At 68.7% G+C, this 57,671-nt stretch carries 43 protein-coding genes and 1 riboswitch (2 of these 44 only partly in view); of the genes, 12 read left to right on the top strand and 31 right to left on the bottom strand.

What is annotated here, in order from left to right:
• From xoxF5 to EV655_RS09105, 3 genes are all read right to left on the bottom strand, one after another.
• Window positions 1–1,086: the 5' portion of a lanthanide-dependent methanol dehydrogenase XoxF5 gene (gene xoxF5, locus EV655_RS09115; protein WP_132544018.1), read on the bottom strand. 717 nt of this gene lie to the left of the window's left edge; the window shows 1,086 of its 1,803 coding nt (coding positions 1–1,086); the start codon lies at window positions 1,084–1,086; the stop codon falls past the left edge of the window.
• A 263-nt stretch (window positions 1,087–1,349) separates the two neighbouring features.
• A complete protein-coding gene (fghA, locus tag EV655_RS09110; RefSeq protein ID WP_132544016.1) occupies window positions 1,350–2,186 on the bottom strand; it encodes an S-formylglutathione hydrolase in 837 nt (278 codons plus the stop codon).
• Window positions 2,187–2,196: 10 nt separating this feature from the next.
• Window positions 2,197–3,309, bottom strand: a complete 1,113-nt coding sequence (locus EV655_RS09105; RefSeq protein ID WP_132544014.1) for an S-(hydroxymethyl)glutathione dehydrogenase/class III alcohol dehydrogenase — start codon at window positions 3,307–3,309, stop codon at window positions 2,197–2,199.
• 159 nt (window positions 3,310–3,468) lie between these two features.
• Here EV655_RS09105 and EV655_RS09100 point away from each other — a divergent pair, with 159 nt between their 5' ends.
• The gene (locus tag EV655_RS09100) at window positions 3,469–4,080 is read left to right on the top strand and encodes a hypothetical protein (protein WP_132544012.1); all 612 of its coding nucleotides are present in this window, start codon (window positions 3,469–3,471) and stop codon (window positions 4,078–4,080) included.
• A gap of 3 nt (window positions 4,081–4,083) precedes the next feature.
• Here the strand turns inward: EV655_RS09100 and EV655_RS09095 are convergent, their stop codons facing one another.
• Window positions 4,084–5,199: a quinoprotein relay system zinc metallohydrolase 2 gene (locus tag EV655_RS09095; protein ID WP_341540299.1), complete on the bottom strand. Its 1,116-nt coding sequence runs from the start codon at window positions 5,197–5,199 to the stop codon at window positions 4,084–4,086.
• Window positions 5,200–5,272: 73 nt separating this feature from the next.
• Between EV655_RS09095 and EV655_RS09090 the strand changes: the two genes are divergently transcribed.
• On the top strand, window positions 5,273–6,079 hold the full coding sequence (locus EV655_RS09090; RefSeq protein ID WP_132544010.1) for a quinoprotein dehydrogenase-associated SoxYZ-like carrier: 807 nt from the start codon (window positions 5,273–5,275) through the stop codon (window positions 6,077–6,079).
• Between the two features lie 139 nt (window positions 6,080–6,218).
• On the opposite strand, the gene EV655_RS09085 is transcribed toward EV655_RS09090, so the two are convergent.
• The 14 genes from EV655_RS09085 to EV655_RS09020 form a co-directional block, all read right to left on the bottom strand.
• On the bottom strand, window positions 6,219–6,575 hold the full coding sequence (locus EV655_RS09085; RefSeq protein ID WP_132544008.1) for a hypothetical protein: 357 nt from the start codon (window positions 6,573–6,575) through the stop codon (window positions 6,219–6,221).
• Entirely contained in the window at window positions 6,572–7,234 is a 663-nt protein-coding gene (locus tag EV655_RS09080; protein ID WP_132544006.1) for a hypothetical protein, read from the bottom strand. Before EV655_RS09080 ends, EV655_RS09085 begins: the two co-directional genes overlap by 4 nt.
• A 45-nt stretch (window positions 7,235–7,279) precedes the next feature.
• A complete protein-coding gene (locus tag EV655_RS09075) occupies window positions 7,280–9,514 on the bottom strand; it encodes a PAS-domain containing protein (protein ID WP_132544004.1) in 2,235 nt (744 codons plus the stop codon).
• The gene (locus EV655_RS09070; protein ID WP_243645039.1) at window positions 9,511–10,659 is read right to left on the bottom strand and encodes an FIST N-terminal domain-containing protein; all 1,149 of its coding nucleotides are present in this window, start codon (window positions 10,657–10,659) and stop codon (window positions 9,511–9,513) included. The genes EV655_RS09075 and EV655_RS09070 overlap by 4 nt, the downstream gene beginning before the upstream one ends.
• A gap of 19 nt (window positions 10,660–10,678) precedes the next feature.
• Complete coding sequence (locus tag EV655_RS09065; protein WP_132544000.1) at window positions 10,679–11,413, bottom strand: response regulator; 735 nt, start codon at window positions 11,411–11,413, stop codon at window positions 10,679–10,681.
• A gap of 111 nt (window positions 11,414–11,524) precedes the next feature.
• The gene (locus tag EV655_RS09060) at window positions 11,525–11,965 is read right to left on the bottom strand and encodes a DUF934 domain-containing protein (protein ID WP_132543998.1); all 441 of its coding nucleotides are present in this window, start codon (window positions 11,963–11,965) and stop codon (window positions 11,525–11,527) included.
• Entirely contained in the window at window positions 11,962–12,711 is a 750-nt protein-coding gene (locus EV655_RS09055; protein ID WP_132543996.1) for a phosphoadenylyl-sulfate reductase, read from the bottom strand. Before EV655_RS09055 ends, EV655_RS09060 begins: the two co-directional genes overlap by 4 nt.
• A complete protein-coding gene (locus EV655_RS09050; protein ID WP_132543994.1) occupies window positions 12,701–14,356 on the bottom strand; it encodes a nitrite/sulfite reductase in 1,656 nt (551 codons plus the stop codon). Before EV655_RS09050 ends, EV655_RS09055 begins: the two co-directional genes overlap by 11 nt.
• Window positions 14,357–14,374: 18 nt before the next feature.
• Window positions 14,375–14,674 carry a DUF2849 domain-containing protein gene (locus tag EV655_RS09045; protein WP_132543992.1) on the bottom strand — a complete coding sequence of 100 codons (300 nt, stop codon included), beginning with the start codon at window positions 14,672–14,674 and terminating at the stop codon, window positions 14,375–14,377.
• Window positions 14,671–16,044 (bottom strand): siroheme synthase CysG, encoded by a 1,374-nt coding sequence (cysG, locus tag EV655_RS09040; RefSeq protein WP_132543990.1) that lies wholly within the window; start codon window positions 16,042–16,044, stop codon window positions 14,671–14,673. Before cysG ends, EV655_RS09045 begins: the two co-directional genes overlap by 4 nt.
• Before the next feature lie 192 nt (window positions 16,045–16,236).
• Window positions 16,237–17,034 carry a bifunctional hydroxymethylpyrimidine kinase/phosphomethylpyrimidine kinase gene (gene thiD, locus EV655_RS09035; protein ID WP_132543988.1) on the bottom strand — a complete coding sequence of 266 codons (798 nt, stop codon included), beginning with the start codon at window positions 17,032–17,034 and terminating at the stop codon, window positions 16,237–16,239.
• Window positions 17,031–17,636 (bottom strand): thiamine phosphate synthase, encoded by a 606-nt coding sequence (gene thiE, locus EV655_RS09030; protein WP_132543986.1) that lies wholly within the window; start codon window positions 17,634–17,636, stop codon window positions 17,031–17,033. Before thiE ends, thiD begins: the two co-directional genes overlap by 4 nt.
• Window positions 17,633–18,424 carry a hydroxyethylthiazole kinase gene (gene thiM / locus EV655_RS09025; protein WP_132543984.1) on the bottom strand — a complete coding sequence of 264 codons (792 nt, stop codon included), beginning with the start codon at window positions 18,422–18,424 and terminating at the stop codon, window positions 17,633–17,635. The genes thiE and thiM overlap by 4 nt, the downstream gene beginning before the upstream one ends.
• A gap of 52 nt (window positions 18,425–18,476) precedes the next feature.
• A riboswitch (TPP riboswitch) is annotated at window positions 18,477–18,572 on the bottom strand.
• A 90-nt stretch (window positions 18,573–18,662) separates the two neighbouring features.
• Window positions 18,663–19,613, bottom strand: coding sequence for an autotransporter outer membrane beta-barrel domain-containing protein (locus EV655_RS09020; protein ID WP_132543982.1), 951 nt, complete (start codon window positions 19,611–19,613; stop codon window positions 18,663–18,665).
• A gap of 245 nt (window positions 19,614–19,858) precedes the next feature.
• Between EV655_RS09020 and EV655_RS09015 the strand changes: the two genes are divergently transcribed.
• The 3 genes from EV655_RS09015 to EV655_RS09005 all read left to right on the top strand — a co-directional run bounded on the left by EV655_RS09015 (window position 19,859) and on the right by EV655_RS09005 (window position 32,159).
• Entirely contained in the window at window positions 19,859–23,308 is a 3,450-nt protein-coding gene (locus EV655_RS09015) for a hypothetical protein (RefSeq protein WP_132543980.1), read from the top strand.
• Window positions 23,305–31,299 carry a hypothetical protein gene (locus EV655_RS09010; protein WP_132543978.1) on the top strand — a complete coding sequence of 2,665 codons (7,995 nt, stop codon included), beginning with the start codon at window positions 23,305–23,307 and terminating at the stop codon, window positions 31,297–31,299. The genes EV655_RS09015 and EV655_RS09010 overlap by 4 nt, the downstream gene beginning before the upstream one ends.
• 131 nt (window positions 31,300–31,430) lie before the next feature.
• The gene (locus EV655_RS09005) at window positions 31,431–32,159 is read left to right on the top strand and encodes an NnrU family protein (RefSeq protein WP_243645038.1); all 729 of its coding nucleotides are present in this window, start codon (window positions 31,431–31,433) and stop codon (window positions 32,157–32,159) included.
• 51 nt (window positions 32,160–32,210) lie between these two features.
• Here EV655_RS09005 and EV655_RS09000 read toward each other — a convergent pair whose 3' ends face one another.
• The 9 genes from EV655_RS09000 to EV655_RS08960 all read right to left on the bottom strand — a co-directional run bounded on the left by EV655_RS09000 (window position 32,211) and on the right by EV655_RS08960 (window position 43,711).
• The gene (locus EV655_RS09000) at window positions 32,211–33,104 is read right to left on the bottom strand and encodes a transglutaminase family protein (protein ID WP_132543976.1); all 894 of its coding nucleotides are present in this window, start codon (window positions 33,102–33,104) and stop codon (window positions 32,211–32,213) included.
• A 4-nt stretch (window positions 33,105–33,108) separates the two neighbouring features.
• The gene (locus EV655_RS08995; RefSeq protein ID WP_132543974.1) at window positions 33,109–35,511 is read right to left on the bottom strand and encodes a circularly permuted type 2 ATP-grasp protein; all 2,403 of its coding nucleotides are present in this window, start codon (window positions 35,509–35,511) and stop codon (window positions 33,109–33,111) included.
• Between the two features lies 1 nt (window position 35,512).
• The gene (locus EV655_RS08990) at window positions 35,513–38,860 is read right to left on the bottom strand and encodes a transglutaminase family protein (RefSeq protein WP_165905313.1); all 3,348 of its coding nucleotides are present in this window, start codon (window positions 38,858–38,860) and stop codon (window positions 35,513–35,515) included.
• 180 nt (window positions 38,861–39,040) lie between these two features.
• Entirely contained in the window at window positions 39,041–39,346 is a 306-nt protein-coding gene (locus EV655_RS08985; protein ID WP_132543970.1) for a hypothetical protein, read from the bottom strand.
• Window positions 39,347–39,469: 123 nt separating this feature from the next.
• Complete coding sequence (locus EV655_RS08980; protein ID WP_132543968.1) at window positions 39,470–39,712, bottom strand: hypothetical protein; 243 nt, start codon at window positions 39,710–39,712, stop codon at window positions 39,470–39,472.
• Window positions 39,709–42,192, bottom strand: coding sequence for a ferrous iron transport protein B (feoB, locus tag EV655_RS08975; RefSeq protein ID WP_132543966.1), 2,484 nt, complete (start codon window positions 42,190–42,192; stop codon window positions 39,709–39,711). The genes EV655_RS08980 and feoB overlap by 4 nt, the downstream gene beginning before the upstream one ends.
• A complete protein-coding gene (locus EV655_RS19010) occupies window positions 42,185–42,547 on the bottom strand; it encodes a FeoA family protein (RefSeq protein WP_207901944.1) in 363 nt (120 codons plus the stop codon). The genes feoB and EV655_RS19010 overlap by 8 nt, the downstream gene beginning before the upstream one ends.
• 82 nt (window positions 42,548–42,629) lie before the next feature.
• Complete coding sequence (locus tag EV655_RS08965; RefSeq protein ID WP_132543962.1) at window positions 42,630–43,415, bottom strand: DUF4198 domain-containing protein; 786 nt, start codon at window positions 43,413–43,415, stop codon at window positions 42,630–42,632.
• Window positions 43,416–43,426: 11 nt separating this feature from the next.
• Window positions 43,427–43,711, bottom strand: coding sequence for a hypothetical protein (locus EV655_RS08960; protein ID WP_243645037.1), 285 nt, complete (start codon window positions 43,709–43,711; stop codon window positions 43,427–43,429).
• A 442-nt stretch (window positions 43,712–44,153) separates the two neighbouring features.
• On the opposite strand from EV655_RS08960, the gene EV655_RS08955 reads away from it, so the two are divergent.
• The gene (locus EV655_RS08955; protein ID WP_132543960.1) at window positions 44,154–44,720 is read left to right on the top strand and encodes a hypothetical protein; all 567 of its coding nucleotides are present in this window, start codon (window positions 44,154–44,156) and stop codon (window positions 44,718–44,720) included.
• A gap of 113 nt (window positions 44,721–44,833) precedes the next feature.
• Here the strand turns inward: EV655_RS08955 and katG are convergent, their stop codons facing one another.
• The gene (gene katG / locus EV655_RS08950; protein WP_132543958.1) at window positions 44,834–47,005 is read right to left on the bottom strand and encodes a catalase/peroxidase HPI; all 2,172 of its coding nucleotides are present in this window, start codon (window positions 47,003–47,005) and stop codon (window positions 44,834–44,836) included.
• Window positions 47,006–47,174: 169 nt separating this feature from the next.
• Between katG and EV655_RS08945 the strand changes: the two genes are divergently transcribed.
• Window positions 47,175–48,086: a hydrogen peroxide-inducible genes activator gene (locus EV655_RS08945; RefSeq protein ID WP_132543956.1), complete on the top strand. Its 912-nt coding sequence runs from the start codon at window positions 47,175–47,177 to the stop codon at window positions 48,084–48,086.
• 21 nt (window positions 48,087–48,107) lie between these two features.
• Here EV655_RS08945 and EV655_RS08940 read toward each other — a convergent pair whose 3' ends face one another.
• Window positions 48,108–49,250 (bottom strand): hypothetical protein, encoded by a 1,143-nt coding sequence (locus EV655_RS08940; RefSeq protein ID WP_132543954.1) that lies wholly within the window; start codon window positions 49,248–49,250, stop codon window positions 48,108–48,110.
• Between the two features lie 327 nt (window positions 49,251–49,577).
• On the opposite strand from EV655_RS08940, the gene EV655_RS08935 reads away from it, so the two are divergent.
• The gene (locus EV655_RS08935; protein ID WP_132543952.1) at window positions 49,578–50,333 is read left to right on the top strand and encodes a M48 family metallopeptidase; all 756 of its coding nucleotides are present in this window, start codon (window positions 49,578–49,580) and stop codon (window positions 50,331–50,333) included.
• Between the two features lie 10 nt (window positions 50,334–50,343).
• Here the strand turns inward: EV655_RS08935 and EV655_RS08930 are convergent, their stop codons facing one another.
• Window positions 50,344–51,777, bottom strand: a complete 1,434-nt coding sequence (locus tag EV655_RS08930; protein ID WP_165905312.1) for a tetratricopeptide repeat protein — start codon at window positions 51,775–51,777, stop codon at window positions 50,344–50,346.
• Window positions 51,778–52,036: 259 nt separating this feature from the next.
• On the opposite strand from EV655_RS08930, the gene pseG reads away from it, so the two are divergent.
• Window positions 52,037–53,551 carry a UDP-2,4-diacetamido-2,4,6-trideoxy-beta-L-altropyranose hydrolase gene (pseG, locus tag EV655_RS08925; protein WP_165905311.1) on the top strand — a complete coding sequence of 505 codons (1,515 nt, stop codon included), beginning with the start codon at window positions 52,037–52,039 and terminating at the stop codon, window positions 53,549–53,551.
• 2 nt (window positions 53,552–53,553) lie between these two features.
• Window positions 53,554–54,603 (top strand): pseudaminic acid synthase, encoded by a 1,050-nt coding sequence (gene pseI, locus EV655_RS08920; RefSeq protein ID WP_132543946.1) that lies wholly within the window; start codon window positions 53,554–53,556, stop codon window positions 54,601–54,603.
• Between the two features lie 50 nt (window positions 54,604–54,653).
• Here pseI and EV655_RS08915 read toward each other — a convergent pair whose 3' ends face one another.
• Window positions 54,654–55,589 (bottom strand): lysophospholipid acyltransferase family protein, encoded by a 936-nt coding sequence (locus EV655_RS08915; protein WP_132543944.1) that lies wholly within the window; start codon window positions 55,587–55,589, stop codon window positions 54,654–54,656.
• 237 nt (window positions 55,590–55,826) lie between these two features.
• Between EV655_RS08915 and pseB the strand changes: the two genes are divergently transcribed.
• Entirely contained in the window at window positions 55,827–56,825 is a 999-nt protein-coding gene (gene pseB, locus EV655_RS08910) for a UDP-N-acetylglucosamine 4,6-dehydratase (inverting) (protein WP_132543942.1), read from the top strand.
• A protein-coding gene (gene pseC / locus EV655_RS08905) for a UDP-4-amino-4,6-dideoxy-N-acetyl-beta-L-altrosamine transaminase (protein ID WP_132543940.1) crosses the window boundary here: on the top strand, window positions 56,825–57,671 show its 5' portion. It continues 290 nt past the right edge of the window; only the first 847 of its 1,137 coding nucleotides appear in the window; its start codon is at window positions 56,825–56,827; its stop codon lies beyond the right edge, outside the window. Before pseB ends, pseC begins: the two co-directional genes overlap by 1 nt.

Below are 57,671 nucleotides of genomic sequence, written 5' to 3'. Positions count from 1 at the left end.
GGCCACCAGCAGCTCGCCGGTCTCGCGGTCGAGCGTGTAGCCCAGGCCGTTGCGGTCGAAATGGGTCAGAAGCTTGCGCATCTGGCCATCGACTTCCTGCTCGGTCAGCACCATCTCGTTGACGCCGTCGAAGTCCCACTCGTCGTGGGGCGTCATCTGGTACAGCCACTTGGCCATACCGGTATCGGCGTCGCGGGCGAAGATGGTCATCGACCAGCGGTTGTCACCCGGACGCTGGCTGGGGTTCCAGGTCGAGGGGTTGCCCGAGCCGTAATAGACCAGGTTCAGTTCAGGATCGTAGGAATACCAGCCCCAGGTGGTGCCGCCGCCGATCTTCCACTGGTCGCCTTCCCAGGTGTTGGTGCCCGAGTCGGGCCCCACCGGCTTGCCCAGATGCGTGGTGTTCTCGGGGTCGATCAGCGTGTCGCTGTCCGGGCCCATCGAGTAGCCGCGCCAGACGCGCTCGCCGGTCTCCATGTTGTAGGCCGTGACGTGGCCGCGCACGCCGAACTCGCCGCCCGAGATGCCGACGATCACCTTGTCGCCCACGGGCAGGACGGTCGCGGTGTTGGTCTCGCCGATCGACGGGTCGCCGTTCACGGCGGTCCACTTGACCTCGCCCGTCTCGGCGTTCAACGCCACGACGGTGGTGTCGGCCTGGTGCAGGAAGATCGTGTTGTTGGCATAGGCCACACCGCGGTTGACGGTGTCACAGCACATCACCGGAATGACGCTGGCGTCCTGCTTGGGCTCGTATTTCCACTTGATCCGGCCGTCATTGTTCAGATCGAGCGCGTAGACGATGTTCGGGAAGGGCGTATGCACGTACATCGTGTCGCCGATCACCAGCGGGCTGCCCTCGTGGCCGCGCAGGACCCCGGTCGAGAAGGTCCAGGCCACCTGCAGATCGCCCACGTTCTCGCGGTTGATCTTGTCGAGACCCGAATAGCGGTGGTTGGCGTAGTTCCCGGTCTGGATGACCCACTGGGTGGGGTCGTTCATCAGCCCGATCAGTTCGTCATTGGCAAGCGCCGCCGTGCCCGCGCACAGCGCTACCGTCGAAGTGAAAGCGAACAGCTTTTTCATGGTCTTCTCCCTTTAGTTCTGTTTTTGTTCGGCCCCGAATCCAAGGACGATTTCGGCTCGCCCCATACGGCTCAGGATCCCTCACGGCACCGGCTTGGTCTGGTCCTCCCTCCGGCGCGACGTATCGCAAAGGTTGCTTCAGCCCTCCCTTTCTCCCGTGGTTCCCACGAACCCCATGACGATGGCGGCCGGGCATGCGAACCCGCGGGTTGCCGCGTTGGTTCCGATCGCTGCTCCGGCCATGCGCACCCCCTGGATCCGTCTCAGTTACGCGGCCTGTGCAGGCGTTCGGCATGCCAGTCGACATGCTCGCCCGCAAAGCTCGCCACGAAAAAATAGCTGTGGTCGTATCCCGGCTGCATCCGGACAATTCCGGCCTGCCGCCGCCGCGCAAGCGCAGTGGCCAGCGCTTCGGGGCGCAGCAGGTCAAGGAACTGGTCGCCGGCACCCTGGTCGATCAGAATCGCGTCCTTCCAGCCGTGCTCTTCCAGCAACAAGGTTGCATCGTAGCATGACCAGGCCGATTCGTCGTCGCCGAGATAGGCGCTCAACTGCTTCCGCCCCCAGTCGGATTGCGTCGGATTGGTGATCGGTGCAAAGGCCGACAGCGAGTCGAACTTGTCGGGATTTCTCAGCGCAAGCGTCAGCGCCCCGTGCCCGCCCATCGAGTGCCCGGTGATGCCGTGCACGTCCGCAAGCGGCAGCTTGTCCAGCACCAGTTCGCGCAGCTCGCTAAGGACATAGTCGTACATCCGGAAATGCGCGGCCCAGGGCGCGCGGGTGGCATTCACGTAGAACCCCGCCCCCTGGCCCAGATCGTAGGCCCCGTCATCGGCCACGCCTTCGCCGCGCGGCGAGGTGTCGGGGAACACGATCGCAAGCCCGTTCGCCGCGGCATGTTCCTGGAACCCAGCCTTGACCATCGCGTTCTCGTGGGTGCAGGTCAGCCCCGACAGGTACCACAGCACCGGCACCGGGCCGTCCTCGGCCTGGGGCGGCAGGTAGACGCCAAAGGTCATGTCCACCCCGCAGGCCGTCGACGGGTGGGTGCAGACCATCTGCACCCCGCCGAAACACCGGTTCTGGGAAACGACCTCCATCAGGCGGGCCTCAATACACCACGACGCTTCTGATCGACTTGCCCTCGTGCATGAGGTCGAAGCCGTGGTTGATCTCGTCCAGCGTCAGGGTGTGGGTGATCATCGGGTCGATCTCGATCTTGCCGTTCATGTACCAGTCGACGATCTTCGGCACGTCGGTCCGGCCGCGCGCGCCGCCGAACGCCGTGCCGCGCCAGACCCGGCCCGTGACCAGTTGGAACGGCCGGGTGGAAATCTCGGCCCCGGACGGCGCCACGCCGATGATGATCGACTCGCCCCAGCCCTTGTGGCAGCACTCCAGCGCGGTCCGCATCACGTTGACATTGCCGGTGCAGTCGAAGGTGTAATCCGCGCCACCCTTCGTCAGGTTCACCAGGTAGGGCACCAGGTCACCCTCGACCTCGGCGGGGTTCACGAAATCCGTCATGCCGAAGCGCTCGGCCATCTCGCGCTTGGCCGGGTTCAGGTCCACGCCCACGATCTGGTCGGCCCCGATCAGCCGCAGCCCCTGCAGAACGTTCAGGCCGATGCCGCCCAGCCCGAACACGACTGCCCGGCAGCCCGGCTCCGCCTTGGCGGTGTTGATCACCGCACCGATCCCCGTCGTCACCCCGCAGCCGATGTAGCAGACCTTGTCGAACGGCGCGTCGGGGCGGATCTTCGCCACCGCGATCTCGGGGAGCACGGTGTAGTTCGAGAAGGTCGAGCATCCCATGTAATGCAGGATCGGGTCGCCATCGAGCGTCTTGAACCGCGAGGTGCCGTCCGGCATCAGCCCTTGGCCCTGCGTCGACCGGATCGCCTGGCAGAGGTTGGTCTTGGGGTTCAGGCAGTATTCACATTCCCGACATTCGGGCGTGTAGAGCGGGATGACGTGGTCGCCCGGCTTCACGCTCTTGACGCCTTCGCCCACCTCGACCACGACGCCCGCGCCCTCATGGCCCAGGATCGCAGGAAACAACCCCTCGGGGTCGGCGCCCGAGCGGGTGAACTCGTCGGTATGGCACAGCCCGGTCGCCTTGATCTCGACCAGAACCTCGCCCGCCTTCGGGCCGGCAAGCTCGACCTCCGTCACTTCAAGTGGCTTGCCCGCCTCAAACGCAACCGCCGCACGCGTCCGCATGTTCGATATCTCCTCCCGCTTTCAGGGTCTCTTATTTTTCTTAATCGCCAGAAGTATGCGAGGGTACACCCCAGACCGGCAATTGCGACCTTGGTGGGTATTCGGCGGCGTGGACTTCGGCCCGATCCTCGGTAGACTTGGCCGTCGGGAGGAGAATCCATGTCATCACGCGCGATCACCGGGGCCGTGCTGGTCACCTTGTCCCTCGCGGCGTCCGCACCCGCCGCCGATTTCTCGGATCCGACCTGGCCCTGCATCCAGCGCAAGGTCGAGGGGCTGTCGCCGGGCATCATGTGGCCCCACCCAATCGAGGAAAGAACCTTCGCACCCGAGACCGAGGCCGCGGCCAGGGATCTGGCGGGCCGGATGGCCTTGCGCCGGATCGCGGTCGAGGATCTGCCGCCCATGGTGGCCGAGTTCACAGAGGCGCATGGCCGCGACCCTGCCCTTCTGGGCCATGTCTTCATGCTTGCCTTCGACAGGATGTCCAGCCAGCGCCGGGCGATCATGCAGGGGATCGAGGACTATTCCCTCAAGCAGATCGCACTGTCCCAGCGGATTGACGCCACCCGCGTCGAGATGGACCGGCTGATGGTGGCCGAACAACCCGATTACGACCGCGTGGACGAGCTTGAGGAACAGCTCGCCTGGGACGAACGCATCTTTACCGACCGGACGCAATCGCTGACCTATGTCTGCGAGACCCCGGTGATCCTGGAAAAGCGGCTTTATTCCATCGCGCAGATGCTGGCGGCCGCGACCGGCGGCTGAGGCTCACTCCCATTCCAGTTCGGTGAAGGCGACCGTGGCATTGCGTGCGTTGTGCTGGTCGAAAAGCTGCCAGCGGTCCCGTTCCGCAGCCGCTATCGCGGGGACCGCATCGCTCAGCCGGTCGCCGCGGTCGATCGCGGCACGGGTGTCCGCCGCCAGCACACCCAGATAGCGGCGGGTGTCCGCCCCACCGGCCGGCCAGGGCAGGACGGGACCGCCATGCCCCGGCACCACCCGCCCCTCGCCACCTTCGACCATTTCCTCCAGCGCCGCCTGCCAGCCGCGAAGCGATCCGTCCAGCGCCGGGGCATGCCCGTCGAACACCAGATCGCCCGCGAACAGGATGCCGCTGTCCCGGTCGCGCACGGTCAGGTCGGTCCCGGTATGGGCGGGCGGCCAGGCGCGCAAATCCAGCACCCGCCCGCCAAGGTCGATCGCGGCACGGTCGGCCACCACGACATCCACCGGCGCCACCGCCGTGCCGATCAACGCCCCCCGGCCGATCAATCCGGCAAGGCTTTCCAGGTAGTTTTCCTGACGGTCCGCCAACGCCCGGGCCAGCGCGGCGTGCCCCACGACCCTGGCCCCCGCCTCGGCCAGCACCGTGGCGCCGAACACGTGGTCGGGATGCATGTGGGTCAGGATCACGTGGCTGACCGGCAGGTCGGTTCGCGCCCTGACCGCGCGCCAGATCGCCTCGCCCATCCAGCGCGCGCTGCCCGTGTCGATCACCGCGACCGACCGCGTGCCGATCACCAGCCCCAGATTGGCAATGTCGCCGAGATTTTCGCGGTCGGCCTCGGCAATCCGGCCCAGATGCACCAGCACGCCCGGCGCGACCTCTTCGAACGCAAGCGCCGCCTCGGCGGGCCGGCACTCGGGCGCACCTGCCGCCACAAGGCCCGCCAGCGACTCGGCTGGCACGGGCGGGTCCGCCGCAAGCGCGGCGCGACAGCCCGCTTCGTCCAGCGCCTCGTATCCGGGCAGCAGGACAGGGCGGCACTCCTGGCCCGCCAGGGCTAGGCAAAGGGTAAGGACGGCCTCGAACATGGGCAGCGCCTTTCCGGCAAAGCTGCCACCAGACTGCACGGGCACGCAGGCGTGATCCATACCGACCATTGGCCGATGTCCTTCGGCCCGATCTTGTGGCACACTTGTCCATCTGGACCGCGTATCAGGGAGGACGCGCCCCATGAGACCCGTGATCGCCGCCGTCATCGCCGCGCTCGCCTGCGGCCCGGCCGCAGCCGACGAGCCCGCAGCCAATGCGCTGACCGACAGCTATATCTGGACCGAGCTTCGCACCGAGCTGGTGGGCGATGTCGAGATCGCGGACGGATCGGCCGTTTTCTCGGTCGAGGCGCCCTACCGCGCGAATGACGCGGCCACCGTGCCTGTCTCGATCCGCCAGACGGACCCTTCGGCAACGATCCGGGGGGCCAGGGTGGTGATCGACGAGAACCCCGCGCCGCTGGCCGCCGCGTTCACCTTCGGGCCCGGCATGGCGCCCCTGGACATGGAACTCCGCGTCCGGGTGAACCAGTATTCCAACCTGCGCGTCATCGCTGACACTGACCGCGGCCACCTGATGGCCGGCCGCTTCGTCAAGGCCTCGGGCGGCTGCTCGGCGCCTGCCACCCGCGACCCCGAACAAGCGCTCGCGGCAATGGGCCAGATGCGGCTCAAGCATTTCGGCGAAGCGCCCGCAATGTCCACCCCACGGCGCGAGGCGCAGATCATGATCCGCCACCCGAACTACTCGGGCCTCCAGCGCGACCAGGTCAGCCAGCTTTTCATCCTCGCCCATTTCATCGACCGGCTCGAGGTCTGGCAGGGCGACGAGATGCTCTTCACCATGGAGGGCGGTATCTCGATCAGCGAGAACCCGGTGTTCCGCTTCTCCTACACCGACAACGGCGCCCCGACCCTGCGGGTGCTGGCCCGCGATACCGAGGGCAACGTCTTCGAGCAGACCCTGCCGAAGGCCGGCCAGAGCTGAGCCCGCGCCGGGGCTTCTTCTTGGCCCAAATACTCCCGCCGGAGGCACGCGCGGCCGCAGGCCGCGCGCCACGCCCAACCCCGGACAAGCGGGGCTGTGCCCCGCGCGGGCCGGGGGCGGGAGCACCCCGGAACCGGTCTCAGAAACAGACAATCTCCGCCTCGGCCTGTGCGCGGCGCAGCTCCGCGACCAGTGCGGTCGCCATGGCCGACGCGCGGAAGACCGACGCCCTCTCGCCGGGGATCTGCCGCAGCGACAGCACGGTCTCGGCCTCGACATATTGGTCATAAGGGATGATCGAGGCGATCACGTCGATCGAGCAGGCGCATTTTTCCAGCACGTCGCGGCCCTGACCGTTCGTCGCCATGCAGGCAAAGACATAATCCGCGCGCGCCGCGGTGGGATAGTCGTTCAGCCGCGCCGCCACGTCATCGGCCATTGCCGCCCCGCCGGACACCGCAATCACCGCCGCGATCACGCAAACCCGTGCCCTCATTGCTCTGCCTCCAGCCGCAGGGTCGACACATAAAGCGGCGCGCCACCAGCCGGGTCGGGCACCTCGGCGCTCAGCGTGTGATACCAGCCCGGCACCTCGTCCGACATGGTCACCGTCACGGTCAGTTCGGCAAATCCCATCATCCGCGCGCGGTTCGGATTCTCCGCAAAGGGATGCAGCGTCAGCGCCTGCGCCTGCACCTCGCCCGCGCCAAAGGCCGCTTCGACCGCCTCGACCTCGGCCGGGCGGATCAGCGAGTCCTTCAGCCGGTTGCGGATGTAGAACGGGCTGCCGCCCGCTGTCCCGGCCATGTCGCGCACAACCGTCTCCATGAAATACATCACGACCGGGTTACCCACCTCGGCCGGAAACGCCCCGATCGCGCTGATCCTGTCGCCTTGGACAAAACGCAGCACCGCCCGGCGCGGATCCTCGTCGGTGAAGGTAAGCTCCACCACGCCTGTCGCAGCCTCTGCCGCCTGCGGATTGGCGCGGTTCGTCACCTCGCGGGCATAGACCAGCATCTCCGATCCCGGCACCTCGTCCAGCGTGCCGCTGCGGAACAGCATCTCATAGGTCCCGGCGCCCTCGGTATCGGCCAGCGCCGCGCCGCCCAGCATCAGCACGGCCGCCAGAACGCCCGTCAGTCTCTTGCGCATCCGGTATCCTCCCTGCGTGCCAGCCTAGCTGGCCAGCCGGTCCTGTCACGCGATACTTTCGTCGGCCATCGGCGCGGGCGCCCGGGTTTTCCAGTCGATCAGGGGCCTCAGCCGCGACAGTTGCACGGGCTTGCGCAGCACCGCGAAATCGCCTTCGAGTCCGGCCCGAACCACGTCTTCGCCCTGATCGGCGGTGATCATGATCGCAGGGATATGGATGCCGGTGGCCGCCCTCAGCGCCGCGATGGCCGCAATGCCGTTGTCCTCGCCGTCAAGCTGGTAGTCGGCCAGGATCACATCCGGCGCCATGCCGATCTCGCCCACAAGCCGCACCGCCTCGGCGGTCGACTCCGCGGCCAGCACGCTCGCCCCCCAGCTTTCCAGCTTCTGCGTGGTGGCAAACAGCACCGCGGGATCGTTCTCGACGATCAGGACGATCAGGTTCAGATCGCTCTCGTCGGCCGAAGGGTCCGGCCCCGTGACTCCGGGGCAGTCGTCCCGGGCCGGGGCCGTCGCGATCTCGATCGCGAAGACCGAGCCAAGGCCGGGTTCCGACCGGACCGACAGCCGGTGGCCAAGATGGCGGCAGGTGCGCTCGACGATCGAAAGCCCCAGCCCCATGCCCGAGCCCGGCGGCACGTTGTCGGCGCGGGTGAACTCGTCGAAGATGCGCGCCTGGTCCTTGGGCGAGATGCCGATCCCGGTGTCCCAGACCTGCAGCACCACGTGGTCGCCGCGCCGCCGGCAACCCACCAGCACGCGGCCGTGTTCGGTATACTGGATCGCGTTCACCACCAGGTTCTGAAGCGAGCGCGTCAGGTACTGCCGGTCGCTGCGCACCCAGGCCGAACACGGCACCACGTCGAGCCGCAGGCCCTTCTTCGCAGCGACCAGCGCCTGGTCCTCGACCACGGTGCGCATCACGGTTCCGAGGCAGAACTCGGTCGGCGTCAGCGCCGAGCCAGTGCTTTCCAGCCGCGACAGGTCCAGCAGCGCATGCAAGAGCGACTCCATCGAGCCGAACGACCCCGCCAGCCGATCGATCAGCACCGCCAGATCCGTGCCCGCGGCCATTTCGGACAGCGTCGAGATCAACAGTTTCGCCGCATTTATGGGCTGCAGAAGGTCATGGCTTGCCGCCGCCAGGAACCGGGTCTTGGACGACATCGCCGCCTCGACCTCTTCCTTGGCCAGCCGCAACTCCTCCTCGACGCGCACCTGTTCCTCGTGCTGCTCGCGCAGCCGCCGGTTCGCCTCGGTCAGCTCGTGGGTGCGCTCGCGCACCCGCTTTTCCAGTAGTTCGGTCGCCCGCGATTCCAGCGTCACGTCGGCGATGTCGGCCAGAAACCCGCGGTCTGGCAACAGGTGCACATGCAGGTCCAGCACCCGGCCGCTGGCATGGTGCAGCCGCTTGCGCAGCCGCCCCTCGCGGCGCAGGTCCACCGGCCAGTGGTCGCTGTCGGCCATGTCGGCCTCGGCCACCAGCCGGTTGTCGCGCACGTGGCGCAGGATCGTGGTGAACTCGGTGCCGTCCTGCACCAGGGTATAGGGCAAGCCCAGCAACTCGCGGAACCGGCCGTTGCGGATCGTCACCTCGCCCGCGCGGGAAAAGGTGCAGATGCCCAATGACATGTGATCGAAGGCCGCCTGCAGGTAATGGGCCTGCATGTCGATCAGCAGGTCCTTTTCCATCCTGTTCTTGCGGACGATGTCGGTGATCTCGGTCTGGAGAAGGATGATGTTGCCCGAGCGCGTGCGCTGCTGGCTGATCTGGAACCAGCGGTCGTGGTCCAGTTCCAGCACAAAGGCCATGCTGGCCCCGCCTGCGGGCCCCCGGATCGCATCCGCCAGGTCGCGGCAGGCCTTTTCGGGGTCGGCCAGGTGGCGGCTGGTTTGCAATGCACGGAAATAGTCCTCGACGGTCAGGCCGGGCAGGATGCGGGCCGAGATGTCGGGCAGAATCGACTGGAACAGGTCGTTGCAGACCTGCAGCCGCCCCTCGTTGAACAGCGCGAACCCGCCCTCCATCGCGTCCAGCGCCTCGGTCAGGCGGCGCTGGGTCTGCTCGCGGTCGAAGCGGGCGATTTCCAGTTCGGTCGAGGTGCGTTCCAGGTCGCGGGTCTTGGCCCAGACCTGGCCCTGCAATGCCACCGCCGACTGGAACAGCGCATAGGCCGAACCACCGACCTCGTGATGGCGGCTGGCGCGCCGGATCAGCGCGTCGATGATCCTCGACTGCCGCTCGATGGTGATTTCGGGCGGATCGTTCGGGTCGATCATCCCAGCACCCGCGGCCGTTTCTCGAAGAAGGCGACGCCAACGAAAGTCTGGTTCACATGCACCCCGCAATGCTGCTCGCCATAGGTGTTGAAGCCCAGCACCCGGCGGGCCCGCAGGATCTCGGACACCTTGCCGGTCAATTGCTTCTGCCCGATTTCCAGCTTTCTCAGCACGCAATCGAAGCCGAGGATGAAATCCGGCGGCCTGCCCGCCTCGTCGGTGACGTCGAGCCCCTCGTCCAGGGTGCGCAGGATTTCCTGGCCCTGGCCCAGCGTCAGCAACAGCCCGTCGTCGATCGCCGACAGAAAGGCAAGCGCGCCCGAGTCGGTCACCTTCTGGATCGCGCGGACATGGGTGAGGCTGTTGTTGCGGACCAAAACGGGGTGTTCGGCAAAGATCTCGGGCGACAGGTCCTCGACCGGGCAGCCGACAAGGCGGGCGTATTCCCGGGCCGCGGGGGCGCCGTTCAGTTCGAGCACCAGCCGTTCCTCGGGGATCGCGTCGGTCACCACCATAAGGTGTTCGGTCGGCAGGAAATGGTCAAAGCCGAGTCCGGTGAACGCAAGGTCGGTTTCCAGCAGGATCAACAGCGCCGCGTCGCTGTGAAAGGCGCCGTTCTGGAACACTGCCGTGCGGCGAAAGTTCAGCCCGTCCCCGGCCGAGCCGCCGAACACCGGCAGATCGTCAAGCCCCGCGGCCAGCGCGGCAACCAGCATGTCCTCCTGCTTGGACAGCCCATCGGCAAAGATCAGGGCCAGGCGGTTCCAATGCGCAGAATGTGAGAACTGCGCGGCAAGCCTGCGCGCATCGGCCGAGACCTGCTCGATCGAGCAGGGGCCCAACGGCCGGATCAGCATGCTCGCACAGCGGAAATGCGCCCGCGGGAAGGCCAGCATCATCAGCGCGTCGTCTTCATAGCCCTCGGGGGTGATCTGTCCCGCCGTGGTGCAGCCGAAGACCGGCAGCCCGGCCAGCGTCACGCGCAGCGCCTCCGCCAGCGGGTCGAGCGCCAGCCTTTCGGGCACGAAGACCAGAACAAAGCTGCTTTGCGCAAGGTCAAGCTGCGCGGCGGCCTCGCGAACCGCCTCGCCCGGGGTGTCGGCGCGGGACAATCCCACGCCCACCGCCCCGGGCCTGTCGCGCATGTCCAGCATGGCCTCGGCCCTACTGGCTGAGGAAGGCGCGGGCGTCCGCGTCGCCCAGCCCCGTTCCGATGTCGAGATTGGCACTTTCCACCAGCACCGCCGCTTGGGTGCGGTTCTGCACACCCAGCCGGCGCAACAGCGCCGTGATATGCGCCTTGACCGTGGCCTCGGCCAGCGAAAGTTCGTGCGCGATCTGCTTGTTCGGCTTGCCCGCGCAGATCAGCTTCATGATGCGGGCCTGCTGAGGGGTCAGTTCCGCGATCCGCTGACCGACCTCCTGCACCGAGGGCAGGCGCGCACCGGCCCCCGCCCCCCGGCCGGCCGCGCGATAGGCGGGCGGCAGATAGCGCCGGCCCGAGCGGATCTCGATCAACGCGATTTTCAGTTCATGTGTCTCGGCATCCTTCGGGATAAAGCCCGCCGCGCCCGCGTCCATCAGAGCATGGACGACCTCGACCGAAGTCAGCGCCGAGATCACCAGCACCGGCACATCGGGAATACGTTCCCTGAGCCGCAGAAAACCGCTGATCCCGGTCACATCGGGCAGCTTGAGATCCAGCATCACCAGGTCCGGGCTGAACCCGGGGCCCAGTTGGGCAAGCCCCTCGCCCAGCGACGTGGCACTGCGGATCGTGCTGTCGTCGAAAACATGGCGCAGCGCCATCGAAAGCGCGTCGCTGTAGAGCGGGTGATCGTCGATCACAAGGATCGAGCGGATTCGGCTGGCGGCTGGCGCAACCGGGTCGTGGTCCATCTGAAAGTCCTCCCGCAGGGAGGATAGCAAAAGAAAAAGACCGCGCGCAACGTTACCGCACACCCGGCGCCCCGCGCTGGCGAAGGCGCGCGCACCAGGTGCGCACAGACCTCAGCCGGGATTCGGCTCCGGCCCCTTTATCCGGTCCAGATACCCGCGCCCGCGACAGGCGGCGCACCGCCAGTCGGCCTCGGGCTGGCGCGCGGCAAGTTCGGCGCCGATCTCGACCTCATCGAAACCGCAGGCCCGCGCCAGCGGGTACTGGTCGGCGATCAGGTGCCCGGCGGCGCGTAGCCGCCCGCGAAAGCCCATCCGCCTGAGATCGCGCGCAAGGCTGAAGCCACGCCCGTCCGAGAACACGGGAAACGCGATCCGGATCGCGGCGATGGCGTGCAGGAGCGGCGCAAGCGCCGCCGGATCGTCCTCCGGGGCCAGATCGACCGCGCGCGGCGTGGCCTCGCCGAGTATTGCAAGCGGTACGAACCTCTCACCCGGCACGGGCACGGCAAATCCCGCATCGGTCACGATGATGCTGCCGCCGGCCCCGGTCATCCCGCCCCTCCCGCACGCAGGCGGCGCACCACGCGCCCGCCCTCGAAATGGATGCCACATTCTTCCTTGTCCCGCCCGCGCCAGCGCCCGGCCCGCGGGCTTTCGCCGGGGGCCACGGGGCTGGTGCAGGGCGTACAACCGATGGAGGGATAGCCGCGCCCGACAAGCGGGTGCCGGGGCAGCGCGTGCACCTCGATGTAACGGCGCACGTCCTCGCCCGACCAGTGCGCCAGCGGGTTGATCTTGATCCGTCCGCCCGCATCCGCCTCGACCAGCGAAAGCCCCGATCGCGCCCCGGTCTGGTGCCGCTTGCGCCCGGTGATCCAGGCGTCAAAGCCCCCAAGCGCCGCGTCGAGCGGCCGGGTCTTGCGCAGCGCGCAGCAGGCATCGGGGTCTTGCAGGTGCAGCGCCGCCTGCGGGTCGGCCGCGGCCAGCGTCTTCGGATCGGGCCGCACTGCCCGCACGTCGGTCAGGCCCAGCGCATCCGCGACCTCGCGCTGGTAGGCAAGCGTCTCGGGGAACAGCATCTCGGTGTCGAGGAACAGCACCGGCAGCCCGCGGTCGATACGCGAGACCATGTGCAACAGGACGACCGACTCGGCCCCGAAGGACGAGACCAGCGCGATGCGCCCGGCGAAATCGTCCAGCGCGCGCGCCAGAACGGCCTCGGGCGCGGCCCCCTCCAGCCGCGCGTTCAGCGCCGCCGCCTTGGCCTCGACCGGATCGAACACCGCCTCAAGCCGCATCCGTCGCCTCCCCACCCTCGTAGAGCACCTGCTGGAACGGTCCCAGCCCGACCCGGCGGAACACCTCGGCAAAGGTCTCCTCGGCATCCCGGCGCAGGTCGAGATAGGCCAGAACGATCCGCTCGACCGCGCCCACGATCTCGTCCGAGGAAAAGCCCGGCCCGGTGCGCTCGCCGATCGCCGCCGTCACGGTCGGATCGCCGCCCAGCGTCATCTGGTAGGTCTCGACGCCCGCCCGTTCCAGCCCGAGGATGCCGATATCGGCCACGTGATGATGCCCGCAGGCGTTTATGCAGCCCGAGATGTTCAGCCTGAGCGGCCCGACCTCGTGTTCCAGCTTCAACGCCTCGAACCGCAACGCGATCCGCTGCGCCACCGGGATCGAGCGTGCCGTGGCCAACGCGCAGTAGTCGAGCCCCGGGCAGGCGATGATGTCCGAGACAAGCCCCGCATTGGCCGCCGCCAGCCCCGCGCCCGCCAGCGCCTCGAAGACCGCGGGCAGGTCGGCCTTGCGCACATGGGGCAGGACCACGTTCTGGCGGTGGCTGATCCGCAGGTCGTCATGGCCATACCGCTCGGCCAGATCGGCGAGCACGCGCATCTGCGCCGCCGTGACGTCCCCCGGCACCTGCCCCGGCGTCTTGAGCGAGACGGTGACGATGGCGTGGTCCGCCCGCCGGTGCCGGGTCAGATTGGTGTCGCACCAGGCACGGAAGGCCGGGCTGCCCGGCGGGATCGTCTCGGGCCCATGGCAAGAGGCAGGCGGGGCAAAATGACCGGCAATCCCGGCCAGCATCGCCCGGTCGGCACCGCCGAACTCGGCCCGCGTCTTCACGAACCGCGCCTCGACCAGCTCGCGCAGGGTCTCAAGCCCCATCTCGTGGACGGCGATCTTGATCCGGGCCTTGTACTTGTTGTCCCGTCGCCCCAGCCGGTTGTAGACACCAAGGATTGCCTCGACATAGGGCAGCAGGTCCGCCTCGGGCAGGAAGGCGCGGATCACCCGGCCCAGCATCGGCGTCCGGCCAAGTCCGCCGCCGATACTGACCTCGAACCCGGTCTCGCCCCCCTGCCGCAGCAGCCGCAGCCCGATGTCATGGGCGCGCGTTACCGCCCTGTCCTCTTCCGCACCAGTGATCGCGATCTTGAACTTGCGCGGCAGGAACTGGAACTCGGGGTGGTCGGTGGACCATTGCCGCAAGAGTTCCGCATAGGGCCGCGGATCGGCGATCTCGTCGGCGGCGGCGCCGGCGAAAGGATCGGCGGTGACGTTGCGCACGCAGTTCCCCGAGGTCTGGATCGCGTGCATGCCCACATCGGCCAGCGCGTCCAGCATGTCGGGCACGTCGCGCAGTCTGGGCCAGTTGAACTGGATGTTCTGGCGCGTCGTGAAATGGCCATAGCCCCGGTCCCAACGGTCTGCGACCATCGCAAGCTGGCGCATCTGCCGGGAATTCAGCGTGCCATAAGGGATCGCCACCCGCAGCATGTAGGCATGCAGTTGCAGGTAGAGCCCGTTCATCAGGCGCAGCGGCTTGAACTCGTCCTCGGTCAGGCGGCCGTCGATCCGGCGTTCCACCTGGTCACGGAACTGGCGCACGCGGGCGCGGACGAAATCCTCGTCGAACTCGGCATAGGCATACATCGCTTTACCTCGGATGGGTCACTCGGCGGCACACAGGCCGGATGTCAGGATCGCGGGGCCGCGAACGCGGAGTCTCTCGCGGAACTCGACCGGGCAGGGTCCAAAGGGGCCAGGCCGGACGCCCGCGAGATAGGCGCCGACCACGCGGTTCGCCTGTGCCACGGCTGCGGCAAGCCGGGTCTCGGCAAGACCGGCCTCGCCGATCACCTCGGCGTCCGCCAGCGACCGCGACCAGTTGCCCCCGGGCGTCAGCCAGACCGGGTCGCCGTCGAACAGGTCGTTGGCGGTCACAACGACGGGCAGGACGATCCGGCTCATCTGGCGGCCTCGCTCAGCGGTGCGGAGGCCAGCGCGGCCACGGCGCGGGGGGCAAGGCCCAGCATGATGACCGCCGGGCCGCGCAGATCGGCCGCGGCCAGATCCGCGGCCATCGCGCCCAGCCGCGTGGCCACGATCCGCTCGCCCGGGCGGCCCGCGTTCTCGACCACGCTGACCGGTGTCGCGGGGTCCGCGCCATGCATCATCAGCCGCCCCTGGATGAACCGCGCCGCACGCTTGCCCATGTAGATTGCGGCCACCGCCCCCGGCCGGGCCAATGCAGCCCAGTCGTGATCGGCCAGGCCCTCGACATCCTGTCCCGTAATGACCCGCAGTTCGGAATTCCGGCCCCGGCGCGTGAGGCTTTGCCCAAGGCTTGCCGCCGCGGCCGAGGCCGCGGTGATCCCGGGCAGGATCGACCAGTCGAGCCCGGCCGCCTCGCAGGCGGCAATTTCCTCGTCCAGCCGCCCGAAGACGCCGGGATCGCCCGCCTTCAGCCGCACCACCAGCGCACCGGCCCTTGCGCGCTCCACGATCAGGCGATTGATCGCGTCTTGCGGCGTGGACGGGCCAAAGCCGGTCTTACCCGCCTCGACGATCTCGGCCTCGCGCCGGGCCAGTTCCAGAATCGGCTGCGGCACCAGCCGGTCATGGATCACCACATCGGCCGCATCCAGCGCGCGGCGGGCACGCAATGTCAGTTCGTCCGGATCGCCCGGCCCGGCACCGACGAACAGCACCCGGCCCGGCGCGGGGGCGCGGTCGAGATGGGCGTCGAGCAGCGGCGCCGCCCCGGGCGCGGCGTCGCCCGCCAGCGCCCGGTCGAACACGGCACTCCAGAACGCGCGCCGCGCGCGGCCCGGGAGCAGCGCCTCGGCCGCGGGGCGCAGCGCCTTGGCCGCCCGCAGCGCATCGCCGATGCCGGCGGGCAGGCGTTCCTCAAGCAGCGCCTTGATCTTGCGCGCCAGCACCGGCCCGGCACCCTCGGTGCCGATCGCGATCACCAGCGGATCGCGGTCGACCAGTGCGGGCGTCAGGAAGGCGCTGGCCTCGAGGTTGTCCACGATGTTGAACGGCACCCCCGCCTCGGCGGCCAGCGCGGCAACGCGGCCATCCTCGGCCGCGTCCTCGTTGGCGGCATAGACAAGCCGCAGGCCCGGCAGGTCCGCCGCACCGATTGCGCGCGGGACAAGCCTCAGGCGCCCTTCGGCGGCCCAACTGGCAATCAGGGGATCGGCGGTTTCGGCATAGACCTCGATCCGTGCCTCGGTCTTCAGCAGCAGCCGGAGTTTCGCCACCGCCGCCGCACCACCGCCCGAAACGGCGACACGCAAACCGGCGACACGCAGGAAGATCGGGAAATATTTCATCGGGCACCTCACAAGCTGCGCCCAATATAGGATAATTTCCCCCTCCAAGACCATAAGGGGCGGCAAAAAGGGACGTTGGCGCAGCCTGCGGGCCAGAACGCGAAACGTCCGCCCGAAAACCCCGCCGATGCCCGCATACTGGCCTTTGGCCTGCCGCGCGGCCGGGAAACCCGCCCCGGCCGCGCGCCCCGATCACCGGCGCAGCGCGAAGAAATGGTCCGTCGGACCCTGCCCCTGCCCCACCGCCAATCCGCCCGCTGCGCGGATCGCAGCCAGCGTATAGGCCTTGGCCGCCCGTGCCGCGGCCAGCGGATCGCCCAGCGTGGCGAGATGCGTGGCCAGCGCCGCGGACAGGGTGCAGCCTGTCCCGTGGGTGTTTCGAGTCTGGACCCGCGGCGCATCCAGCCACACGCACCGGTCGGCTGAAAGGAACAGGTCGGGGCTGTCATCTTCGCCCAGATGCCCGCCCTTCAACAGAACCGTAGCGCAGCCCAGCGCCAGCAGCGCCCCGGCCTGCCGCTCCATCCCATCCCGCGTGCGCGCCTCGGGCTGGCCCAGCAGGTCGGCGGCCTCGGGCAGGTTCGGGGTGATGACCGTGGCAAGGGGCACAAGCGCCTCGCACAGCGCCGCCACCGCGTCCGCCGCCAACAGCCGGTCGCCCCCCTTGGCCACCATCACCGGGTCCAGCACCACCGGCACGCCGCGCGCCGCCAGCACGCCCGCCACCGCCCGCACGATCGCGGCCGAGCCCAGCATGCCGATCTTGACGGCGTCCACCCGGATATCTTCGAACACCGCCTCGACCTGCGCCGCGACAAGGCCCGGATCGACCGGTTCGGCGGCCTGCACCCCTTGGGTGTTCTGCACGGTCAGCCCGGTGATCGCCGCCATGCCATAGCCGCCATTCGCACCGATGGCCTTCAGATCGGCCTGGATGCCCGCCCCGCCCGAGGGGTCCGAACCGGCGATGGACAGGATGTTGGGGATCATGCGTGCCTCCATGCAAGGGCAAGTTCATGCGCGGCGGCCCCGGGATCGGGCGCCGCGGCGATGGTCGAGACGACGGCGATGCCCGCGCAGCCCGCGGCCTTCAGCGCGGAAATGTCCGCCGCGCCCACCCCGCCGATGGCGACCGCAGGCACCGCGGCGGCGGCCACGATCCGGGCAAGCCCGTCCAGCCCCAGCGGCGTGGCGTGGTCGGGCTTGGTAGCGGTCGCACGCACCGGGCCCACTCCCAGGTAGTCGACGATCCCCGGCGGCACGGCCGCAAGCTGTGCTTCGGTCTCGATGGACAGGCCAAGGATCGCGTCCGGTCCCAGCGCGGCGCGCATCCGGGCCGGGTCGCCATCGGACTGGCCGATATGCAGCCCGTCCGCCCCGGCCGCCAGCGCCACCGGCAGCCGGTCGTTGACGATCAGCGGCACGCCCAGCGGTGCAAGCTGCGCCTTGAGGCGCCGGGCCTGCGCGATCATCGCCGCATCGCTTGCGCACTTGTCGCGCAGTTGCACCGCCGTCGCCCCACCGCGCGCGGCGGCCAGAACCAGTGCGTCCGACACCCCGTCCGGCGTCACGAAATAGACCGACAGCGTCATGCCGGTTCCACCCGTGCCCCGGCGGCCAGATCCTCGGGCGTGATCGCCGCCAGCGCATCGAGCAGTGCCACCTGGAAACTGCCCGGTCCGGCGGCGACGGCGCCCGCGCGTTCCCCCGCCAGGCCGAAATAGGCAAGCGCGGCCACCGTCGCCTGGGCCCGATCCACGGCCCCAGCCAGGAACGCGCCCACAAGGCCCGTCAGCGAACAGCCCAGCGCCGTCACCCGCGGCATCGTCGGGTGGCCGTTCGCCACGCGCCAGCCGCGCGGTCCGTCCGTCACGAAATCCACCGGGCCGGTGACGGCGACCACCGCGCCGGTGCGTTGGGCCAACGCCCGCGCGGCATCTTCGGCGGCGGCGACCGGATCGGCGCTGTCCGCTCCCTTGCCCCGCGCCGCCATCCCGGCAAGCGCCAGAATCTCCGACGCATTTCCCCGGATCGCCGCGGGGGCGTGGTCCAGCAGGCGTGCCACCGCCGCGCGCCGGAACGCGGTGGCACCCACGGCGACCGGATCCAGCACCCAGGGAATCCCTGCCTCCCGCGCGGCACGGGCCGAGGCCTGCATCCCCTCGACCCAGGGCGCGCTTGGCGTTCCGATGTTGATGGTCAGCGCCGCGGCCAGCGGCGTGAACTCGGCCGCCTCCTCGACCGCATGCAGCATCGCGGGCGAGGCCCCGGCCGCCAGCAGCACATTCGCCATGACGTTCATCGCGACGTAGTTGGTGATGTTGTGCACAAGCGGGGCGCGGCGGCGCATCTCGCTCAGGTGGCTTCCCCAGTCGGGCATCTCGTTCTCCTTGCGCGGGCGGGGGAGGGACGGACACGCGAGACGCCCTTCGGGCCCTCGGGGTGCGACTTCCTCCGCCAGCATGATCTGGTTCAGGTTCAAAGGGTGCTTCTCAGCCCGGAAACCCCGGACGCCCCTGTCACGGGACAAGGGAAGCACGTTCGGCGCGGAAACGAAAGCCCCCCTTGCGGGCCCGCGGACGCCTCGCCGGCGCCCGCAGTGTCGCCGGCAGAGACGGCTAGAACGGAAAGGTCAGGCCCAGCCGCAGCGACCGCGTCGCATAGTCGCCGTTCCGTTCGACAAAGGCGCCGATCGTATAGCTTCCCCCGCCGCGGATCGCCCCGGAAAGACCCAGGCCGAAGACCGCCGTGTTCGCCCTGGGATAGCGGTCGGGGATACCGGCAAGCTGGTCGGAGAACAGGGTATAGGCATTGCCCGGCGCGAACCCCGTCACCAGCGCCGAGGGTCGTTGCGGCGGCCGGTCGGCGAAATCGTGGACGATGGCGGCAAAGGCCCAGGGCGTCAGCCGATGCCCTTGTCCCAGGCGCAGCTCGCCGGTGGCGTCGATTCCATAGAAAACGCTGCGGCTTACCCGGGTTTCCCGGTCCAATAGCGTCGCCTGCAGCGTATGGGCCTCTTGCGTCAGCGCCAGCACCTGCCCCCCGGCGAAATGGCCGATGCTCAGCCCGGGCCGGTCCAGAAGCGGTGCATAGGCCCGGACATGCGCCTCGACCGCGTGACCGTCCCAGCGGTCGAGATTGCCGATGAACTCATTGCGAAACCGCAGACGCGCGATGCTGCCGCCCACCTGCAGCACGCGCCCGTCCCGAAGCTGGAACAGGTCGGCCCCCAGCCCCAGACTGCGGATGTCGAGATCCTGGAAGATGCGCTGGTATTCGACATCCGTCCGCCCCGAGTCGAGCCGGAACAGCAATCGCCGATCCGCGCGCGGGCGCGTCAGAAGGGCAATCCCCCCACCCCCGAGCCGCCCGTCCGCGTCCGTAGCAAGGCCCGTGTTCCGCGATGCCATCTCGGCAACATGGGGCTGCAGGACCAGCGCGCGGTCCTGCCCCGCGGGCAGGTCGTGCAGACCCAGCGCCGGCCCCGCAAGCCAGGCGGGCTCGGCCCGGGCGGGCGGCGCAATGGACAGGCCAAGCGTGACGGCAAGGGCAAGGGCGGCGCGGCGCATGGGCTGTCCTTTCCGGGTGAACCGGGGGGCGGCGAATTCCTTGACTTGCCCCCGGGTAACCGTATCCTTGGGTCAGGGTGTCGCGCAAATGCTCGTCCCGCAAGGGATTTGCGACATCGAGCGCACAACGACACGCCCGTCAGGGGCGGAAAGCGTGTGTTTCCCGGTCGCCTCGGTTCCACAGCAACGACATGATGTCCGGGCGCCCGTCGGCTGCGTTCAAACGGCATCGACGGGAGGGCGGGGTGAAGCTTGATGTCGCCTTCTGGGACCGGCAGGCCCCAAACTCGTACACCTACCTGCTGACGCCGGGGGGCACGGTGCCCGCCCAGGGTCGCTGGTTCGGGGTCTTCCTGCATACGCCTGCACCGCAGGACACCGCGCGTCTGGCCTATCTGTCCCACATCCTGCAGACCCTGCAGAACCCGATGCTCTACCATTCGCTGAGCTTCCTCTTCGTCGAGGCGGGCGGCACCGGCGGGCGCGACATCGCCGGTCTGGGCGCGGCGCTGCTGGCCCGGGGCTGGGGTCCGGACGGGACGGCAGGGTTTCACTGGTTGCCAGACGCCGCGACGCTGGCGAGCACCGCCTCGCTGCCGATGATCCCGCTCGTCGACCGGCGCAGGGCGCGCTACGGCGTCCTGCTGGACGCACCCGAAACCCGTCCCCTCGTTGTGCTGGACGAGGGGGCACAGGCCGCCTCGGTCCGGCTGGCGGGGCCACGGGGCAAGGCGATCATGGTCGAGGCGACTGCCGCGGACGATGGCTTCTCCCTCACCTGCGAGGGGGCCGTGGGGCTGGTGCGGGCCACAGGCCGGGGCAGCCCGGGCGCCCCGTTCTTCGCGACGACGACCACCGGCGCCGCCATCGAAATCCCCGCCGCGGGCCCCTGGGCGGGCTGTCTTCAGGCCGATGGGGCGCTCGCGACACCGGTTTCGGAGCTTGTGCTCGGGCTGCGCTATGAACTGACCGCACCCGGCGCGCCGGAACTGTCGGGCCCGCTGGCCTGCCCGGCCATGACCGCACCCGACGGGCTTGCCGGGCAGGCCGCACGGCTTTCGCTGTCACCGGGCGACCCGCTCGACCCAGCGCGCAGCGCACTGACGCTTGATCCCGGCGGGCCGGGTTTCGTCTCGGCCTTCCGCACGCGGACGGGAACGCCGATCGCCCTGGCCCCGGCCCCGGACGAACCCGGCCGCCTGGTCTTCAACCGCGGCAACGGCGCCGTGCGCTACCTCACGCTCGACGGCAGCTTTGCCGCCAGCCTGCCCGGCGGCGCGGAGGCGGGCGAGTTCCTGTGCGGCCTCTCGGGCGTCGAATACGTCGCCTTTCGCGCGGGCGACCGGTTCGTGTTCTCGGCCGGACGACCGGCCACGGCAGGCGTGACGCTTGCGCAGGGGGCCCCGGCCTTCGAGACGGATGCGGACGGTGCCGCCACGACGGCCTGGATGACGATCCGCGACGCACAGGGCACCGCGTCCCGCGCCTATGTCGCCGCGCCCGACCACGCGCCCTTCTTCGCCGCCGCCCCCGGGGGACCGGATCCGATGCAACTGGGCTTCCTGCCGCTTGGCCGGATCGCGCTGGCGCCGGGGGATGCCGCGCCGTTCTTCCCCGTCCTGCCCTATGCGGCGATGACAGCGACCGGCACTCCGGCAGAGACCATCTGCGCCTTCGAGTTCAGCTATCTCAACCCGCTCCGCCGCGCGGCAATCGCCAAGGCCGCCGCCGCGCAGGACGGCGCGGCAGAGGCCGGCACGACCCATGCGCTCACACCCCAGGGCCACAAGGCGACCTTCCGGGACGGCCGGTGGATCGCGCTGGACATCGCCGCGATGTCCGGGCCCGGCACCGATGTGGCGATCCGGTTCGAGGCCCCCGACGGCGAGGCGCTGCCCGGCCCGCTGCAGGATGCGTTCCTGACCAACCAGCAGTTCCTTGTCATCACCAGGGACAACGGCAATCTCGGCCGCTTCCGCCCCCGGATCACGATGAGCGGCTGGCGCTTCGACCTCGATCTGTCCCAGAACACGGCGGCCGGCAGCTATCGCAACGTGCTGATCTTCAAGGCCGCAAACGCGTCCCTCGCGCAGCTTGCGGCCCAGCCCCGGCTATGGACCGGCGTGGCCGCCTTCACCGCCGACGACGACCCCGAGGGGGCCTATCTGTCGGCCTGGCTGACCGCCTATCTGGACGAGGCGCGCCGGCTTTACGACGGCGGGCGCGGTGTCGCGGCCCTGGGGGCGTTCTGCCGCCTGATCGACGATCCGGACTGGAACGGCGTGCTTGCGCTGAATGTTTCGGTCGATCCCGGCAACCTCGCCCCCGAGATCGAGGCGCTGCTGGCCGGCGTCGACCAGAGCCTTTTTGCCGCGCACCATATCGGCAACCGCGTGAACCACGTGGCGCCCGCCGCGGATGGCGACCTGAGGATCGCAAGCTCGGTCTTCGGGCTGATCCATTACACCGACCCGGCCGATACCTCCGGACGGGGCGAGATCGCCTATCTGGCCACCCCGGACGACTATGATTTCCGGGTGCTGACGCTGGAGGCCGTATTCGAGAATGCCGCGCTTGCGCATTTCTCGAACAGATCGCTGCTGGTCGCGAACCGGCTGTTCGGCGACCGGGTGCTGGACAAGGCGCCCGAGGGCCAAGAGGCGCGAAATGCGCTGACGCTGATCGGCACCTACCGGCAGACCGACGGCGTGCCAAGCTACACCTTCGCCACCGCGCCGGGCACGGCGGGTACGTTCCTGCTTGGGGGCAACGCGCTGTCCGCCGTGACGGTGACCCGCACCACGATGTCGGTCAGCCCCGAGACGGCAGGGGCAGGCGGGGCGGGCGGCGGCTACGTGGCGCGGTTCGGGCTGTGGGGACATCTCGGTTTCCGCGAGAGGCCGGATTTCGACCTTCTGTCTTTCGAGCGGCTGGGCTTCGGGAACCTCGCGCTCGAGATGCGCCTCGCGCCCGTGGCGGCACAGGCGCCCGGGCAGGGCACTGACTTTGCCCGCAGTTTTTCCTTTCGGACCGGCGGGATGGTGTTCGGGGATGCCCCGCTCAGGCAGATTGGCCAGGGCGAGACCCCGCCCCCGGGAACCGAGGCGAACCTGGTGCGCGCGGGCTCGCTGCTGACGGCCTTTCCACTGAAGGTGAAGGGCCTTGTCGGCGGCAATGCCGCGACCCCGCCGGATAGCCTCGGCTACCGGGTGCTGACCACGACCGAACCGGCCGGCTTCCGGCCCGCCGATCTGTCGGGGGGCGACTGGCACGGGCTTGCCTTCGAGATGACGCTGGGCGCCAAGGGCGCGCTGGCGGGCAAGGCGGTGATCGCGGCGGACCTGGTACTGGCGTGGCGGCCCGGGGGCGCGGACGGGCCGGACATCGCACCACTGTTCCGGCTGTCGGGGCCCGAAGGGATATCGCTCGCCTTCGACATCGAGGGGGTGGTGCGCTTTGGCGCCCGGGACGTGGCGCTGAACCGGATCAGGCGCATCGCGGATTCGCCCGCACCCGACATGTTCGTGATGATCTTCGAAAGCATCGGGCTGTCGGTGCTGACGCTGTCCTTCCCGCCCGCGGGCACGACGAATGTCTATCTGATGGGCGGGCTCGGCGCGGACAAGAAGGGCGGTGAGGTGACCCCGACGCTGGGCTGGATCGGCGGCTACAAGGCGCGGGAGGCCAAGTCGTGACAGGAACGCTGGCCGACCGGATCAAGACGGCGGTGCGCCTCGGGAAGGCGCTGACACTCGATTACGACGTGCTGATCAAGGAGGCGACGAACCCCAAGGCGCCGATCGCCGAGGTCGAGGTCCGGCTGGCGCTGGGGCTGACGTCGATCTACCGGATCGCGGGAATCCTGCAGGGGGCGGACGTACTGCGACTGTTGCCGCAGGGGCTGCTGCCCCCTCCGGGCGCGGCACCCGAGGTGGATTTCGTCACGCTCGAGTCGGTGCGGATCCTGCTCGATACAAAGGCGAAAACCGTTGCGCGGGTCGTCTGTGTCCTCGGCTTCGGCAAGCGGACCGACAAGGGATACCAGGGCCTGCCCTGGAGGGTCGCGCGGATCGGCGCGGCGGACCTGACGCTTGCCATGCTCGGGCTCGATGTCGGGCTCGACAAGCCCGACACGCCGGACCAACGCCTTGCCGCCGCATCGACCGGCCACCTTACCCTTGCCGAGATCGACCTCAGGGCAGAGGGCAGCTATCCCGAGCGGCGGATCGAGATCTCCCAGACCGCGGGAACCAGCCTGACCTTTGCCCGGTTCCTCGGCCATTTCGGGCTGGAGGCTGGCGACGCACTGGGCAGCCTTTCCATGAAGGGTCTGGATTTCGTGGTCGAGATTCCGACGAAATCAGGTTCGGTCCGCGCCGACCTGATGACCGCCAGCGGTGATCCCCTGCCGCTGATCTCCGATCACGGGGGCAAGGCGATCCTGGGACTTGAGGCAGCCAAGCTGTCACTGGCCTATTCCGCGGCGAAGACCGACCTCAAGCTGGCGGGGCGGCTGGTCGCGATGGAAGCACTGATCTTCGACATCTCGGCCGAATACCACGCCGAGGAGAAGAAAAAGAAGGCGAAGGCGGCCGAGAGCGCCGCCAGATGGATTTTCGCGGGCTCCATCGACGTTCCGGCGACGTGGAAACGGCTCCACCCCGGCGCGACACCGCCCGAGAAACCGGTGATCGGCATCGCCGAACTGGCCGAAGCCATCGTCCCCGGCGCAGGCGAGCGGCTGCCCTCTGCCCTCGGCCACCTTGCGCTGGGCGAACTTTCGGCGCGCTATACCCGCGAGGGCGACCACTCGACCGCCTACGAGATCAGGGGCCGATTCGACGGGACATGGGCCCTGACCGCCGATCTTCATGCCACGCTTTCGGTCGTCCTGACCGAGAAGCAAAAGACCTTCGCCGCCTTGGTCGACATGGAGGGGTTCCACTTCGAATTGTCGCTGGACCTGACCGAGGCAGAGCCCAAGACGACCGGAGCCGGCGCGCCGGCGGGGACCACCTACACCATCACCGCCCGGATCGAGGCCGTGGTCGACCGGCAGCAGCTGAAGGTCACCGGCCGCTATGACGGCAAGAGCCGGATCGCCCTGAAATTCGAGACCGAGGTGAACCTTGCGATGATGGTGGCGTGGTTCGTCGGGTCCGCGACCGGGCAGCGCTTCTACGTGGTCCCCGAGCCTTGGGACGACATTCTTCGGGCCATCGGGCTGCCCAGCGACGTGGACTTCTCGATCGACACCGAGACCCGCGAAGTCAGGATCACGCTGGGTGGCATCGGCTTCGGCTTTCTGGCCTTCAGGATCGACAGCGTCACGCTGGTCTACCGGCCGCAGGATGTCGGCGAGGCCAAGAGCGGCATCACCCTCGAGATCGGCGGCCGCTTGCCGGGCGGCCAGTCCCTGGCCTGGGATCCCGCGACCGAGACACCGCCCGAGATCCCCGGCAAGGGCGGTGCGCTGGTCGAGATCCGGACCGCCGCCGCGGGCCAGCATTTCGCGTTCGACAACGTGCCCGCAGGCATCGCCGAGGCGGTCGAGACCGTGGGCAAGTCGCTCGACGCCAAGGCCTGGACGGGCACCCCCGAACTGATGCATTTCGACGGCAATGCCGGATGGCTGTTTGCCGCGCATGCAAGGATACTGGGCCAGGCCGACCTGAAATTCGTCTTTGACGATCCCGATATCTACGGGGTTCTGATCACCGTCGGAAAGGGCAAGAACGACAAGCTCAACCTGCTCGACGGGCTCTACGCCGAGGTTCTCTATCGCAAGGTGACCGATGCGGTCGGGGTCTACGAAGGGACGCTGACGCTGCCGAAATCCGTCAGCAAGGTATCTCTCGGCGCCTTCGAGATGACGCTGCCCTCGTTCTATCTGGCGATCTACACCAACGGCGATTTCAGGATCGACGTGGGCTTCCCGGACAATCTCGACTTCTCGAAATCGCTCTCGCTGACGGTCGAGATCTACTCGGGTGCCGGCGGGTTCTATTACGCGCGGCTCGACGGAATCGACCCGGGTGGCTTGCCCGCCGTGCCGCCCGAACGGGGCATTTTCAGCCCGGTGACCGAGATCGGCCTCGGCCTTCAGATCGGCATCCGGAAGGGGTTCGCGAGCGGCCCCCTGACGGCGCAGTTCTCGGTGATGGTGCAGGGGCTTTTCCAGGGAACCTTCGCCACCTATCACGACTTCGAGACCGGCCGGACCGACGAGTTCCACGACATCCGCGCCACGGTTGCGGTGTTTGGCCAGCTTGTCGGCGCGATCGACTTCGCAATCATCAAGGCCCGGGTCGAGGTCCGGATCTTCGTCCGCGCCGACATGGCGATCGTCGCCCATCGCGCGACGGAAATCGCCTTCTCGGCCGGCGTTTCGGTGAAGGTGACGGTCATCATCAATCTCGGGCTGTTCAAGATCTCGATCCACCTCGGTTTCGACATGGTGGTGCATGGCGCGGCCCGGTTCGGCCAGGACAGCCGGGCACTGTGGGACGACACGGCGACAGTCATGCTGCTGGCCGCGTCGGGGCCACCACCTGCCCCGGTCTGGCAACCCGTTGCACCGCCGGGCGGGCCGGTGCCGCTGACGGTCTATGTCCTGCCGGCGCTGACGGCGGGCGCGGACTACACCGCGGAAGGTGCCGCGAACCGCTGGATCCATGTCGTCCAGCTTGCCCTCTCGAACCCCCAGGCTGCACCGGGCGCGGGCGCCACGCTGGCGAATGTGGCCGACACCTCTTACGCGGCGTTCCTGACGGGGCTGATGCGCTGGGGGCTTTTCGCCGCCTCTGGCCAGGCGCAGGCGGGCGGCGCACCCGCCGACCAGGCGCGCGTCGATGGAACGGCGGCCTCGCGCGGGCAGATCGCGGCGCTGATCGACGCGCTTGCGGGCGGGGCGCGGCCCGGGATCGACGATATCCGGGCGCTGTTCCGGGCAGGGTTCCAGACCCGCATCGTCAAGCCCGCGACGCCGGGCGCGGGCCAGACGCTGGGCGTGGGCTTCTTCCCGGCACTGCCGGGCATGAGTGTGTCGGTGAAGGTCGGCGATCGCCCCGAACTGGCATTGTCGCCGACGCCCCGGGCGGGCGAACCCATGGCGGGCACCCTGCCCGGCCGGGGGCTGGCGGTCGGGCGCGGCGCGGTGCCCGCGCCGCCGGTCGACGAGGTGCTGTCCGACTACATCACGCTTGCACTGCGCGCGGGCCTGCAAAAGGCGCATGACGCGCATGATCTGTTCCAGGACGGCCAGCCCGATCCCGACATCGCCACGATCCTCGCCCGGCTCGCGCCGGAGTTGGGCGGCCTCTCGGGGCTGACCTCGCGGTTCATGCTGCACGGCACGCGGCAGGTGGCGGCGGGGGCGGACGCGCCCTGGCCGCTCTACGCGCTGACCGGGCAGCAGGCCGTTCTTGCCGCCGGCGACATGGGCGCCGGGCGGCTGGATCTCGCGCTTGGCTTTCCGGCGGCGGACCAGGCGGCATGGGGGGCCACGCTCGATGGCGGTGGCGAGAGTATCGGCTTTTCCAGCACCGATCCCGAGCCGATGGTCAGGGCGCCCGCCGCCCTGCCCGCCACGCCCGACCTGACCGGGCCGCGGCCGACGCTCGCGCTGCGCCCCGCCTTCGATATCCGCCCGGTGCGCTTCGCGCTGGCGGCCGGTCTGGCCGCAGGGACGGGGCCGGAAACGCTCTGGCGGCTGCCACCCGGCCTGACCGGGATCGTCGGCCAGGGGGCGTCCCGCCGCTTCACGCTTTACACGACGGGCGACGACGGCCCCGATGCCAAGGGAACGCCGGTTCCGGACAGCGCATTCGCCTGGGCGCTTGCGCTGGATTTCCAGGTGGTGCGCATCCCGCTGCCGGGTGCCCAGAACCCTGACGCGCCGGAATTCCTGCAGAACACCTATGCGCTTGCCAGCGTGAACCAGAAGGGGCTGTCGCTGCTGCAACGGCTGATCGCCGATCTGTCGGCGGAAACACCCGCCGCCGCCGTCTCGGCCCTCATGCTCGGGCATCGCGGTGGCGACGGGGGTGGCACCGGCCTGGACCTGCAACAGATCGACTTTTCCGATACCTTCCTGGTTCAAAGCAATTTCTCGACCGAAACCCGCCCGCCGGTCCTGATGGCGCGGTTCGGGGCCGAGGCCGCGATGCCGCCCGACCCGGTGCAGGCGCTTGGCTTCCTCGGCAAGCTGTGGAGCGGCGGGGTGACCAATTCGGGCGGCTATTTCCTGTGCCATGCGGGCAAGGGTCAGGGGCTGCCGGACGCGCTGTTCCGCAGCGGCGGACGCGCCACGCTGACATTGGTGGTGGGGCTTGCCCACCGGCCGGGCGGCGGGGCGCCCATACCATCCTGTGCAAATGCACTTCTCGGGCACGCGCTGACCGCCGACGGCGCCTATTTCATCGCCTCGGATGACCTGACCGACGCCCATCCGCTGGCGATGCCGGGCCAACTGGCCATCGAACTGACGCGGGCGCGGCCAGCCGATCCCGCAGCCGACGATCCGGGCACCACGCTCGACCAGCTTTTCAACCTCTACGAGGGGCGTATCACGGCAATCGGTGGCACGCCCCCGCCGGACACCGGACAAAGCGTCTTTGGCCCACAGGAAACGGAAACCGAGACCGACGCGCTGGTCTACCGGCACAGCTTTCCACTGGTGCGCCACGCGGACAACCTGCATGCGGTGTCCGATGGCGGCGATCTGCCACCCGGGGACAATCCCTACGCCCATGTCGGGAAAGCGGTCGAAATCGGCCTGTCGCGGGTCGATCTCTTCGGCAATCTCTGGGCGGGCGGGAACGAGGGCGGGGCGCTGGCGACAGCCCATGACGACCCGCTGATTCCGCCGTCAACGCTGCCCTACCTCGCCTTCAGCCATGCCTTCGAGGGTGGCCCGCAGGCACCCCGGCTCGTCGTCACGCCGGTGCTGACCCCGCCGGTCTATGTGGCGGAATCGGCCTCGGACGAGTCGGCGAGGCAGCGCAAGTCCGCCGACCTCGCGGCCTATGCGGCGGCCTATTACCAGATCGCCGACATTGCCGGGCAGGCCCAGGTCGATGCCACGTTGACCACAAGCCTGCTGCCCGGCGCCGCCCTGCCGGTGGACGTGGCGGCGCTGGCCGCGGACCTGCTGACCGCCTACCGCACGATCCACGCCACTCCCATCGCCCCCACATTCCCCGCCACCCCGCCACCGGTCCAGCCGCTGACCCCGCTTTCGGCGCCGGTCGATCCGGGCGGCCTCGCCCCCGGGCTTGCGGTTCCGCTGAGCGTGCGCCTGACCATTGCCCGCCGTGGTCCCTTTGCGCCGGACGTTCCGGCCGACAGCCGGGTGCGGTCGGTCACGCTGGCCGTGCCGCCACGGATGGATGCCGCGCCCGGAGGCACTTCACCGCTGTCGCTCGACGCCTTCAAGGCGGGGTTCAAGGCCGCCTTTGGCGCCCATGACCGGGTGCTGGCCGCGGGCGCCGATCGCAACGCGACCGGGGGCGATGCCGGGCGCCAGCTTTGGGTGGTGCGCTACGGCAGAACGGGCCTTTCGCCCGAATTCGCAACCGCTCCCCCGCCCTGCTTTGCGCCGCGCCCGTTGTCCAACCGGCTGGTGTCGCGCGACGTTCTCGTACCCACGCTGGCCGAGGACGGCACGCTTTCGGACAGCCCGGGACAACGGATTACCGTCTGCGACCTGGACCTCGACACCGCCATGCGCCGGCTGCTGGATGCAATCGACGCGATGTTCGCGCCGCAGCGCGCGATCCCCGCCGCGCTGGTGAACCGCGCAGCGCTGAACCGGCTTGCCGAGGCCAAGAAGGCCATCGTCGAAAAGCTGGTGCATTTCGTGACCGAGATCCGGCTTGACGGTGCCAGGACGCCCCCCGCCGGCGCCGCGGCGCTGGCCGCGGCGCAGGACCGGTATCGGCAGGAATGTCTGATCGAGATGGGCAATTTCTACGAGATGGTATCGGTCGCGGTGCTGGAGGTGACGACCGCGGTGGGCGGCGTGGCCAATCCCGAGCCGATGAACCTTTTCGGCCAGACCATGCCAGGACCGGGCCGAACCGGGGCCCCCTCGACCGCGCCCAGCTATGCCCTGACGGCGGGCAAGGCAGCGGTTTCGCCTGCGGGCAGCCCGATGGCCATCGGGCTGTTCGCCCGCAACAAGACGCAGCAAAGCACCTACGTGGCCGACCTGACCTTCAGCCTGACGGCGATCGAACACGAACTGTCCGAGGTCCGGATCGGCGACACGGCGTTCACCAGCGGCGGCTGGCTCGGCTTTCTCGACCCGCCCGCACCGCTGTCCGTCGGCCGGGTCGAAATCCCGATCCCGCTGCGCGCCTTCCCGATTCCGCCCGATCTCGTCGCGCAGCAGGCCCTTCCCCGGTTCGGGGCGAAACCCGGCGCAATGAGCGCAGCCGAGGCGCTGGCGCGCGCCCGCTCGTGGGTCCTGGAGGGCATCTATCGCCACCCCTTCGTGGCGCAGGACCGGGTCGAACTCGAGGTCACGGTGAACAGCGGCGCGGCCGGCGCAATGCTGCTGGCCGTGGCCCCCGACGTGATCGACGCGCTGATCGCCCTTGACGCGCTTCTGCCCGGCCTGCAGGCGCTGTTCACGCGCGAGGGGCTGGATGCGATCCGCAGCCCCGACCGGGCGGACAACCCGGTGCTGCGCGCCGCGCTCGACAGTCTCGCCGACCTTGCCGGGGCCGTCGTCGGGGCAAGCTGGACGCCGATCACAGCCGAGAGTGCCGCCCTCGCCGCCGGGACAGGGCTTGTCGAGCGCCGCCGCCGTTTCACGATAGAAGACGGCGTGCAGGCGCGCGGCCAGCCCTGGGCCACGCGGGTCGGCATCACCGGCCATGGGCGCGACGATCTCGACATTGTCCCCGCCATCGGAATCGACGGCTACGAGACGCGGGTCCGCGCCCATGACGCGACCTCGGTGACCTACGATTTCGTCGACAGTGCGACCGGCCAGCCGCTGACCGAAGAGGTCGCCCACACGCTTGCCGAGCGCCGGGTCCGGGTCGAACCCGCCGGCACGGGCGCGCCCTTCGGTACGGCGCTGAACGTCATCGACCGGCAGAATGGCACGATGGCGATGCAGATCGTCCGCAACGCGTCTTTCCAGGAGCCATTCCGCTACACCACCGACTGGGTGCGCTATCCCGCGCCGGTCGCGCCCGTGCTGGACATCGCCGAGACCATCGACATTGGCGGCCTTGCCGGCCCACCCGGCAAGCCCCGGCCGCTTTCGGCGCATCTGGCCGCGCTTTACGCCGCCCTGGTCGCCGGCAGCGGCACCGGCGAGACCTTGCCCGGGCGGTTGCAGATGGAGGTCAGCTTTGCCTACCCGGTGACGGCGACGGGCCCGGCGACACAGGCGTTGGTACCGGTGCGGCTGCCGGTCTTGTTGCGGCTGCCGACCGAAGTCACGCTGGGCGCGCCAGACGCCAAACCGCCCGCCTTCCTTGGCGAAATCGCCGACGGGATCGCGGGCTGGTTGACGGCAAACGGTCTGACCCCGGCGGATCACGCCGCGCTTTGGGCAACGGCGTCGCTGGGCCTTGATGTTTCGCTCTTCGCCGGGGATGCACCGACCGGGGCGCCGATCCTGCGCCTGCGGGATCTTCGCCTTGGCTGCCCGGCGATCGCCCTGGCCTGACGCCACCCCAGGGACGGGGCGTATGGCGTGCAGCACGGGTCTTCCGGCGGGCGGCCAGGACATGTAAGAGGCCGTTGAAACCCGTGTTTGCGAGGGCCTGACATGCGCCTTGACCGGTTCACAGACGCCGGATGCACCACCCCGGCGGCGGCGCGCGCGTGATGGGGGGCTGGGGCGAACTCTCTCTGGCCTTCGCGGCGTTCCTGGCCTCGCACGCGATCCCGGCGCGCCCGGCGGTCAAGGCGCGGCTGCACCGGGCGCTGGGGCGTCGGGGCTATCTTGCGGCCTATGTCACGCTGTCCCTTGCCATGCTGACCTGGCTGATCGTCGCCGCGGGTCGTGCACCCTTCGTTCCCCTGCTGCCCTGGGGGGCGTGGCAGGCGTGGGTGCCGAACCTCGTCATGCCGCTGGCCTGTCTGCTGATCGCCTATGGCACCGCCGTGCCGAACCCGCTCAGCTTCGGTGGCGCCGGAAACGCGCGGTTCGACCCCGAGCGCCCGGGCATCGCCGGGGTTACGCGCCACCCGCTGCTCTGGGCGCTTGGGCTCTGGTCGGCGGCGCACGCGGTGGCGAATCCCGACCTTGCCCATGTGCTGCTGTTCGGCGGTTTCGCAGGCTTCGCCGCCCTGGGCACCCGGATCATCGACCGGCGGAACCGCCGCCTGTCGGGCATGGCCGAATGGCAGCGGCTCGCCGCGCGGACCTCGAACCTGCCCTTTGCCGCAATGATCGCGGGCCGGTGGCGGCCGCGGGGCCGCCCCAGCCCTGTGCGGGCCCTGCTCGCCCTTGCCCTCTGGGGCGCGCTGGTCTGGGGCCACACCCCGGTGATCGGCGTCTCGCCGGTTCCCGCACCGTTCTGAGGCGCCGGGATTGCCCGAGGGATGGGGGATGCTCCGGGCCGTGAAGACCGATCAGCGCCCCCTGGCCGCGCATGGGATCACGTCGACCTTGTGCCGCGTCGTGTGGGTGCCCTCGGTCCTCAGCGATCCGCGCACCGGGGCCACATCGGCATAGTCACGCCCGACGGCGACCGTGACGTGATCGGTGCCCACGAGCAGATCGTTGGTCGGGTCGATCTCGATCCAGCCGGTTTCGGCCCCGCACCAGGCCCGCACCCAGGCATGCATCGCGTCCGCCCCTTCCAGCCGCGGCCGGCCGGGTGGCGGCTTGGTGCGCAGGAAGCCGCTGACATAGCCCGCGGGGATTCCGACCGCGCGCAGCGCCGCGATCATCACGTGGCTGATGTCCTGGCAGACGCCGCGGCGGGCCTCGAAGGCCTCGATCGGGCGGGTGGTGACCTCGGTCGCCTCGGGGTCGAACTCGAACCGTGCGTGCAGCGCCGTGGCGATGGCGCGGGTGGCAGCCAGCGCCGACATGCCGGGATCGACCAGATCCTCGGCGAAGGCGGCGATGGCGGGTTCGTGGCGAATACGCTCGGACTCGCCCAGGAAATGGTGCGGCACGGCCGGGCCGACGCTTCGGATCGCGGCGATCTCGTCACCGAGGCGGGCAAGGCCGGTCGAGAGGTCCAGTTCGGGCCAGCCCCCCCGCCGACGCACGCGGCCCGCAAAGCGGAAGGCGATTTCGGTCAGCGGACGGTCATGGGCGATCTCGGTCGTGGCGTTGCCGAAGAAATCGGTGCCGTCGCGGCGGAAATCTGGCTCCGGATCGGTCGAGACGAAGCCCGAGATCAGGTGCTGGTCGGGCGTCGTCAGCGGCAGCATCCTGAGCAGCGTCCGGCTGGACCCGGCGGGGGCCTTGTAGCTGTAGGTGATCTCGAGGCGGATGTCGTAGTCGATCGCCATGGCCCTAGCTCAGATAGCGCGCGGTCAGGGCGACCGAGATGTCGCGCACCTCGCTCTGGATTTCCCGAAGGCGGGCGGTGGTCATTTCCTCGGGGGCGGCCACCGACAGCGCGGTGTGTGCGACAAGGATGCGCCGCGCGATCTCCGACAGGGTGCCGCCCTCGCGTGCCTCTGTCAGCATCGCCTCCTGCTCGCGCAGGACGTCGAGCTGGAACAGCACCGCGCGCGGGTTGCCCGCGTCGAGCGCCAGCAGGTCGACCACGGTGTTGCAACTGGTGGCCATCGGATAGCGGCGGCGATGCGTCATCACGCTGTCGCCAAGCTCGACGGCGACATCCAGGCTGCCGGGCGGCGCGGCAGGGTCGGTAAAGATGGTCAGCGCCGACAGCATCTGGTCGGCCCGTTCCAGCGCCCGCCCCATGGTCAGGAAGCGCCAGCCGGAAAAGCGGAACATGTTGTCGTGGACAAGCCCCGCGAACCCGGCAAGCTTGCGCAGCAGTTCGGTCATGCGGCGCGCGGCCTCGTCGCCGGGACGCACGCGGTTGTACATGCCCCGCGCGGTAAAGGCGAGATCGGTCAGCGCGTGCCAGCCATCGGTCGAGAACCGGTCGCGGACCTTGCCCGCGCAGGTCAAGCCAGCGTCGAACAGGTCCAGCACCGCGGATGGCAGCGGCTCGTCCGGATCGACGTCAAAGCCCTGGAGATACTGCTCCAGACAGGACAACAGCGGCATCTCGCGATGGCCGACCTCTTCGAGGCGCAGGTGATAGGCCCTCAGGTCCCGGACCCGCGCCTCGGCCCGTTCGACATAGCGCCCCAGCCAGAAAAGGTTGTCCGCCGCGCGCGAGGGCAGCACCCCGGGCAGGCGCCGCACGAAGGGGCCGTCCGGTTGCGGGGCCAGGCTGTCGGGGGTGACCGGGCCTTCGCTGACGACCCAGACATCCGCGACCGACCCGCCGTTCTTCATCGCCAGCGCCGTGGGATCCCCGGTGCGCCCGATCCGTGCATAGCCGCCCGGCATCACCACCCAGCCACGCGGTGTGCGGGCGGCGAAGACCCGGATCAGCATCGGCCGCGGCACCAGTTCCCCCTCGATCATCGCAGGCGTGGTGGACAGCGTCACCGCTTCCTGCCCGACAAGGTTCGCGCCGTCGGCCTTGAGCCAGTCGCCGATCGGTTTCTGCGCCGAGCCCCTGAAATCGCCGCCCAGCGCGGTCGAGGAATCGACCTCGAACGGCAGGTCGGTCGACAGCGCCCGGCCGATCATCATCCGCTGGAGGTTTTCATAGACATAGGCCCGCTCGGCCGCCTGCCCGCACCACCAGGTCGCGATGTTCGGTATCTTCAGCCCCTCGCCCGTCAGCCGTTCGCAGATGCGCGGCAGAAAGGCCATCAGCGCACGCGCCTCGAGCACGCCCGAGCCCAGGCAGTTGAGCATGGTCAGTTCCCGCGCGCGCAGCGCCGCCACCATCCCCGGCGTGCCCAGCGCCGAGCTTTCGTCAAGTTCCAGCGGGTCGGCAAAGCGCGAGTCCAGCCGCCGCCACAGCACGCTCACGGGTTGCGGCCCGTTGATCGTGCGCACCGTCAGCTTGCCCCGCTCGACCTTCAGATCCTCACATTCCAGCAGCAGGAACCCGAGATAGCGCGCGATATAGGCATGCTCGAAATAGGTATCGGTATGCTGGCCCGGCGTCAGGATCGCCACCCGGCTCGACTCGTCGCCCCGAAGCCCGTTCATCGCGTCGCGGAAGGCCCGGAAAAAGCCCGCCAGCCGCCGGACATTGGCGGTGGGGAAGAGGTCCGGAAAGACCCGCGTCGTCGCCATCCGGTTTTCCAGCGCAAACCCCGAGCCCGACGGCGCCTGTGTCCTGTCGCCCAGCACCAGCCACGACCCGTCGGGCGAACGGCCCACCTCGAAGGCCAGGAAATGCAGGAAATGCCCCGAACGCGGCCGGATGCCCGCCAGGGGCCGCAGCCATTCGCGGTTGTGCGCGACAAGGTCGGCGGGCAACAGGCCGTCCGCCACCAGATCGCCCGGCCCGTAAAGATCGGCCATCACCCGTTCCAGCAGGTCCGCCCGCTGGACCAGCCCGCGGGACAGCTCCTCCCATTCCTCGGCGCAGATCATCACCGGGATATGGCTGAACGGCCAGTCTCGCAGGGCTGAACCGCCAGAGCCGTGCTGGCGGTAGTAGACACCCGCATCGTGCAGGTACTGGTCCCCCCGGGCAAACCGCTGGGTCAGATCCTCGGGATTCTGTTCCGCCAGCAACTCGATCAGCGGCTGCCAGACCGGCCGGACCGTACCATCGGGCTGCAACAGTTCGTCGGCCACGCCCGGGGGCGGACGATACCCCTGCAGCAGCGCGGTGGCCGGATCGGCCGGGATATGATCCGTCGAGGCCATGTCAGAGGCCCGGCGCCCGCCTGAGGTCGAGAGTCATGGGGAATTCCGGGTGCGGGTGTTCGGGCGCGGGCCAGTAGCTGCCGGGCGTATGGCCCATCTTCTCGAACCGCGCCAGCCGCCGCGCCTCGGCCTCGTTGGCGTTGACCGGGAAGGTGTCGTAGCTGCGCCCGCCGGGATGGGCGACGTGGTAGGTGCAGCCCCCCAGGGCACGTCCCGTCCAGGTGTCGAAGATGTCGAAGGTCAGCGGCGCGTTGACCGGCAGGACGGGGTGCAGCGCCTCGGCCGGCTGCCACGCCTTGAACCGCACACCGCCGATGGCGGTGCCGCTGGTTTCGGTCGGGTGCAGCGGCACCGGGCGGCGATTGCAGGTGACGATGTAGCGGCCGGGACTGGTCGTCGTCAGCTTGACCTGCATCCGTTCCACCGAACTGTCGGTATAGCGCACGGTGCCGCCGATCGCACCGCGTTCGCCCAGCACGTGCCAGGGCTCCAGCGCCTGCCGGAGTTCGAGATGCACGCCCTCGTACTCGACCTCGCCGCAGAACGGAAAGCGGAATTCCTGCTGCGCCTCGTACCATTCGGACCGGAAGGCAAAGCCGTGCTCGGTCAGGTCGCGCAGCACGCCCAGGAAATCGGCCCAGACGAAATGGGGCAGCATGAACCGGTCGTGCAGTTCGGTGCCCCAGCGGACGGGCCTGCCCCGGAGGGGGCTGGCCCAGAGCCGGGCGAGGATGGCGCGGATCAGCACCTGTTGCGCAAGGCTCATCCGCGCGTCGGGGGGCATCTCGAAGCCGCGGAATTCCAGCAGGCCCAGCCGCCCGGTCGGCCCGTCGGGGGAATAGAGCTTGTCGATGCAAAGCTCGGTCCGGTGGGTGTTGCCGGTGACGTCGATCAGGATGTTGCGCAGGAGCCGGTCGACCAGCCACGGCGCGGGCGCGGGGCCCTCGCCAGGATCGGGGAACTGGCTCAGCGCGATTTCAAGCTCGTAAAGGCTGTCGTGGCGGGCCTCGTCGATCCGTGGCGCCTGGGAGGTGGGGCCGATGAAGAGCCCCGAGAAGAGGTAGGACAGGCTGGGGTGCCCCTGCCAGTAGAGGATCAGCGAGCGCAACAGGTCCGGCCGGCGCAGGAAGGGGGAGTCGTTGGGCGTGGCGCCACCCACGACAACGTGGTTGCCGCCCCCCGTGCCGCAATGCTTGCCGTCGACCATGAACTTGTCGGCGCCCAGCCGCGTCAGCCGCGCCTCTTCATAGACGCCCAGCGTGATCGCCTTGCACTCGTCCCAATCGGTTGCAGGGTGGACGTTGACCTCGAGCACGCCGGGGTCGGGGGCCACGCGGATCACGTTCAACCGCGGGTCATGCGGCGGCGCGTAGCCCTCGATATGGACGGGCAGGCCCATCTCGGCGGCGGTGGCCTCGGCCGCGGCGACAAGGTCGAGGTAATCCTCGGCGTCCTCGACCGGGGGCATGAAGACGCAGAGCCGCCCGTCGCGGGGCTCGACCGACAGCGCGGTGCGCACCGCGCCGGTGCCAAGCTCCTGCTCGCGCACGTCCTGCACCGCGCCGCCTTCGGTAAAGCGGGCAACGGCCTGGTCGTGGCCCGGCGTCGTCTCGGGCATCTCGGCCTCGGCCGCCCGGTCCACCGCATCGAAATCGGGCAGGGGGCCGCGCTCGACCGTCGGATCGGTGACATAGGTATAGGGGAATTGCGTGGGCGGCACATGGGGCAGGCCGCCCAGCGGCAGGCGATAGCCAACCGGGCTGTCGCCGGGCACCAGGAACAGCTTGCCCCGGCGCATCGTCCACCGTTCGGATCGCCAGCGCGGGCCGGTCGCCTTCGCCTGCCAGCGCTGGATCGGCAGGATATGGCCCGCCGGTTCCGTCAATCCGCGCGCGAACACGCGGGCAATGCGGGCACGTTCTTCGGGGTCCTTCAGCCGGGAATTCTCAGGCGTGACGTTCTCGGGCAGGTTGCCTTCCTTGATGATCCATTCGGCGGGGTCCTCGTAGGCCGGAACCACCATCTCGGGCTCGACCCCCAGCCGTTCGGCGATCCCCTTCAGAAGCCTGTCCGACTCCTCGGGCCCCGCCCCGGTCTTCGCCTGCTCCTCGGCGATCAGATCCGGGTTCTTCCAGATCGGCTTGCCGTCCTTGCGCCAGTAGAGCGAGAAGGTCCAGCGCGGCAGGGTTTCGCCGGGATACCACTTGCCCTGCCCGTAATGCAGAAAGCCGCCCGGCGCGAAGCGGTCGCGCAGCCGCCGGATCAACTGGTCGGCCAGCCCGCGCTTCATCGGCCCCACGGCGGCAGTGTTCCACTCGTCCGACTCGAAATCGTCGATCGAGACGAAGGTCGGCTCGCCCCCCATGGTCAGGCGCATGTCGCCCGCGCGGATCGCGGCATCGACCTTGTGGCCCAGCACATCCAGCGCCTGCCATGCCTCGTCGGAAAAGGGCTTGGTGATGCGCGGGTGTTCGGCGGTGCGGTTCACCTCCATGTGGAAGCTGAAATCGACCTCGGCATAGGACGCCATCCCCGAGATCGGCGCGGCGTTGCGATAATGCGGCGTCGCGGCCAGCGGGATGTGGCTTTCGCCGGTCAGCAACCCGCTGGTCGGGTCCAGCCCGATCCAGCCCGCACCGGGCAGGTAGACCTCGGCCCAGGCATGCAGGTCGGTGAAGTCGTGATCGGTGCCGGGCGGGCCGTCCAGCGCAACCAGGTCGGGTTTCAGCTGGATCAGGTAGCCCGAGACGAATCGCGCGGCAAAGCCCAGGTGGCGCAGGATCTGCACGAACAGCCACGAGGAATCGCGGCATGATCCCGATTTCAGGCGCAGCGTGTCCTCGGGCGTCTGCACGCCGGGTTCCATCCGGATCACGTAGCCGATCTCGTGCTGGAGCCGGGCGTTGAGATCGACAACGAAATCGACGGTGCGCGTCGCCTCGCGCGGGATCGTGCGGAGGAAGGCATGCAGCAGCGGCCCCGCGGGCTCGGGCGTGCGGTAGATCGCAAGGTCGTCGACCAGGTCGGCCGGGTAGTCGAAGGGCCACGCCTCGGCACTTTCGTCCACGAAGAAATCGAACGGGTTGTAGACCGTCATGTCGGCGACAAGGTCGACCTCGATCCGGAACTCGCGCACCGGTTCGGGAAAGACAAAGCGGGACAGCCAGTTGCCGTAAGGGTCCTGCTGGTGGTTCACGAAATGGCCTTCGGGCGCGACCTTCAGGCTATGCGAGATCACCCGCGTCCGGCTGTGCGGTGCCGGACGCAGGCGTATCACCTGCGGGCCGAGGCTGACCGGACGATCATAGCGGTAGTGTGTCAGGTGTCGGATGGTTGCCGTTATGGCCATGATCTGCGCGCGCCCCTCTTGTCGCAGCGCAGCAAAGACGGTTTTCGCGGGGCTGTAAACCGCTTCGGCCGGTTTCGCGCGGATCGGGACGCCGCGACGCAAGGACCGCGGTCAATTTCGGCAGATTCGGCCCCCTCTGTCCCCAAGGGGCGCTCTGCTGCCGCCGTGCCGCCCGGGCCGTCAGGCCGTACCCTGAACCGCGACCCGGGCCGATACCTCCTGCAGGCCATGCACGAGGAAGATGCCCATGACCCCGTGATAAAGGATCGAGCCCCCCAGAACATGAAGCAGTTGGATCCAGCCCCCGATGAAGGCCGAGGCGACGGTGACGCCCAGCGAGACGACCATCGAGGTGACGATCGCGGCAAGAAAGGCCTTGCCATTCGGGCCAAGCCTGCGGGCGACGATGGCGCGGCGCTCGATCTCGGCCGCACCGAGAAGCAAGGCAAGCGAGAAGCAGAGATAGAGACCAAGAAGCAGCAACATCCCCGAAATCCCTCTCAGTTGCGGCCGGCGGAGCGGCCAGCCCATCCCGGATGGATACCCCCGGCGGCCGGCTTTCGCAATATTGCGAAATGCCGGTGCGCCGCCCCTGTCCTGCGACGCGCCCTAGTCCGTCGGGGTCCGGGATCCCGGCGCGGTCTCGGGGAACGAGAGGTCCACGGCCTTGCAGGGGGTCGCGGCGGTGCATCCGGGGCAGCTTGCGCAGGCCGGGGCAGCGCCGCGCCGGCGGCGCAAAAGGCCGCGGAACAGAAAGCCCAGCGCAACGGCCAGTGCCAGCGCGATCAGCGCGTATTCATGGGGCGCGATGCCCACTTCGGCGCCAAGGTCGATATGGGGCGTGTCGGTCATGCACGTTCTCCTGCGACAACGGGGGCCGGCCGCCCGAGCCAGGGCTTGGGCAGCGCCACGATCAGGAGCGCCGCAACCCCGGCCAGATAGATCGCCGTCATCGTCTGCAGGCCGCTCAGGCCCAGCGCATTGCCCAGCGTGAACACCGCGCTTGCCACCGCCAGACCAAGGATCGTCGGGAAGACGATCGAAAAGGCCATCCAGCGATAGCTGTCAGTCTGCACGCGCACCATGATGACGGTGGCAAGGCAGGGCGGGTAAAGCGCGAAGAACAGCATCAGCGCGACCGCCGACAGCGCGGTGCGGCCCTCGGCCGCCTGCTCGGCGCCCATCCGGTCCTCGAGCGTGGCGTTCTCGCCCTCTTCCTGGTCGAACAGCACGCCGAGCGTGGCGACCGAGCTTTCCCGCGCCGCGAACGAGGCCAGAAGCGCCACGTTGATCTTCCAGTCGAAATCGGCGAATTGCGTGACCGGTTCCAGCCCGTGGCCAATCATGCCCAGAAAGCTGGACTCGATCTTGTCCTGGCGCATCTCGCGGCGCAGCGTTGTGCGGGCGTTGGTCAGATCCTTCAGCGCGGCGGCGGCACTCCTGGCGTCGGCATCGCGCGCGCGCAGCACGAACGGCACGAAGTCGGGATGCCGCTCGGCAAAGCGCGCATCGAGCGCCTCGGCCGCGGCCTTGCTGCCGGCGTTCATGCGCGCCGCCTTGTAGTCCGCCTGCGCATTGACCAGCCGCACCAGCGCCGCCTGGTCGGGCACCGCCGCGCGGTGCGGGTTGTCCGCGAGCGCGTCGTAGAATTGGGCGATGGCCGCCTCGGCCCGGGCCTGGTAGGCAACTTCGCGGTCGGCGGGCACACCGGGGAACTGCAGAAGCACGTAGATCACCATCGCGATCGACACCACCACGGTGCCGACCTTCTTGATGTAGAGCCAGGTGCGGTCGACGGCGCGCTGCACCACGCCGCGGATCGTCGGCAGGTGGTAGTTCGGCAGTTCCATCACGAAGGGCGCAGTCTCGTGGTGGCGCAGCACTGACGTCGTCAGCAGCTTTGCCACCAGAAGCGCCGCGATCACCGTGATCGTAGACAGGTAGAACAGCATCAGCCCCTTGGTGTCGGGAAAGTAGATGTTGATCAGAAGTGTGTAGAGCGGGATCTTGGCCATGCAGTTCATGAACGGCACGGTCAGGATCGTCGCCATCCGCGCCCGGTGGTCGGGAATACCCTTGGTCGCCATCACGCCGGGAACCGCGCAACCGCCCGCGAAGACACCGGCCAGGATGAAGGGCAGCGTCGACTGCCCGTGCAGGCCAAAGCGGTTGAGGATGCGGTCGAGGATGAAGGCGATCCGCGCCATGTAGCCCGAATCTTCCAGGATCGCGATCAGCGCGAACAGGATCAGGAAGATCGGAACGTAGTTCAGCAGCGTGTTGGCGGAATCCACCATCCACAGGCCAAGCGCGCGCAGTTGGGGGTCGATCAGGAACCCCGCATCGGGCAGCACCCCGGCGGCGACATTGCGGAACCCCGCCAGGATCGGCCATGTGACCTTGGTCAGTTCATAGCCCTGCACGATCGACAGCTGGTAGATCGCCCAGACGATCGCCACCAGGAACACCGGGGCGAAAAGGCGGTGCAAGAGCAGCCGGTCGATGCGTTCGGACATGGGTACATGGCCCGCGCGCGTCGCGGTGATGCAGGTGGCCACGATATCGGCGGCAAGACCGTCGCGCGCGGCGGCGATTGCCTCGGATGCGGCATCGGTCCCGCCCGCGGCGGTTCGGCGGCGATGTGCCAGATCTAGGATCGGGTGGGGGTTGTCGAGACGTTCGGCCAAGAGCCGCTCGGCCTCGGCGTCGTCCTCCAGAAGCTTGACCGCAAGCCAGCGCGCCGACAGCCCCTTCAGCGCCCCCTCGTCGGCCAGCAGGGCCTGAAGCTCTTGCACGGCCGGTTCGAGCGCACCGTAGTTCAGCGTTGCAGGCCGCGCCCCGTGCTCGGCCGCGATCGCCTCGCGCAGCGCCTCGGCGCCCTGACCCTTGCGGCCCACCACCGGCACGACCGGAACGCACAGCCGCCGCGACAGCGCGGCCAGATCGATCTCCAGCCCGCGCCCCTCGGCCACGTCCATCATGTTCAGCGCGACCACGACGGGCACGCCCATTTCCAGAAGCTGGAAGGTCAGCGGCAGCCCGCGCCGCAGGTTCGAGGCATCCAGGACGTTGACCACCATGTCGGGGCGGTCGTTCAGCAGGAATTCCCGCGCCACCCGTTCCTCGGGGGAATACGAGGTGAGCGAATAGCAGCCGGGCAGGTCGACAACCTCGACGCTCTGGCCCTTGTGGCTGTAGCGGCCGGATTTCTTGTCGACGGTAACGCCGGGATAGTTCGCGATATGTTGCGTCAGCCCGGTCAGCAGGTTGAACAGCGTCGACTTGCCGGCGTTCTGCTGGCCGGCAAGCGCGACGAGGCGGAGGTCAGACATCCTCGACCTCCACCTGCGCGGCTTCCTGCCGGCGCAGGACGATATAGCTGTCGCCCACCTTCAGTTCGATCGGGTCCAGAAGCGGTGCTGAACGGATCACCGTCACCTCGCGGCAGGGGCGGATGCCGAGATCGAGAAGCCGCTGGCGGATCGGGCCACATCCCATCAGGCGCCGGATCCGGCAGGTCGTGCCGGGCGCAAGCGCATCCAGGCTACCGCTGACCGGGCAGGCGGCGCAGGCGGCGGGCCCATGACCTTCCGGCGTGGCACAACCCGCCTGTCCGGCCCTGCGCCGACCGCGCCCCCAGCCCCAGCCGCCGCCCCAGCCTTTCCGCCCGCCGTTTCCACATTCCATCGTCCGGTCCTGTCCTACCGTTTGGCGGCCGGGAAACACCCGGACCGCCTTTTGCAATGCCGCGCCCAAGCGGCACGGTGCATCATTTCAGATCATAGGCCTTGATCCAGATCACCGCGTCCTGGCTCAACTCCTTGCCCTCGTGCTCCTTCACCGGGCCGGAGCCCAGCGCGGCAAAGCCCCAGTGGCCCGCCCGCGGAATCCCGAAGGTGAAGATGCCGTTGGCGTCGGTGATCGCCACGATCGCACCGGCCGGCATCGGCTTGACGGTGGCCTCGCCGACCGCGTTCGTCTCCATGTCGGGTTCGGCGGCGATGTATTCGATCTCGATCTCGGCGCCCGCCACCGGTTGCCCGTCCGACAACAGTTGCCCCGAGAAGGTCGAGCCCGCGATCACGTTGGTGGGCTTGTTCAGCGGCACGATCTCGGTGGGCAGGCCCAGGGGCTCGTTCCAGCCGGTCGGCAGGCCGCCCTTGTTGAAGAACGCCTTGGTGATCTGCTGGATGTAGATGTCCTCGGACCCCTCGTAATAGGGCGCGGGCACCAGACCGACGATGTAGTCGCCGTTGCGCTTGACCGGCAGCACGCCCTCATAGGCCGCGGCCTCGTTGTCGGTGCCCTTGAAGGTGATCGGGGTCAGACTGGGCGACAGGTCCACCTTGTCGCCCTTGAAGACATAGAAGAACTCGGTCGGGGCGCCCATGTCCATCGCGTGCCCGTTCTCCATCGGATGCCAGAAGATCAGCTTGAGCGGCTGGTCCACGGGCGCAGCCATGTTGGGATCGGGCGCATAGATCAGCTGAAAATGCGCGGTAGCGGGCGTGGCGAGCGTGGCGGCCAGGGCGACCGAGGCAAGGATGCGGTTCATGGTCTGTCCCCTCAGTAGATCTCGTCCGACTTGATGACGATGGAATGGCCCTCGCCCCCCTCGAAATTCACCGTGAAGGCGCCTTCGGGCTTGTCGAAGCTGTATTCGCCGTTCTCGTCGATCGCGCCCTCGATCAGCACGTTGCCCGACGCATCCTGCACGGACATCTTCACGCCCGACGCCGACGAGCCGTCCGAGAACCCGCCCTCGCAAAGAACCGTGCCGTCGCCATTGTCGTAGCACGAGCAAAGCGGCGTGTGGGCCAAGGCGGCGCTCGCCAGGCCAAGCGTGGCCAAGGCCGCCAGAAGCAGAGAAGATCTTGTGGGAACAGGCATCGGGTCCTCGCATGTTCGGAGCGGCATCACGGCCGCCGCATGGATTTTACGATTCCCCTGGCGGCAGGCTTGGGGTGGTTACACAGGTCATCAAATCTTACCTGATCATTTTTATCAAGAAATGGTGGGTGCGACATACCGTCCAGCGGCGGACCGCGCTTGCCCTGGCCTGCTCCAAAGGCAGGCGCGGGCCGGAGCAAGGAACACCCATGCCGGTCCGGCGCACCTGCACAGGCAATTTCAACATCTTTGCAACGCTCTTGCGGTCGGATAGCACGGAGGGCGGGAAATGATCCATCCGGCCCGGCACCCGCCACGGGGCGCGTCAAAACGCCGCTCGTTTTTATCGTGCGGGCGAACCATCTCCGGTCGGAACCGCTGCAACGAAAGGGGTGTGTGCAGGATGTCTTCGGAACGCGATTTCTTCGGGCGCGGCGGGCTGTTGGCTGCGGTTGCGCTGCTGGCCTATCTGCTGTTCCTGTCCGGCCTCCTGATCGGCCCGGCGGTTCCCGTGCTGATCCTGCTGGCGGCGGCCGGTGTGGCGGCAACAGTCGCCCATCTGAAGAACCCCGAGGCCACGCGGCGCTGGTTTTCGCGTTTCGTCCGTCGCGATCCTGTCCGGCGGGGGGCCGCGCGCCGCCCTCGGGACCGGGCCGTCCCTCTGGTGGCCCGGCACCGCGACATGTCCCTTGCAATGCCCACCGCATCGGGGACGGAGGCAGAACGCGGTCTCCCGGCGGGTTCGCCCCTGCTGCGCCTGCCGCTGATCCGGGGCTGGCGCAGCCCGCGCGAGATGGCCCGCGACTTCGTTCTGCTGGGGCTTGCGGGGGTTGCGCTGCTGCTGACCGGCGTCGCCCTTCCCGACTGGCCGGTGCTGTCCTGGATCGGCCGGGTTCTCAGCGTCGTCGGCGCGCTGTGCATCCTTGTTGGATCGGGCGTCGTCTATTCCTATTGGCGCAGCCGCGCCTAGCAAGACCGGACCCGGGGCATCCCTCACATCGAAGCGGCCGCATCCTGCGATGCGGCCGCCCTTTTCTTGTCCAAAGAGGCAGAGCCACCCCCGCCGGGGGTGGCCCGCATCACCTACGCCGCGAGGTCGAAGCGGTCGGCGTTCATCACCTTGGTCCAGGCCGCGACGAAGTCGTGGACGAACTTGCCGGCATTGTCGTCCTGGGCATAGACCTCGGCATAGGAGCGCAGGATCGAGTTCGAGCCGAACACCAGATCCGTGCGCGTCGCGGTCCACCTGACCGCGCCGGTCTTGCGGTCGCGGATTTCATAGACCCCACCCTCCGCCGGCACCCATTTGTAGGCCATGTCGGTCAGGTTCACGAAGAAGTCCGGCGTCAGCGCGCCCTCGCGGTCGGTGAACACGCCATGGCTGGTGCCGCCATGGTTGGTGCCCAGAACCCGCATCCCGCCAACCAGGACGGTCATCTCGGGCGCGGTCAGGCCCATCAACTGCGTGCGATCCAGCATCAGCTCTTCGGGGCTGACGGCATAGTCCTTCTTCAGCCAGTTCCGATAGCCATCTGCCAGGGGTTCCAGCACGTCGAAGGACGCCGCGTCGGTCATCTCGTCGGTGGCGTCGCCCCGTCCCGGCGCAAAGGGCACCTCGATCTCGAAGCCCGCGGCCCGGGCCGCCTGCTCGATCCCGACATTCCCGGCCAGCACGATGGTATCGGCGACCGACGCGCCCGCCTTGGCGGCCAGCGGTTCCAGCACCGACAGCACCTTTTGCAGGCGTGCGGGCTCGTTGCCCTCCCAGTCCTTCTGCGGGGCCAGCCGGATACGCGCGCCATTGGCACCGCCCCGCATGTCCGACCCGCGGAAGGTCCGCGCGCTGTCCCAGGCGGTCGAGACCATCTCGGCGATCGACAGCCCCGAGGCGGCGATCTTCGCCTTCAGCGCGGCCACGTCATAGGACATCGAGCCCGCCGGCACCGGATCCTGCCAGATCAGGTCCTCGGTCGGCGCCTCGGGACCGATGTAACGTGCCTTGGGCCCCATGTCGCGATGGGTCAGCTTGAACCAGGCCCGGGCGAAGGTATCCTCGAAATAGTCGGGATCGGCCATGAATTTCTGGCAGATCTCGCGGTAGACCGGGTCCATCTTCATCGCCATGTCCGCGTCGGTCATGATCGGGTTGTGGCGGATCGAGGGATCGGTCGCGTCGACCGGCTTGTCCTCTTCCTTGATGTCGATGGGTTCCCACTGCCAGGCGCCCGCGGGCGACTTCTTCAGTTCCCACTCATAACCGAAGAGCAGCTTGAAATAGCCCATGTCGAACTGGGTCGGATGGGTGGTCCAGGCACCCTCGATGCCCGAGGTGACGGCATTGGTGGCCTTGCCGTTCATGTTCGGGTTCGCCCAGCCAAAGCCCTGGCACTCGGGACCGGCCGCTTCCGGGTCGGGGCCCAGCACCGAGGCGTCGCCATTGCCGTGGCACTTGCCGACGGTGTGCCCCCCCGCGGTCAGCGCGGCGGTTTCCTCGTCGTTCATCGCCATCCGCGCGAATGTCTCGCGCACCTGAAGGGCGGTCTTCAGCGGGTCGGGCTGCCCGTTCACGCCCTCGGGGTTGACGTAGATCAGGCCCATCTGCACCGCGGCCAGCGGGTTTTCCATGGTCGCGGGGTTGTCGAGATCGCCATAGCGCGCGTCGGACGGCGCAAGCCACTCCTTCTCCGCACCCCAGTAGGTGTCGGTCTCGGGATGCCAGATATCCTCGCGGCCGAAGGCGAAGCCATAGGTCTTCAGCCCCATCGATTCATAGGCCACGTTGCCCGCCAGGATCATCAGGTCGGCCCAGCTGATCTTGTTGCCGTATTTCTTCTTGATCGGCCAAAGCAGGCGCCGGGCCTTGTCCAGGCTCACGTTGTCGGGCCACGAGTTGATCGGCGCGAAACGCTGGTTGCCGGTGCCGCCACCGCCGCGGCCGTCCGCGATCCGGTAGGTGCCCGCCGAGTGCCAGGCCATTCGGATCATCAAGCCGCCGTAATGACCCCAGTCGGCCGGCCACCACTCCTGGCTGTCGGTCATCAGTGCGCGGACATCGGCCTTGATCGCGTCGAAGTCGAGCGTCTTGACCGCTTCGCGATAGTCGAACCCCTTCAGAGGGTTGGTCTTGGTGTCGTGCTGGTGAAGGATGTCCAGGTTCAGGGCGTTGGGCCACCACTCCATGACACTCGTGTTCATCGCGGTGTTCCCGCCATGCATCACCGGGCACTTGCCGGACGCCATGTCGTTTCCATCCATTGCGGATCTCCTCTGATAGGTCATTGGCCAAGGGACCGGCAGGGCTGCATGCCGGGCGGTTCGGCGTACCACCCGAACGCGAATCCTCGACCGGTTCGTACATCGTTTTTTAGCACTATTCTAAATTATTAGAATTTCAAAGTTCTAATCACTGCGATAACCTGAGCCTATGATTGGATTGACCATGAAGCATCTGCGATATTTCGAGGCGCTGGCCCGGCACGGTCATTTCGGCCGCGCGGCGGAAGCCTGCGGGATTTCGCAGCCTGCCCTTTCGGTGCAGATGAAGGAACTGGAGGCGCTGCTGGGCGCGCCGCTGATCGAGCGTGGCGCCCGCCAGATCCGCCTCAGCGGACTGGGCGAGGCGCTGGCCGAACGTGCGCGCGAGATCCTGCGCGCGGTCGACGAGCTTGACGACCTGGCCCGCGCCTCGCGCGGAACGCTGAGCGGCCGGCTGAGGATCGGGGTGATCCCCACCATCGCGCCCTATCTGCTGCCCGGGCTGATCAAGGAACTCGGCACACGGAATCCGGCACTCGACATCCGTCCGCGCGAAGCGGTCACACAGACCCTGATCCGCGATCTGGTCGCGGGGCGTCTCGATCTGGCCATCGTCGCGCTGCCGGTCTCGGAACCCGCATTGCACGAGGAACCGCTTTTCGACGAAGAGTTCCTGCTGGTTCGTCCCCTTGCGGATGCCGACAAGCCGGTGCCCTGCGCCGAAAGTCTGCGCGAGATGCGGCTTCTGTTGCTGGAAGAAGGGCATTGTTTCCGCGATCAGGCGCTGTCCTTCTGCAATCCTTCGTCGCTGGCGCCCCGCGACCTGATGGAGGGCAGTTCGCTGTCGACGCTGGTGCAGATGGTGGGGGCCGGAATCGGTGTCACCCTGATCCCCGAGATGGCGATCGCGACCGAAACGCGTTCGGCCGAGGTGTCGGTCGTCCGGCTGCCCGCGCCGCGGCCGCGGCGCACCGTCGGCATGGTCTGGCGCAAGACCAGCCCGCTGGCCCCGCAATTCGCCGGGATCGCGCGGATGCTGCCAGGATGCGGTGGCCGCGCGTCCTCGGCCGGGCCGGTCTGACGGTCGGGGCGGCTGCCCGGTTCAGGACCCGAGGCGGCGCGAGATGTCGAGCATCTGCTCGAACTCTTCCAGATCCAGGGTTTCCAGCTCGGGCAGGTCGATCTCCATCAGCGCCTCGTAGCCCGCCGTGGCGTCAGAGATCACCGTCGCCAGATTGGCCGCCGTCTCCAGCGTCAACAGCGTGTTGACCGCAGCGCCTGCACGTTCCTCGGCAAGGCCGAGCGCGTCGCGCGTGGCGTCGCGCTGGCGTTCCAGCATCGCCTCGTAGCGGTCGATCACGTGCAGGATCTGCTCTTGCACCATCATGTTGGCGGCATAGGTCGCGCGCACGCCTTCCTGGGATGCGGTGCTGGCATTTTCGCGGGTCTGGGCAAGCAGCGCCTCGGTCTCTGTGCGCATCGCCTGCAGCTCGGGCAGCCAGTCCTTGTCATAGGCGGCAAGGTGGCGTTCCAGCATCCGCGCCTGCAACAGCCGCGTGACCGAGGCGATGCCGGCATAGGTCCGCCGTGCGTCAGGCCCGATCTGCTGGCCCATCACCTCGGCCAGCTTGCGTTCGATCCCCTCGAGCGCGCGCATCACCAGCGTCGCATCGACCAGAAGCGCCCCGTTCACCGAGTAGAGCAGCGCGCGAGCCTCGTTCGGCGTCAGCGTGATGCCGTGCAAACGGTCCATGTCCGCGACAAGGCCCGCGACCACCGCCTCGCGGTCCGCCTTGAGCTGGTCAAGCGCCGTGGCGGTCTCTGCCAGTTTGCGATCGATGTCCTCGGCGCTGCCCGCGGCGTGTTCGCGGCCGAGCAGCCGGTCGACCATCCCGACGCCTTGCGAGGTCCGCGCATCCGTCCGTTCCAGCATCAGGTCCGCCTGCCGGGTCTCGGCCTCGGCCGTAGCCCCGTCGATCCGGTCGAGACGCCGCGCCCATGTGCGGAATGTCTCGGGTGCGACGATATCCAGCCCCTCGTCCAGCAGCCGGTCGATATCCGCTTCGAACCCGTCCTTGCCGCGCTCGAACACCCCCGGACTCTCGGGCGCGGCCTCGCGTGCCTCGATACCGCGGCGGATGTCGTCAAGCTCCTGCGACAGGAACTCGACAAGGTCAGAACCGTCGGCGAAGGCGGGCTGGACAAGCACGGCCAGTGCGGCGGCCCCCAGGAGGGCCTTGAACATGGGTGTCCTGTTCGGGGCTATTGGCATGGCAAGCATCCTCTCGGGTCCAAGGATACCGCAGGCCGGCCGAAATGCGAAGATCGGGTTTGCACGGACAAGTCTGGTCGGCCCGACCCGAACGGAACCGAGGGCCAGTGTGAAACGGCCCCGAAGCATCGCCAGCCCGGACCCCGCATCGCTTTTGCCGGCTTTCGACGCGATCCGCTCTGGACGATGGGCCCGCCAGTCCCCTATCTGAAGGCCGTCCGGGCAAGCATAACCGTTGCCGTTCCACGTGCGGGGCAACGTCGCACGCCCGATCGTTCCGCAACCTGAAAGGAGACCACCTTGGCCTGTTCCTGCATGACCCGCCGCGGGTTCCTCGCCACGACCGCCGCCGGATCGGTGCTGTCGCTGTCCGGTTGCGTCGGGGCGCCGCCGGCGATGGTGTCGTCCTACGAAGTCGAGGCGATGGGTCTGCAGGCGTGGTCAGAGTTGCGCGCGCAGGTGCCGTTGTCGCGCGAGACCGCTTACCGCTCGACGCTGGACCAGGTGTCGCGCCGGTTGCTTGTCCATGCCGGCGAGACGCCCGAGGCCTGGGAGGTGCAGGTCTTCGCCTCGCCCGAGGTGAACGCCTTCGCGCTGCCGGGACGCAAGATCGGCGTCTACGAGGGAATGTTCCGCGTCGCACGGTCGGCCGACCATCTGGCGGCGGTGGTGGGCCACGAGATCGGGCATCTGTCGGCCAACCACCCGCAGGAACGGATCAGCGCCGAGGTTGCGACCGACACCGCGCTGCAACTGGTCGGCGGGCTGTTGGGCGCGCGAAATGTGGGCAATGCCGACGTCATCACCGCCGCGCTGGGGCTTGGGGCGCAGGTCGGGCTCTTGCTGCCGTATTCGCGCAATCAGGAACTCGAGGCCGATGCCTTCGGCCTGCGGGCGATGGCCGGGGCGGGTTACGATGCGCGGCAGGCGCTTGACCTGTGGCGGCGGATGGAACTGGAAGGCGGGGCACGCGGCCCCGAATTCCTGGCGACCCACCCCGCCCCCGCCGCACGGATCGACGCGATGCAACAGGTCCTTGCCACCCTTCCCGCCTGATCGCGGCCCCCTATCGCGCGAGAAGGGCGCCGATCACCACCGGGTCCATCACGCCGTCACGACAGCGCGCGCCATCCTGCAGGGTCATGCAATCCTGCAAGAGCGCGCGCAGCGTCGGCCGCGTCGCAAGACCGTCAAGCGGGCCGGAATAAAGCCCCCGCCGCTTCATGTCGGTCTGCAGCAAGCGGACCGCCAGGTTCGGATTGGCCTTGAACAGTTCCCGCCCGAACCAGGGCGACCTGAACTCGGGGTGGCGGGCCAGATCCTCGGCAACAGCCGCCTGGGCCGCGGGACTGTTCGCCGTGGCCGCATCGATCGTCATCGCAAGCTGGGCGGCCTCTGTCGGCGTCAGCAGGTCGGAGAACCGCGACAGGTAGGCCCGCGCCCGCTCGGGTCGCTTGCGCACGTTCATGCCGTTGCCGTCGCGAACCAGCCCGATCAGGTATTTCAGCGCGGTCGCGTTGCCCGCTTCGACGGCCTGTTCCAGCACGGCGATCGCGCCCGGGCCGCTGGCGCGCATGCTGATGCCCCACATCCGCCGTTCGGCCTCAAGCACCGCGATCCGCTCATCGCCGGCAGACCGCGCCTTTTCGGCGTAGCCTTCGAACTTGGCCCGCGAGCGCGGCGGCAGATAGCCGTACATCGCGCCCTCGGCAAGACGCGACCAGGCCGAGCCGCGGCCAAGCTCGCCCGCCTGGCGCAGATAGGTCTCGGCCCCGGCCGGGTTGCGCCTGCTCCACATCAGCCAGTCGCCATAGCGCTCCAGCCCCTCGCCGTTGCCGGATTTCGCGGCCGCTTCGAACAGCATCCGCGCGCGGTCGGGGTCGGCCGGCAGCCCGGACCCGGAAAGCAACAGTGCGCCCAGCGCGACACTCGCCTTGGGATCGCCCTGCGCGATCGCCTGTTCCAGCATCGCGAAGCCGACCTTTGGCTCGGGGTCCAGAACCCAGCCGCCCACCAGTTGCTCGCCGAGAATCCGCAGCGCCTCAACATCCCCCGCCCGCGCCGCCTGGTCCAGAAGTGCGCGCCCCCGCGCCGGGTCGGCGGCGATCGGTCCGCCCCAGAACAGGGCGCTGCCCAGGGTCGTCTGCGCCCGCACGACACCGGCCGCCGCTGCCTCCTCCAGCAGCGACACGGCCCTGTCCGGTTCCGCGGGCAGGTAATAGCCGTCGAGAAGGATCTTGCCCAGACTGGTCTTGGCCAGCCCATCGCCCGATGCTGCCGACCGTTCCAGCAGGCCCCGGCCTGCCGCGACATCCTGCGGAACGCCCGCAAGGCCATAGATCCTGGCCTCGCCAAGCATCCGCTGCGCGGTTGTGTCGCCCCGCGCGGCGGCGGCTTCGACATCCGCCAGTTCGATCCCCTGCGCCCCGACACCCGATGCGGCCGCCATCGCGACGACAGCCGCCAGCACAAGACCGCGGGCACGAGCCCTTGGGCGCATCGTGAACTTTGTTTTTGCGAGTTTTTTCATCGAAACCCAGGAAAAAGGAAACCCATCCATCCTTCGAACCCTAGGCCGTCACGGGCGTTGGGACAATATGGGAAACAGGTGCGGGACGGTGTGGCGGAGCGCATCCGCGCGGCGCGACGGTGCGGGGGGAGTTGTCCGGCCCGTTCACCCGGGTAGTATGCCGCACCATGGGAAAGACGAACGCCACGCATCCTGTCGATGCCCGGCCCAGCGACGGGAGGGGTCTGCGGTGCGGGTGCTGATCCGGGCCGATGGCGGCCAGCTTATCGGCGGCGGGCATCTGATGCGCTGTCTCACGCTGGCGGGCGCGGCGGCCGCGCGCGGGCACCAGGTTCTGTTCGCCGCGGCGCGGTCGGACCTCAACCAGCGGATTGCAGCGGCGGGCTTTCCGCTGGTCGAACTTGCGCCCCTGCCGCACACGCCCGAGTCCGCACCGCCCCATGCGCCCTGGCTGTCCCTGCCCTGGGACGAGGACGCGCGGCTTTGCGCCGATCTGGTGGCGGCTCACGGGGTGGACTGGGTGATCCTGGACCATTACGGGCTCGATTCCCGCTGGTCAGAACGGGTGCGCAAGGCCCGCCCGGGGCTGCGCCTTCTGGTGCTGGACGATCTGGACGACCGGCCGCTTGGCGCCGATCTCCTGCTCGATGCCGGACGGTTTGGCGGCCCCCCGCGGCGCCACCCTGTGCCCGGCACGCTGACCGGTCCGGCCTTTGCCCTGCTGCGCCCCGAGTTCGCCGCACGACGCGCCGAGGCGCTGGCCCGCCGTGGCGGCGAAGTCCGGCGCGTGCTGATCCTGCCCGGATTGATGGATGCGGCGGGGCTTGCGCCGCTGGCGCTGGATGCGCTGGCAGGTTCGGGCCTGGAGGCCGAGGTCGTGATGGGCGCGACGGCGCAAAGCCTGGCCGAAGTGCGCCGCCGCGTGGCGGGACGCGCCGGCCGCAGCCTGACGCTGGACGCCACGGATATGGCCGACCGGATGCTGCGCGCCGATCTCTGCATCGGCGCGGGCGGCGGCACCGCATGGGAACGCTGCTGCCTCGGCCTGCCGACGGTGGCCGTGGCCGTGGCCGAGAACCAGGTCGCCTGGATAGACGCCCTCGCGGCGCGGGGCGCGGTCGAGCCATTGTCGCTGGCCGAGGCGCGGGCGGGCGGGTTGCGCGGGGCCCTTGAGGCAACGATCGCCCGGGCCCCTGCGATGGCCCGGGCGGCGGCGGCGCTGTGCGACGGGCAAGGCGCGGCGCGGGTGCTGGACGCGATCGAGGCGCGGTTGCGCCCGTTGGAATCTTCGGACATGCAGCGGCTCTTCGACTGGCGCAACCAGCCCCATATCCGCGCGGCAAGCCACGATCCCGCGCCGCTGGACCCGGCGACCCACGCCGCCTGGTTCGCGCAGAGCCTTTCCCGCAAGGACGGGCTTTGGCGAATCTACCGCGAGGGCGGCCGCGATCTGGGCGTGGTTTCCGCGGTCGACCGGGGCGAAGGGCGCTGGCAATGGAGCTTCCATGTCGGCGAGCCGGACGCCCCGCCCGGCGCCGGGGGGCGAATGCTCGCGGCGTTCCTGCGTCTGCTCGCCGACACGCCCGGATGCCGGTGGCTGGAGGGCGAGGTGATCGAGGGCAACGATCCCTCGGCGGCGCTGCACCGGCGGCTGGGGTTCCGGCAGGTCGCGACCGGCCAGCCCGGCATCCTTGTCTTCCGAAGGGAGGTCTGCCATGACCAGACCATCGACCACGGAGCCTGACCATGGCAGAGCGTTTCGAGATCGCAGGCCGGCCGATCGGCCCGGATCATCCTCCCTATATCATCGCGGAACTGTCGGGGAACCATAACGGCGAGCTGTCGCGCGCGCTTGACCTGATCGATGCGGCGGCGGCGTCCGGCGCGGATGCGGTCAAGCTCCAGACCTATACCGCCGACACGATCACCATCGACGTGGACCGCCCCGAGTTCCGCATATCGGGCGGGCTATGGGACGGCCGCAGCCTGCACGAGCTTTACCGCGAGGCCTCGACCCCCTGGGACTGGCACGGTGCGCTCTTTGATCGTGCGCGGGGGCACGGGTTGACCTGCTTTTCCTCGCCCTTCGATCCAACGGCGGTGGATTTCCTGGAGGGACTCGACGCGCCGGCCTACAAGATCGCCTCGTTCGAACTGGTGGACACGCCCTTGATCCGCAAGGCCGCCGGAACGGGCAAGCCGCTCATCATGTCCACCGGCATCGCCGATTACGGCGAGATCGAAGACGCCTGCCGCGCCGCGCGCGAGGGGGGCGCGGCAGGCGTGGCGCTGTTGCACTGCATCTCGGCCTACCCCGCCCGGCCCGAGGACATGCGCCTTGGCACGATCGAGGCGCTGACCCGGGCCTTCGGCCTGCCGGTGGGGCTGTCGGACCACACGCTGGGCTCGGCGGTGGCGGTAGCGGCCATCGCGCGCGGCGCGTGCATCGTCGAAAAACACCTGACGCTGCGCCGGGCCGATGGCGGGCCGGATGCCGAATTCTCGCTGGAGCCAGACGAGTTCCGCCGCCTGGTCGAAGATTGCCGCATGGCCCATGCCGCGCTAGGCCCCGCGCGGCACGACCGGCAGGGCATCGGCGGCGCGAACGCCCAGTTCCGCCGCTCGCTCTATGTCGTGGCGGATGTGGCCGCGGGCGAAGTGCTGACCGAGGCGCATGTCCGCTCGATCCGGCCGGGCCTCGGCCTCGCGCCAAAGCACCTGCCCAAGGTGCTGGGCCAGCGGGCGGCACGGGCGCTGACGCGGGGCGAGCCCTTGGACTGGTCCATGCTGGCCTGAGGTCCGGCCCCGCCAGCCGGCTCGCATCGGGCAACCGGGCACAGGCGCCGTCAGGGGCCGTCGCCTCCGGCAGACATGATCTGATCGCCGACCATGCCGCCCCGCCGCACCTTCCAGCGCCTGTGCGTCCACAGCCACTGGCCCATATTGGCACGGACCCGGGCTTCAAGGCTGTCGTTCAGGACCTGGGTCATGGTCTCCTGGTCGGTCCGCGGCACGGGGTCTTCGACCACCACCCGGAACGATCGGCCGTCGGGCTGGCGGATCGCATAGATCGGCACCAGCAGCGCGTCATACCTCAGCGCCAGTTGCGCCGCCGACACCGCGGTAAGGGCGGGACGGCCGAAAAACCGCAACTCGGCCCCGCGGTTCATGTGCTGGTCGATCAACAGCGCCAGTAGCTTGCCCTGTTTCAGGTGCCGCACCATGTCGGCATTGCCTTTCCGCCCGCGCGGGAACAGCGGCTCGCCCGTGGCGCGGATGGCGGCCTCGTAGCGTGCATTGAACAGCCGGTTGTTCATCGGCCGGTACAGCGCCCCCACGTCAAAGCCCCTGAGGATCAGGCCCGCGCGGAAGACGTCGTAATTGCCGAAATGGCCGGACACGGCGACCACCGGCCGGCCCGCCGCCCGGGCCGCCTCCAGCGCCGCGAGCCCCGGCCCTTCGAAAGGGGTCTGGCCGGCCAGACGGAACAGATCGTCGGGCGAGAACAGCTCGATGAAGGCCCGCCCCAGATTGTCGGGCACCTCGCGTACCAGCCGCGCCCGTTCGGCCGCGCCCAGGTCCGGACAGACCCAGTCCAGATTGTCCCTGATCCGCCTGCGCATCCCAGACACCGGCGCCACGACCTGCGACGCCAGCCAACCCGCAACCGGCACGCGCCAGCGAAACGGCAAGAGCCGCAATCCCCGGACCCCGAGGGCGATCGGGGCATATTCCAGCCATTCCCTGAGGGAGATCGGCGCCTCTCGCCTCGCCTGGGCCATACCGTCTGCTCACCTTTTCTGCGTGCTGCCCCGGTCTAACCCGTCCGTCGCATCCAGGAAAGGCGGGACCAAGGCCGAAGCGACCAGAAGGGCCGCACCGCAAGGCGGGTCACCCGGACAGCGCGCCGCCCACAGATGGACAGAGACCGCGCAAGGCAGCCATCACAGGCTGGACAAGGCCGGAATTTGCCAGTACGGGCGCCTGAGGGCATACGAACCAGAGAAGGACACACGGCTGTGCTGACCGGTTCCACCATCCTTGTCACCGGGGGGACAGGCTCTTTCGGCTCGTGCTTTGTTCCGATGACGTTGGAGCGTTACAACCCGCGCCGGATCATCATCTACTCGCGCGACGAGATGAAGCAGTGGGAGATGGCCAAGATCTACGGCGACGATCCCCGCATCCGGTTCTTCATCGGTGACGTGCGCGACCGCGACCGGCTTTACCGTGCGCTCGACGGGGTGGACTACGTTGTCCACGCCGCGGCGACCAAGATCGTGCCGACCGCGGAATACAACCCCTTCGAATGCGTCAAGACCAACATCAACGGCGCGATGAACCTGATCGACGCCTGCATCGACAAGGGCGTGAAACGCTGCGTGGCGCTGTCCACCGACAAGGCGTCGAACCCGGTCAACCTCTATGGTGCGACCAAGCTGGCCTCGGACAAGCTGTTCGTCGCAGGGAACTCCTATTCGGGCGCCACGAAGTGCCGCTTTGCCGTGGTGCGCTATGGCAACGTGATGGGCTCGCGCGGGTCGGTCATCCCGTTCTTCCTGTCGCTGGGCGACGGCGCAGAGGTGCCGATCACCGATCCGCGCATGACGCGTTTCATGATCACGCTGGAACAGGGCGTCGAACTGGTCTGGCACGCCTTCGAGGACATGGAAGGTGGCGAGATCTATGTCCGCAAGATCCCGTCGATGAACATCGTCGAGATCGCTGAAACCGTTCGTCCGGGGGCCGCCCACACGGTCATCGGCATCCGCCCGGGCGAAAAGCTGCACGAACAGATGATCGGCTTCGAGGATGCGCCGCACACCTACGAATATGACGATCACTTCAAGATCATCCCGGCCATCCACAACTGGTCGGCCGACCCGGCCCGGATCAAGGACGGCAAGCCGGTGCCCGAGGGCTTTACCTATGCCTCGGACAACAACCGCGACTGGATGAAGCGCGAGGAACTCGCCGCCTGGATCGACGCCAACCGGGACAGGATCGGAAAGGTCTGATGATCCCCTATGGCCGGCAGGACATCGGCGACGAGGACATTCGGGCGGTGCTCGATGTCCTCAAGTCCGATTTCCTGACGCAGGGTCCGGTGGTGCCCCGGTTCGAGGCGGCGGTGGCCGGCCAGTGCGGCGCAGCCCATGCGGTCGCCGCAAATTCGGCCACCTCGGCACTGCACATCGCATGCATGGCGCTGGGCCTCGGCCCCGGAGACCGGCTGTGGACCGTGCCCAACACCTTCGTGGCCTCGGCCAATGTGGGGGTCTATTGTGGCGCCGAGGTCGATTTCGTCGACATCGACCCGGCCACCTACCTGATGTGCCCCGCGCGGCTGGCCGAAAAGCTGGACCGGGCCGAACGCGAGGGAACCCTGCCCAAGGTCGTGATCCCGGTCCATTTCGCCGGGCAAAGCTGCGACATGGCCGCGATCGGCGATCTGGCCCGGCGCTACGGATTCCGGGTGATCGAGGACGCCTCGCACGCGATCGGCGCACGCCACCGCGACCGTCCGGTCGGCGACTGCGCCCATTCCGACATCTGCGTCTTCTCGTTTCACCCGGTGAAGATCATCACCACCGCCGAAGGCGGACTGGCGACCACCAATGACCCCGGCCTTGCCCAAAGGATGGAACTGGCCCGTTCGCACGGTGTGACGCGCGACCCGGCGCTCATGGACAAGTCCAGCGAGGGCGGCTGGTATTATCAGATGGTCACGCTGGGCTACAACTACCGCATGACCGAGATGCAGGCCGCGCTGGGGCTGTCGCAGATGGACCGGCTGGCGGATTTCGTCGCCCGCCGGAACACGCTGGCTGACCGCTATGACGCGATGCTGGACGGGCTGCCGC

Origin of the sequence: Rhodovulum euryhalinum (genome assembly GCF_004342445.1) — a bacterium.
GTDB classification, from domain to species: Bacteria; Pseudomonadota; Alphaproteobacteria; order Rhodobacterales; family Rhodobacteraceae; genus Rhodovulum; species Rhodovulum euryhalinum.
This window is presented reverse-complemented; position numbering and strand designations above follow the sequence as displayed.

What these genes read in the sequence shown, in the direction of transcription:
- fghA (WP_132544016.1), bottom strand. Translation starts at nt 2,186, where the DNA reads ATGGAGGTCGTTTCCCAGAACCGGTGTTTCGGCGGGGTGCAGATGGTC.
- EV655_RS09105 (WP_132544014.1), bottom strand. Translation starts at nt 3,309, where the DNA reads ATGCGGACGCGTGCGGCGGTTGCGTTTGAGGCGGGCAAGCCACTTGAA.
- EV655_RS09100 (WP_132544012.1), top strand. Translation starts at nt 3,469, where the DNA reads ATGTCATCACGCGCGATCACCGGGGCCGTGCTGGTCACCTTGTCCCTC.
- EV655_RS09095 (WP_341540299.1), bottom strand. Translation starts at nt 5,199, where the DNA reads ATGGTCGGTATGGATCACGCCTGCGTGCCCGTGCAGTCTGGTGGCAGC.
- EV655_RS09090 (WP_132544010.1), top strand. Translation starts at nt 5,273, where the DNA reads ATGAGACCCGTGATCGCCGCCGTCATCGCCGCGCTCGCCTGCGGCCCG.
- EV655_RS09085 (WP_132544008.1), bottom strand. Translation starts at nt 6,575, where the DNA reads ATGAGGGCACGGGTTTGCGTGATCGCGGCGGTGATTGCGGTGTCCGGC.
- EV655_RS09080 (WP_132544006.1), bottom strand. Translation starts at nt 7,234, where the DNA reads ATGCGCAAGAGACTGACGGGCGTTCTGGCGGCCGTGCTGATGCTGGGC.
- EV655_RS09075 (WP_132544004.1), bottom strand. Translation starts at nt 9,514, where the DNA reads ATGATCGACCCGAACGATCCGCCCGAAATCACCATCGAGCGGCAGTCG.
- EV655_RS09070 (WP_243645039.1), bottom strand. Translation starts at nt 10,659, where the DNA reads ATGCGCGACAGGCCCGGGGCGGTGGGCGTGGGATTGTCCCGCGCCGAC.
- EV655_RS09065 (WP_132544000.1), bottom strand. Translation starts at nt 11,413, where the DNA reads ATGGACCACGACCCGGTTGCGCCAGCCGCCAGCCGAATCCGCTCGATC.
- EV655_RS09060 (WP_132543998.1), bottom strand. Translation starts at nt 11,965, where the DNA reads ATGACCGGGGCCGGCGGCAGCATCATCGTGACCGATGCGGGATTTGCC.
- EV655_RS09055 (WP_132543996.1), bottom strand. Translation starts at nt 12,711, where the DNA reads ATGCGGCTTGAGGCGGTGTTCGATCCGGTCGAGGCCAAGGCGGCGGCG.
- EV655_RS09050 (WP_132543994.1), bottom strand. Translation starts at nt 14,356, where the DNA reads ATGTATGCCTATGCCGAGTTCGACGAGGATTTCGTCCGCGCCCGCGTG.
- EV655_RS09045 (WP_132543992.1), bottom strand. Translation starts at nt 14,674, where the DNA reads ATGAGCCGGATCGTCCTGCCCGTCGTTGTGACCGCCAACGACCTGTTC.
- cysG (WP_132543990.1), bottom strand. Translation starts at nt 16,044, where the DNA reads ATGAAATATTTCCCGATCTTCCTGCGTGTCGCCGGTTTGCGTGTCGCC.
- thiD (WP_132543988.1), bottom strand. Translation starts at nt 17,034, where the DNA reads ATGATCCCCAACATCCTGTCCATCGCCGGTTCGGACCCCTCGGGCGGG.
- thiE (WP_132543986.1), bottom strand. Translation starts at nt 17,636, where the DNA reads ATGACGCTGTCGGTCTATTTCGTGACGCCGGACGGGGTGTCGGACGCA.
- thiM (WP_132543984.1), bottom strand. Translation starts at nt 18,424, where the DNA reads ATGCCCGACTGGGGAAGCCACCTGAGCGAGATGCGCCGCCGCGCCCCG.
- EV655_RS09020 (WP_132543982.1), bottom strand. Translation starts at nt 19,613, where the DNA reads ATGCGCCGCGCCGCCCTTGCCCTTGCCGTCACGCTTGGCCTGTCCATT.
- EV655_RS09005 (WP_243645038.1), top strand. Translation starts at nt 31,431, where the DNA reads ATGCACCACCCCGGCGGCGGCGCGCGCGTGATGGGGGGCTGGGGCGAA.
- EV655_RS09000 (WP_132543976.1), bottom strand. Translation starts at nt 33,104, where the DNA reads ATGGCGATCGACTACGACATCCGCCTCGAGATCACCTACAGCTACAAG.
- EV655_RS08995 (WP_132543974.1), bottom strand. Translation starts at nt 35,511, where the DNA reads ATGGCCTCGACGGATCATATCCCGGCCGATCCGGCCACCGCGCTGCTG.
- EV655_RS08990 (WP_165905313.1), bottom strand. Translation starts at nt 38,860, where the DNA reads ATGGCCATAACGGCAACCATCCGACACCTGACACACTACCGCTATGAT.
- EV655_RS08985 (WP_132543970.1), bottom strand. Translation starts at nt 39,346, where the DNA reads ATGTTGCTGCTTCTTGGTCTCTATCTCTGCTTCTCGCTTGCCTTGCTT.
- EV655_RS08980 (WP_132543968.1), bottom strand. Translation starts at nt 39,712, where the DNA reads ATGACCGACACGCCCCATATCGACCTTGGCGCCGAAGTGGGCATCGCG.
- feoB (WP_132543966.1), bottom strand. Translation starts at nt 42,192, where the DNA reads ATGTCTGACCTCCGCCTCGTCGCGCTTGCCGGCCAGCAGAACGCCGGC.
- EV655_RS19010 (WP_207901944.1), bottom strand. Translation starts at nt 42,547, where the DNA reads ATGGAATGTGGAAACGGCGGGCGGAAAGGCTGGGGCGGCGGCTGGGGC.
- EV655_RS08965 (WP_132543962.1), bottom strand. Translation starts at nt 43,415, where the DNA reads ATGAACCGCATCCTTGCCTCGGTCGCCCTGGCCGCCACGCTCGCCACG.
- EV655_RS08955 (WP_132543960.1), top strand. Translation starts at nt 44,154, where the DNA reads ATGTCTTCGGAACGCGATTTCTTCGGGCGCGGCGGGCTGTTGGCTGCG.
- katG (WP_132543958.1), bottom strand. Translation starts at nt 47,005, where the DNA reads ATGGATGGAAACGACATGGCGTCCGGCAAGTGCCCGGTGATGCATGGC.
- EV655_RS08945 (WP_132543956.1), top strand. Translation starts at nt 47,175, where the DNA reads ATGATTGGATTGACCATGAAGCATCTGCGATATTTCGAGGCGCTGGCC.
- EV655_RS08940 (WP_132543954.1), bottom strand. Translation starts at nt 49,250, where the DNA reads ATGTTCAAGGCCCTCCTGGGGGCCGCCGCACTGGCCGTGCTTGTCCAG.
- EV655_RS08930 (WP_165905312.1), bottom strand. Translation starts at nt 51,777, where the DNA reads ATGCGCCCAAGGGCTCGTGCCCGCGGTCTTGTGCTGGCGGCTGTCGTC.
- pseI (WP_132543946.1), top strand. Translation starts at nt 53,554, where the DNA reads ATGGCAGAGCGTTTCGAGATCGCAGGCCGGCCGATCGGCCCGGATCAT.
- EV655_RS08915 (WP_132543944.1), bottom strand. Translation starts at nt 55,589, where the DNA reads ATGGCCCAGGCGAGGCGAGAGGCGCCGATCTCCCTCAGGGAATGGCTG.